This window comes from Kiloniella litopenaei (assembly GCF_000982415.1).
Lineage (GTDB): Bacteria > Pseudomonadota > Alphaproteobacteria > Kiloniellales > Kiloniellaceae > Kiloniella > Kiloniella litopenaei.
Map to the genome: position 1 here is coordinate 57,672 of NZ_LANI01000004.1, position 57,671 is coordinate 115,342.

A 57,671-nucleotide genomic window follows, 5' to 3' on the forward strand; every position below is an offset into this window, starting at 1 on the left:
CTCGCGATCCAGAGAATTCTTTGGGTGATTACTCATCGTATACTGCGATAATAACAGGGTGTTGTGACTTTTGGCGGTGAGGCACCCCTGTGTACCTTGCGCCGGACACTAGAATAAAAATAACCGCATGGCAATAGGGGAAACACGCCTCACTTGGCTCAGGAGTCTTTGGTTTCAACCAAATCAAGGGGGAGGCCCGTGGTATACTTAACCTGTGAGACGGCAAATCTGGAATGTACTTCGGCAATGTTCGGGATCTGTAAAAGATGGTCCCGAAGGAAGCGTTCGTATGCCCGCATATCAGTTGTCACGACCCTTAGAATATAGTCCATACCACCGCTGACAGTATAGCATTCGGTAATTTCATCAAAACGGCTGACTCGGCGTTCGAAATCTTCCAGACCGTGCTGTGCCTGTGCAGAGATCTTGACCGTGGTAAAGACGACGATTTCCAGCCCGAGGCTATCAGAATCAATAATGGCAACACGGCGTTTTATAATTCCCTTTTCTTCCAGGCGCTTTATCCGGCGCCAGCAAGGCGCGGGGGAGAGGCCGACTTTGTCTGCGAGTTCGGCATTACTGATATCAGAATCACTCTGAAGTATTTTAAGGATTTTTTTATCTGTATTATCGATCTTGGGCAGCATAAATATTTCTCATATTTTTTAAATAGCGAAATGAGATTGCCATTTTAGCGAATTAATCGAGATAAAAGAAAGAACATTTCTTTCCACTTGGCGCAAAATAATAGAAAGCCAAAAAGACACTAATAATTGGCAGAAATAAACAGAGCTTGAGAAACATGCGTCAGCATATGTTTGAGTATGTTTTCTGGGAGAGAGCTGCACATTGGTTTGTGCTTATGGTCACTATTGATCTGACTAACTGAATTTCAGGTGGTGATTGGCACTGATTAATGACCGGGTAATCAGATAAACAATTTCATGGTTTTATCCGGTATTTGTGAACGATTGCCTCACATGCATTTATCGCCCCGTACTGCTTGAGCTTATAGATTTAAAGGCGTCACCAGACAAACTGGTTAAGACGAACTGGGGAATAGATTATGTCTGATACATCGAACATGGATGTCTTTAATCACGAGGCCTTTTCCGGCCATGAGCAGGTGGTATTCTGTCAGGATGAAACCACAGGTCTCAAGGCTATTATTGCAATCCATTCGACAGCACTTGGTCCTGCTGCTGGTGGATGCCGGATGTGGCATTATCGGGATAATAGCTCTGCTTTGAACGATGCTCTCAGGCTTTCAAAAGGCATGAGCTACAAAAACGCCATGGCCGGATTAAGTCTGGGCGGGGGAAAAGCCGTTATTATCGGGGATGCCAAGACCGATAAATCCGAAGAGCTTTTCCGTTCCTTTGGACGTTTTGTAAATGGACTTGGTGGTCAATACATTACCGCAGAAGACGTTGGAATATCTGTTTCAGACATGGAAGTTGTCTCCCAGGAAACCCCTCATGTGGCGGGGTTAAATTCTGGACTTGCCGCGAGTGGTGATCCTTCTCCCTTCACCGCTCGCGGTACTTTTAACGGTATCAGAGCTGCGGTCAAACACCAACTGGGTAAAGACAGCGTTGCTGGTTTAACTGTTGCTGTGCAGGGACTTGGCCATGTCGGATGGCATTTGTGTAAAGAGCTACATGCAGCCGGAGCCAGGCTAATCGTTGCGGATATCAACGAAGATGCTGTTCGACATGCGGTGAAAGAATTCGGGGCCAAAGCAGTGTCCTGTGATGAAATACTCTTTGCTGAGGCTGATGTGGTTGCCCCCTGTGCGTTGGGTGCAGTTTTGAATGAAACATCTATCCCTAAACTGAAAACGACGATTATTGCTGGTGCTGCGAACAATCAACTTGAAAAAGATACGGATGGTATGTTGCTACGGGATCATAAGATCCTCTACGCGCCGGATTACGTGATTAATGCTGGTGGCATCATTAATGTGGCGGCAGAAATTGACGGAAAGTATGATCGAAAATGGGTCGATCAAAAAGTCGCCGCTATCTATGACGTCTTGTTGGACATTTTCAAACGTGCGGATCGGGAGCAGGATGCAACAAGCACGATCTCTGATCTTATTGCCCAAGAGAAGATTGCACAGGCGTTACAGGCTGACCGGTCGGGAAAGACTGAAAGCTCGGGTGCCAAAAAAGATATTGTTGCCTGAGCAAGAAAGTTAAAAACCAAACTTTGATTATTATGCTATCAGCCCCGGATCTTTGGTTTGATCCGGGGCTGATGTATTTTAAATTTTTTCTGCGCCGTAATAGAGACTTACAGTATGTTTGGCCTCTGCAAAAAACAGCCACCTTTCAGTGATAATGCCCAATGCGCCAGACAGAATTGAAAGTATGATGGCAAGGTTGCTCAGCATGTCATTTGAGATCATACCTGAGAGTGAAATCAGAAAAATCGGGAGAATAAAGCCAAAGATAAAGGTGATATTTCTCAACTTTTGTCTATGCTTTCTAGCAATTTTAAATCCCATTTCTTTCATCAGGTAATTTGCCTCGGTATGGGCGGCTTCCAACAGGCGAACTTTACCCATTGATCCAAGCCCTGTTGCACTTTCAACAGTGCTTTGACCTGCATTTTCATTGATGTGCTGCCAGTAATAAAACTTGTGTACTACGGCGATAATAATCAAAGCGATGGTGATCATATCAAAGATCTGATCATTTTTGCCCTGTAAATGTAAAATAGCATTTAAGAGTAAAGCACCTGTCGAAAGAGACAGCACCAGATAGCCAGCGGGTACAAACTTGTTATGCCATGCAGCAACAGGTTTCAGGCATGCGTAAATCATTGATGTGCAGTAAACGGTGGCACTACACAGCAATAAAGCAGCGATCCCGATAAGTGGCAGAAGGGCAAATTCATTATTTGAGAAAAATGCCCACCAGAGACCATAGATACCTGTGGGCAGAAAAGTCACGATTGCCAAAATACCTTCGCGACTTAACCAGGATGATCGCCATTGTGTCAGGGCGCGCCACGCTCGTTCTGGACGCCCGAGGTGAAATGTTGAAGACAGAAGTCCCATAATGATCAATATGAAGGCTGTACCAAATCCGCTGAGCGCCAATGTTGGGTCAGTTGGAATGATCCCAAGCATATGCCCAAGAATAAGAAGAAAAAGAAGTCCGTAACCTGCGCCTGAAGCGGTGGTAAAAAGAATGACTGACTTTGCCGGATGCATTTAAAAACTCCTTTCTTTCTACAGCGATAGGACTTTGTCAGCCCATCGCGCTAACAGGCCAGCTTTTTCAGTTTCAACAGGGGAGAGGCTAACGGGTTTATCCGAAACAGCATTCTCATTTTGTTTGGGGCGTGGTGGCAAGTATTTATTGGTTGGTTTGTAGTCAAGCTCTGCCATCAAATCAAACCCCTCACGTTCTACCACAAGCTTGCTGACATCAGAATTTGGATCCCCCAGATCGCCAAAGGATCTTGCGCCCGCCGGACAGGTCGCAACACAGGCGGGCACTCTGGAGGCTTCGGGAAGATTTTCGTTATAAATGCGATCTACACAGAGCGTACATTTTTTCATAATGCCTGCGTCTTCGTCGTATTCTCTGGCACCATAGGCACAGGCCCATGAACATAGTTTACAACCAATGCATTTATCGGCATCAACCAGAACGATGCCATCTTCTTCGCGTTTATAGGATGCGCCTGTCGGACAAACGGTAACGCAAGGGGCATCATCGCAATGAAGACAGCTCTTGGGGAAGTGAACAGTTCGGCTGTCGTTATCGTCATCAACGACTTCGAAGCTGTGAATACGGTTAAACCAGACCCCGTTGGGATCGGCACCATAGGGATCCATATCTGTCAGGGGAGCAGAATGACCGCCGGTATTCCATTCTTTACAATTTACAGCACAGGCATGACAGCCGACACAGATATCAAGATCAATGACCAGGCCGAGCTTTTTTTGTGCACCATTTTGAGGAAGACAGGTCATGGTTTTTCTCCTGCCAGCGTATCATCTGCTATCGGTGCTTCTTGCCTTGTGGATGTTGTACTTTGTGATCTTGCTTTGTTTTCGCCAAAGTCAGCACCATAACGCAAAACGGCGATTTGTTCGAGTGCATTGGGCAGAGGGGCAAAAGCTTCATACATCGGTTCTGTGGCACCTTCTTCCAGTGCGTCGCACTTTTCAATACGGACTCTGAGGTCATACCATGCTGCCTGACCTGTTACAGGATCAGAATTGGAATATCGATAGCCGTCCTTTCTGGGCGGAAGCAGTTCCGAGATAATGTGGTTGAGCAGGAAGCCGCGGTTGGATTCCGGTGCTTTATCATCCAGCCCCCAGGCACCTTTGCGTTTGCCGATCGCATTCCACGTCCAGATGGTGTGGGGATTGACGCCGCTCATCAGTTTGACCTGGGTTTTGACGCGCCCATGAGGTGATATAACCCAAATCCAGTCCTCATTGACGATACAATGTTGCCGGGCCGTTTCTTCGTTGATGAACAGACGGTTTTGGGCCGTGATCTGTCTTAACCAGGCGTTTTGTGATCCCCAGCTGTGATACATGTGCATTGGTCGCTGGGTCACAGCGTGCAAAGGATATTCTTTGCCGTCCACGGCCTTTTCTTCCAAAGGCATGTACCAGATTGGGAGAGGATCAAAGGTTTCGTCTATTCGGCTGCGCAGATCATCAGGCGGTTGAATATCACCGTGTCCCTGAGCAGCAAGGCGAAACTTTTGCATGTGTTCGGAATAGATGTGCATCACAATACGCTCTGCATTGGGGATCCATCCCATCTCATGAGATCGATCAAGATAAGAGCGGTTGGCAAATTTATAATAGGACTGTTCCGGGGTGAACTCATCAGACCAGAAGCATCCATTTTCAATGTACTTCTGCAACTGATCGGGGTTCGGATCTCCTTTGCCGTGGCTGTTGCCGTCTTTTCCACGCCACCCCGCGAGTGGTCCAACGCCCGGTGTTCGTTCGTGATTTGTGATGTAATCAGAATACCCCCCGGGGTACATGGCACTGCCATCTTCCTTGGACATGCCGGGTAAGCCAAGGCGCGCACCGAGATCCAACAGAACATCCTGAAACGGACGCACGTCTCTGTCTGGTTTTATAACGGGTTGCCTGATGGAATCAGCGGGGCCATGCGCGCTGCAGATGGGACGATCAAGTAGGGAAATAGCATCCCAGCGTTCAAGATAGGTTGTATCGGGCAGTATCAGGTCAGCGTAAGGCACCATTTCAGAATGATAGGCATCTGAATAAATGATTTTAGGGATCTTGTAACTGCCGTCTTCATTTTTGTCTGTGAGATATTTTATCGTGCCGGGCACATTCATCGAGCTGTTCCAGCTCATATTCGCCATATACATGAAAAGCAAATCCACAGGATAGGGATCGCCTTTCCAGGCATTGTGAATGACCATATGCATCAAGCCGTGGGATGCGAGTGGATATTCCCAGCTATAGGCTTTGTCGATGCGTTTGGGGGTGCCGTCGGGTTCAACCAGCAAATCTGCCGGACCTGTCGGGAAACCAAGCGGCATCCCGGGTAACGGAGTGTTGGCGATGGAATCATGTCCCGCAGGCTTGGGACCCGGAGGGCAGGGGCGTGGAAAAGGTGGCTTGTGTCTGAAACCACCGGGGACATCAATAGAGCCCAAAAGCATTTGTAAAACATGGATCGCCCGACAGGTATGAAAACCATTTGAATGGGCTGAAATTCCGCGCATGGCATGCATGGAAATCGGTCGTCCGATCATTTTATCCTGTTTACGTCCGGCCCAATCTGTCCAGGATACATCAAGCTCAATTGTTTCTTCGAAGGCTACGTGGGCGATTTCTGCAGCGATACGGCGAATATTTGCTGCGCTGTAACCGATTTGTTCTGCAACGGCTTCTGGTGCGTATTGTGGATCGAGATAACGATCAGCCATCAAGTGAAAGGCCGGAACAGCTTTACGGCCATCCGGAAGGGTATACTCACCAGCTAAGGCTTGTTTGGCCTCGACATTTGTTGACGAGACGAGCTTTTTTGTCTCTGCATCATAACAGAGCGGATTTCCCTCGGCGTCTCGGGCAAAAAGACCATCATCGGCAGCACCGGGATCCTGGATGACAAGCCAGGGGGCATTTGTATAGTGGGTTATGTAGGTCCAGTCGATTTTTTCAGCTTTGAGAAGCTCATGTATGAGGGCAAAGACAAAGAGACCATCTGTCCCGGGCCGGATGCCAATCCATTCATCGGCAATGCCGGAATAACCCGTGCGAACCGGATTTACAGAAACGAACTTGGTGCCTTTTCGGGTTTTTAGCTTACCCAGTCCAATTTTGATCGGGTTGGAATCATGATCTTCGGCGACACCGAACATCAGCAGGTATTTGGTATGATCCCAATCAGGTTCGCCGAATTCCCAGAAAGATCCTCCGGCGCTGTATAGGCCTGCAGCAGCCATGTTGACGGAACAAAATCCACCATGGGCGGCAAAGTTTCTGGTGCCAAATTTACCGGCCCACCAGCCAGTGAGACTTTGCGATTGATCACGACCTGTGAAGAAAGCCAGTTTTGAGGGGTCTTTTGCTCTGATCTCCCCAAGCCATCCCCCGGCAAGTTCAAGGGCTTCATCCCATTCAATTTCTTTGAATTCACCTGATCCACGTTCTCCCGTTCTAATAAGTGGCTTTTGCAAACGGGCAGGGGAGTTATGCTGCATAATTCCGGCTGACCCCTTGGCACAGAGTACCCCTTTGTTTACTGGATGATCCGGGTTGCCTTCGATGTAGCGGATCTGATCCCCACGCAAGTGTACCTTGATGCCACAGCGGCAGGCACACATGTAACATGTCGTGGTCTTAACTTCGTCCGATACGTGTGGGGAAGTGTCAACTTCCTCTTGTTTGGACGTGGGAAAGAAGCCCATAAATCATCTCCAATTTGACGCTATCCTGTTGTGATTTTTATTTTTTTGAGTTTTCTAAGGCATACTATAGATTGTTATATTTTATTAAATCTACAATTTTTTTAGGTAATATGCGCAACAATCGCTGCGAGTGCCATAGACGCAAGGCGTGCAGCTGGGGGATCGGCCCGGCTGGTTAAAACAATTGGAACACTTGCCCCCAATACAATCCCGGCGGCACAGGCGCTGTCACAATAAACGAGTTGTTTGAACATCGCGTTCCCGGTTTCAATGTTTGGCACCACCAGAATATCGGCTTTTCCCGCGACGGGGTTGTCGATCCCTTTAATGTGTGCAGCTTCGGGAGAGATGGCATTGTCCAGAGCCATGGGGCCAAAGACAAAAGCCTCAAGAACTTCTTCTTTTGCCCATTCTGTCAATGTTGCCGCATCTGTACTGGACGGCATCTGCGGATTTACTTCTTCTGTTGCCGAGAGGATTGCAACCTTTGGTTTTCTGGTGCCAAGGGCATGCATCATTTCGACCGAATTTTGTATAATTGCTTTTTTTGTTTCCAGATCTGGCGCGATGTTTACGGCGGCATCTGTAATAATCATGGTTCGGTCCGAGCCCGGAACCGACATGTAAAAAGCATGTGACAAGCGCCGTCCGGTTCTAAGTCCTGTCTCGCGGTTTACAATGGCTTTCATGAAGACATCAGTATGGATTTGCCCCTTCATAATGGCGTTTACTTTTCCAGATCTGGCAAGCTGTACAGATTTTTTTGCAGCTTCTTCTTCGTCTGCTGCATGGTGAATTTCGACTTTTGACAGATCCCAATCCATATCTTTTGCCAAACCCGAAATGATCGACTTGTCACCAACAAGCACGGGTTCAACAAGTCCTGCCTTTTGAGCAAGGCAAGCGCTTTCCATAGCGATGGTACTGGTTGCATTGACGATAGCTGTGCGAGCTGGTGCATATTGAGCAGCATTATGTAGCAATGCATTGGGGCATTCTATTGGGTGCTGGCTCAACATGAATTATTCCTCGTTTGTTAAATCATTCCAGTGAATGAACCAAAGAGTTCTCTGACTAAATTTGCAGATCTGTGCTTGGATAATTCACGGAATAGGTTCCGAGGTAATTCTTTCCAGTCTTAGAGTTTGGGGATAGCTCCATTTGGACCCATTCGATGAGTCCAGCAGGAGTCCAAAAAATGTGGTTTCTTTTATCTGTTAGCTAGTTACGTTGTTGGGAGGTATTTTTCTCTTTCAGCATCCGGTCAATAGTCTTGCCAAGCCGCTTGATACCGGGTTCGATCTTCGCGTTTTCGATAGAAGTAAAACCGATACGAATATGCGTGTCCGGTGCAGGTGATTCCAGAAAGAAAGGCATTCCTGATTCTATCAATACGCCGTCTTTATAAGCTTCTTTGACCAATTTATTAGCGCTGATACCTTCGGGTATTTTTATCCAGTAGGAAGTTCCCCCGGAAGAATGGGAATAGCTGCATTCGGGAATATAGGTTTTTAGTGCTTTGTGCACGGAATTCCACCTGTTGTGCCATTTACGTCGCAAGCTATAGATCAGGCTGTCGTAGTATCCAAGCGACAGAAAAAGAGCGACAGTACGTTGATTGTTGCTCGGCGTATAACGGACAACCAGTCTGCGATAAAATTTTAGTTCTTCTATGAGTTCCGGGGCTGCGACGATGTACCCGATACGCAAACCCGGAAACAAAGTTTTAGAGAGACTGCTGCTATAGATAACCCGGTCACTTGTATCCAGAGCCTTAAGGGCTGGGCTTGCTGATTTGAAATAATTGATCTCGTTCTCATAATCATCTTCAATTATGAGAAAATCCTGTTCATTGGCTTTTTGTAAAAGGCGATTTCGCCTTGAAAGAGGCATTGTGATTGTCGTCGGACATTGGTGGCTTGGTGTGACAAAAACATAGTTACAGTCATTCAGGTTATCATCGACGACCATCCCCTTTTCATCCACGGGGATCGGGGCAATATTGTTGGTAAAAAGCTGCATGATGTTTTTTGCATCGGGATAGCCCGGGTTTTCAATCCCGACGCGCGTGTGTTGCCGTACCAGTAGCCCTGCAAGAAGGTAGAGCGCGTTTTGTCCACCGAGAGTGACCAGTATTTGATCACTGGAAACATGAATGCCTCGGGCGGGGAGTAATCGGGTTCTTATCTGTTCAATCAGTTGAGGGTCGTCATAAATTTTATCATCATGGATCCAGTCTGCCATGTCCCTTGTACTTAGGGCCAACCTGCTGCATTCCCGCCATGCCGTAAGAGGAAACAGGCGTTTATCCGGCTGACCATAAACAAAAGGAAAAGGTATATCACGCCAATCCTTGGGGAGATTGAGGTAATGACGTTCTGACGGGCGCATAAAAAAACGATTGGTCCAATCCGGCTTTTCCAGTTCGCTATGATCTATTGTTTCGGTTTCTTTTTGCGAGAGCTTGGATTGTTCCAGACCTTCGACAAACTCTTCGTTTACAAAGATACCGCTGCGTTCCCGGGTGACGAGATAGCCATCATCAGTTAGCCCCTGATAAACCAGAATGGCCGTGTTACGGGAAATGCCCAAGTCATTGGCCAGCTTTCTGCTGGAAGGCAACTTGAACCCGGCTGGCAATGTACTGTTTAAAATTGCGTTCAAAATAGCGCGGCGAAGCTGACTTTGAAGAGACTCTCTGCTCTTCTTTTCTAAATGGAAAAGGATATCGCTCGCCAACTCTTGTTCTCCCCGAGGTTTTAAAGGTCTTTAAATCATTGGGTGCTAATCTAGGCTATCTTTTCCGAAAGCATAGCATGCTTCTGGACTGGACTCATTAATATATTGAATTGGTCCTATTTAGAGTGTGGTCATCCCCAAATAATGTTGCCCTTTAGTGGTTTATGAAGCCTGACAGGAGAGACATGTGTCTGATACGGATGTTAATACGCAGATCGAAGAAGATGATATCGTCGAAGACACGTCAGGCGATAATGATGAAAGATCAGACGGTAAAAGGGTATTAAAAGTAAAAACCAAACTGATGCTAGCTGTTGGCAGTATCGTTTCCACTACCTTGCTCGCCAGTCTGGTTGGGTGGTTGTCTTTTGATGGTGTCAGCAGTGCTTTTGATCAAATATCGAAGAAAAGCATTCCGCAGATGTCGATTGCGTTAGAGCTATCGGAAACGGCAACAAACATTGCCTCCTCTGCGCCTGCGCTGATCACAGTTAAATCACAACAGGAAAAGAATGATGTTTTTTCGTCTCTTCTGGAAAAGGAAGCATCGCTTGATAATTTGATTTTGGCGCTGAATGAAAGTGGCTTTGATCAGGAAACCAGCAAGCTTCTGGAAAAAACGTCAAAAGAGCTGAAAGATAATTTGTCCGGCTTGAATTCTTCCGTCGCACAACAGCTGGATCTTAACTCCCGGAGCCTGGCTTTAATGAATGAGCTGCTGGCAACCAAGCGGGAATTTGATGGCATTGTAGAGCCTTATCAATCTGCGGCACGAAAAACAGTTGAAGACACAATTGATGCTTCCTTTGGCAGTACAGATGTCACAAATCAGCTTATCGAGATTTTAATATCGGTCACCAGAAGCCAGGTTTCTTCTTCGTTGCAGGTTGATACCAATCAGATTTTTTCTCTTTTGGCAGAAGTTGCAACGCATCAAGAACAAGAACTTATTGAGGCAGCGCAAAAGAAAGTTAAAGAGGCGGCGAGGCGCAACAAGGATAATATCTCTCTAATCAATGATGATATTTCTCAAGAAGCCATCAAGATCAGGGATTTGACCAAGAAGTTGGATGCTCTTTTGCTGGGAGAGGAAAATGTTTTTACGCTTCGAATTGCTCAACTTTCTGAAAACGATAATTCGAACCAACTATTAACAAAGAATGCCGAACTTTCCCAGCAATTGAAAAGTCTCGTGGATAAAATTGCCAGTTCTGCAGAAGACGGCGCGATTACCTCTGTTTCTCTGTCTAATAATGCGATTGTCGATGGGAAAATTTGGCTTTTGGTCATTCTGGGTATCTCAATCGCGCTTGCTGCTGCGGTCATGTATTTTGTGGTCAGTAAAATGATCATTTCCCGCTTGGTCTCTTTGTCAGAGGCAATGAAAGAGATTTCCGAAGGGGATCTGTCCATAGAAGTTCCGACAGGTCAGCAAGACGAAATTGGTGAAATGGCCAGCGCGCTGAACGTTTTCAAAGAAAATGCACAACACGTTGAACGCTTGCGGAATGAACGTGAAGAAGCAAAAGCCCTTGCAGAGCAGAAACGCAAAGAAGAGATGGATGCTCTGGCTGATCAGTTTAACATCCGGGTTAAGGGGATTGTGTCCAGTGTTCAAACATCGGTTTCCCAGCTTGGCCAGACAGCACAGGAAATGAATGCCACCGCTAACCAGGCGCAGCAGCAGTCGTCTCAGGCTTCCGAGGCATCTTCCGATGTTTCTATCAATGTAGAATCAGTGGCCGCGGCTTCTGAAGAATTAACGGCTTCTATAGAAGAAATCAGTCGACAAACATCAATGGCAGCAACAGCTTCCAGAGAGGTTAGTACAGACGCTCAGGCAACAAACCAAGCGGTAGACAGCCTGTCTGAAGCTGCCGAAAAGATTGGCGCAGTGGTTGATTTGATCAGCGAGATTGCCGATCAAACCAATTTGTTGGCCTTGAATGCGACGATCGAAGCTGCAAGAGCAGGGGATGCCGGAAAAGGCTTTGCCGTTGTTGCATCAGAAGTAAAGAATCTTGCAACGCAAACAGGAACAGCAACAGACGATATTTCTGCTCAGGTGACAACAATCAGAGACACGGTTAGCGTGGCAGCGACTGCAATCACGAAGGTCACCAAAGCAGTTGGCAATGTTGATGAAATTACCGCTGGTATTGCTGCTGCTGTGACAGAGCAAACCTCGGCAACAGGTGAAATGTCTCGTAATGTCAGACTTGCTGCCGATGGAACCAGCAGGGTTTCTAAAAACATTGGTGATGTTATGCGGGCTTCCGAAGAAACCGGGCAGGCAGCAGGTGTTGTGCTTAATTCTTCCGAGCAACTGACGGCGGAACTTTTGTCCTTATCCAAAGAAGTTGACGATTTTATGCTTGAGATACGCAAATAAATCCAAAAGACAAATTCAAGGGCTTTGTTGTGATTGGACGAAACGTAAATTGTTTAAAGTTGGACTCATATAGTTTTTCCTGTTGGTACTATAAACCCCGGCTAATTCATTTACCGTATTATCAGGAAATATTGAGATGTAATTTTGATTTAGTGCAGTGGAACAAGATACAAATAGAACTGGTGAAGTCGTTATTCTTAAGGGAAAGCTTAAGTGTAATTGCTGTGTAGTTCCTGAAGTTTTTGTAAGCAAAAAAATGTCGTTTTTGTAAATAGGTTTAGGAATAATCACCATAATGTTGTATTTTAGATCCAGTAGCTCTTAATAAGATTACTTCTTTAGTGTTCTATTTTATTTTGTTTAATCAGATAAAATAGAGCGAGTACTTTAAATGTTTTGTTGTTTTGAATGCCAGTATCACTGTCTTAAATACGGAATGCTGGTTCACCGAATAACAATAATCATTCAACGTTTGAATTGATTTTGATGACAGATATGAAATCAGTTCTTTTAGTTGGTAAGTACAACTAATCATTCCGTTTTGAAGTGAATGGTTATGTATGGGGAGCAAAAAATGGGTTTTGCCCATAAGCAAAATGTCATTAGGGGACGTTCTTGATGGAGGTGAACGCTTTATTCGAGAAAAATATTCACCCTGATTTTCGCTGTATCCGCTTCTTCTTAGCGCCTGTGTCGCTTTTGTCTTCCCTATTATGTGATCAACTTTATGGCTTTGAAAAAAGCCAGTTATGTAACGCATTTATCAACTCTACATCGGGGAGGTGCCAAGGAAAGTTTGCCCTTTAAAATCAATCAAAACTCAAGTCAAAGTCATAAACATTAAGAACAGCCATGAATTGCCTAATAGAGCAAGTTCAGGTCTGTGAACAGGGACCCTCCTCGTTGATAAAATGAAGGAGCATGGGAGAAAAAAATGACAATACTTAAGAAAACTACAGTAAGCCGTCGTAAAGTTCTAAAAGGTGCCGCCATTGCAGGTGCTTCCACATTGGCTGCACCTGCATTTATCAAAAATGCGCTTTCCTCTTCCGGAGAGCTGAATGTGATGATGTGGTCTGATTACCTTCCCGAAGAGTTTAAGGAAGCGTTTAAAAAGGAAACCGGGATTACAATCAACCACACCGGTATTGGGTCTAACGAAGAAATTATCAATAAACTGCGTGCAACACGTGGTCGTGGTTTTGATGTTATTTCGCCAACAAACATGCGTGCGCAACAGTGGGAGCCGCTAAACCTGTTGCAGCCTTTTGACATGAACAAGGTGAAAATTGACCGTGTTAATGCATCCATGGCCAAAGTTGGTGAAACAGATTGGAACTTTGCTGGTAAAGGATCTCATTGGTTGCCTCAACTTTGGGGAACAGAAGCTGTTGCATGGCGTACCGATAAATGGACCCCTGAAGGCGGTGTGCCAAGCTATGGTGATCTTTGGAAAGATGGTGGTGAAAACACCATGATGGGCCGTCCGCATTCTATGATGTTGGGTGCTGGCCTTTATATGGAAACCATCGGTGAACTTGCGCCGGGTGACGTGAAACGCGCCTACAACAGCGAAGATGATATGAAGGACGTTTGGTCCAAGATCACTAAGTTCTGTATTGATCGCAAAGCGAATGTCAAAAAATTCTGGAACGATGCAGATGGTCAGAAAAATGGCTTGATGCAGGAAGACGTTATTTTGGGGCAGACCTGGGATGGACCTATTCTGGCGCTGAAGGGCGAAGGAAATCCGGTTCAGTATCAGGCACCGAAAGAAGGTGCTTTGGCTTGGGTGGATGGTCTTGCAATGCCGAAAGGTGCCAAGAACATTGATCAAATTTATGCTTTCCTTGAGTTTTCTTATCGCCCTGAAAATGGTGGCCTGACTGCAAACCTGACCGGGTATAACTCTGCTGTGATTGGGGCAGATGCTCACCTGAGTGAACAGTCCAAGAAGAACTTTGCCGAAGCTTATCCGGGCGATGCTTTGGATAACCTCTTTGCATGGCCTGCCGAACCAACATGGTATGCACAGCTTCGTACAGAATTCCGCGATAAATTCGTCGCTGCATAATCTGTCATTGAGTTCGATAAGGGAGCACAGAATTCTCTGTGCTCCTCTTCATCCTTATAAATAATAAATTTCGGGTTTTCTTATCCGAGAGAGTGGTCGTGGGGTCCTCATGAGCTCAGGTGTAGATTTAGAACATGTAACAATTCGTTTCGGTGATTTTACCGCCGTAGACGATGCTAATTTAGCAATTCGAAAGGGCGAGTTTTTCAGCTTTCTCGGTCCATCCGGTTGCGGGAAAACAACAATCCTTCGGGCCGTTTCGGGCTTTAACGAGCCAACAGAAGGAACGATCCGTATTAACGGAAGTGATATGCGGGGGATTGGTCCGAATAAACGACCAACGGCATTGATCTTTCAAAACTTGGCTTTGTTCCCTTTGATGTCTGTGGCTGATAACATTGCTTTTGGCTTGGAAGTCGAAGGCGTCAAATACGTTGAGCGCCGTCGAAGGGCAGAGGAACTCCTTGATCTCATCGCTCTGTCCGGGCAAGGGGACAAAATGGTCTCAGAGCTGTCCGGCGGTCAGAAACAGCGTGTCGCGATTGCCCGAGCACTGGCTGTCGAGCCTGAAGTTCTGTTACTTGATGAGCCGCTATCTGCATTGGATCTTAAATTACGCCAGCACATGCGTAGCGAGCTGAGAAACATTCAACAGCGCGTTGGTATTACCTTTATCTATATTACACATGACCAAGGCGAAGCCCTGACGATGTCTGATCGTATCGCTGTTATGTCTGCCGGTGTTATCGAGCAGGTGGGGGACGGCAGTACGATTTATAACGAACCGGAAACAGCATTTGTTGCTTCATTTGTTGGTGAGAATAATCCTTTCTATGGCAAGGTCGTCAAGGTGGATGGTGACTATGCACAAATTCAAAACAAATTTGGCTTGCTTCGAGGTCGAAATACCCAGGGTTTGAGCGAAGGGGATGCTGCTATTCTCTTTGTCCGCCCGGAAGCACTTTCGCTTGTTGAAGGTGATGTCCCTGCTGAAAACGTTGTTGAAAGCACGATCCTCTCAGAAGAATTTGAAGGGCCTTCTATCCATATTCATATGGAAGGAGAAACCGAAAAACGTATCTCGTTTGCTGTCAGTAACGAGGGCAAGGGGACGCACTTGAAAGTGGGTGACACGGCAAAGATTTGCTTTGACGTTGATCGGGCCATTGTACTACCGGAAGGAGATCTGGCTGATGAGTGATTTTCTGTCCGTATTTCTCGCAGTTGTTTTGGCTCTTCTTGTCGCGCCGATGCTGCAAAAGAACACCGATACAGTCTGGGCAAATTTGCGACAGGTTACATTCGTCAAGAAAAACGGTGTTCTGGTTTCCACCTATTTAATAAGCGCTGTGTTTATCTGGGTTGTTTTAATGATTATTGCACCCCAGCTCTACATGGTGGACTTCTCGTTCCGAGATGGTGCGATTGGTGGCGATCCGGATGCCTATACACTCAAAAACTATTCCTATCTGATTTTTGGGCGTGATAGTGACGAAAACCTTTTTAATTTACTCCATCTGCAAATTTTCCTGAAAACCATCCTGGCATCTGTCGGGGTGACTTTATTGGCGTTTTTGCTCTGTTATCCCATTGCCTATTACTTGGCTCAAAGTACAAAAGGTGGCACGACACGGCTGTTTTTGATTGCCTTGATTTTACCTTTCTGGGTCAATGAAATTTTGCGGGCTTTTGCTTTCCGAATTTTGTTTGGCTCCAGCGGTGTGATTAATGTTTCCTTGATGGGACTAGGGATACTTGATGAGCCAATTGATTTCATCAAGGCAGATGTCGCGATGTATGCAGGTTTAAGTTACGCCTATATCCTGCTTATGGTTTTCCCTATCTATAATGCCATTGAAAGTCTGGATCACAATCAGATAGAGGCAGCAAGGGATTTAGGGTCTCCGTGGTGGCGTATCCACTATCGTGTGGTTATTCCCTATGCAAAACCGGGTATTGCGTCTGGCTGTACCATGGTTTTCATGCTCTCGGCTGGTGCTTTGGCTGTTCCTCAGATCTTGGGGGGGCCAAGCAGTCTCTGGTTTACCCAGATCATTTATGACTGGTTCTTTACCGGTGGTGATTGGTCGCGTGGGTCTGCCTATGCATTTGTCTTGCTCTTCTCCTGTATCATCTTTGTTTTGGCAGTGATGAAGTTCTTCAAGGTTAATTTAGGGGAGCTTGCGAAATGACCTCTGATCTTATTCAGAAGTACATGGTGCGTTTTTATATCGCGATGTTCTTCTTATACCTTTTCGGTCCGTTGATATTGATGGGGGTAACTGCGTTTAACTCGCCTACTTTTCCAACAGCAATACCGATTGACGAGTTGACCTTGAAGTGGTTTTCAGTTCTTGCCAACGACAAGGATATGATACAGGGCATCAAGAATTCGCTCTGGATTGGTTTGGGTGTTGTCTGTGTGGCCGTGCCTATTGGTTTGGCTGCGGCTCTGTTGATGTCACAGGTACATAAGAAAGCCCAGTCGATCTATTATATGATTGTTGTGTCTCCGCTCTTAACACCGGGTGTTATCCTGGGGATTTCAACACTGGTTTTCTGGGATCGGTTGGGCGTTTGGGTTGATGCGGATTATAACTCTGTTTTTTACAGCGGTATTTTCCTTTCTATCATCGGGCAATCAACCTTTATTTCTGCCTATTGCATGTTAATCTTTCTTTCCAGATTGCAACGCTTTGATCGTACGCAAGAAGAGGCTGCGCTCGATCTTGGGGCGACAAATGTTCAGGTGTTCTGGAAGATCCTTATTCCTTTCCTGAGACCAGCAATTGGATCGGCTGCGTTCCTGGCGTTTCTGACCAGCTTTGAGAACTACAATACGACACTCTTTACCATTCAGGCAGAAAGTACTCTTACAACTGTTCTAGCCGGTAAAGTAAGGCTGGGGACCAATCCTTCCCTAAGTGCTTTGGCTGTTGTGATTGTGGGTATTACCCTGGTGGGCGCTGTGACGCATGAAATCTACCGTCGCCGGGAAATGAGGCGAGAAGCCCTTGCTGCGGAAGCTGCAAAAAGAGCAGCCCATATAGCAGATAAAGGAATGGCACCAGTGTAGTTAAGCTAAATGGCTGGGTAAAAGAAATGGCGGTAAAGTTAGCTTTACCGCCATTTTTATTGAAGTATATTTATTTCTTAGGGCTTAAGCGCCACCATTGCCAAAATGTTCGCCAATAATCTCTTCCTTCGTATCCAGTGAAACATCTGAAACTGTCTTGGTCGGACCTGTTTGCTGCCAGGCAATTTTCCAAAAGAGTTCTTTTTCCATTCTGAGTATTTCGATGAATGGCTGGTAGTGCTTGATGTCAAAATAAGCCGTTGCCGTTCCTTTTTTATGATCACCATAAGGGTTCTGGGCGTTTTGATCGCCATAGTCTTTGAATACAGCCAGTCCGCAATCTTTACCCTTTTGATTGAATAATCTGATGATTATCTGGGCTTTAGGTTTGTCAGCGGTAGATTTGGTGTTCAGAATCTGCACTGTATATTTCGAAATACTATGTACGGTTGTTGGCATCATAGGCCTTTCCCCTGCAGTCATTCATATTAAGAATTCTATGGCTTAAAATTCTAAGGTAAGCCGTGGAAGAATCACAGCGATTTATGACACATCCTATCATGTTACAGGACGGGTCTCTACGGATGGTAAAATCTGGACTCACCAAATTGTCGTTTCTGGTTCAGGTGGTTTTATCAATTTGGCTCAACTGGAACTATCGCCGTTATGAAAACGCGTGTGACACTTCGATTAAGGAAAGCATCTACGTCGTGACCCAGCTAGATTGTCCCAGCTAGCTTGTTGTTGGGGTCAGATTATCGGATTGGCCAAATCTGTCGGACGGTAAGACAGAAGCGCCCTTTAGTGTTGGAAGTGAATCATGACATTAACAGAACAAATGAACGATTTTAGTGACGTCATTGAAAATGACCGGGCTCATGTATGGCACCATATCAGCCAGCACAAACGTTATGAAACTGTTGATCCTCTTGTTATTATTGAAGGCAAGGGGATGAACGTTTGGGATGCCAAGGGTAAAAAATATCTTGATGCGGTATCTGGCGGGGTTTGGACGGTCAATGTTGGCTATGGTCGGGAAACAATCGCTGATGCCGTGCGTGAACAGCTGGTAAAACTGAATTATTTTGCAAACTCGGCTGGCTCTATTCCTGGCGCAAACTTTGCCAAGGCACTTATTGACAAAATGCCGGGTATGAGCCGGGTTTACTTTTCAAATTCAGGCTCTGAAGCCAATGAAAAAGCCTATAAGATCGTTCGCCAGATCGCACATAATAAATACGGTGGAAAGAAGCATAAGATTCTTTACCGGGATCGCGATTATCATGGCACGACGATTACGGCCTTGAGTTCTACGGGACAATTGCAACGCAAAGATCAATACGGCCCCTTCACCCCCGGTTTTGTTGAGGTTCCGCATTGCTGTGAGTATCGTTCCCAATATGGTGATGTTGATGACTATGGCGTGAAAGCTGCTCTCGCCATTGAAGAAGTCATTCTTCGTGAAGGTCCGGACACAGTTGGTGCGTTGGTTCTGGAACCTATCACGGCAGGTGGCGGCGTCATTACCCCGCCAGAGGGATACTGGGAAAAGGTACAGGAAATCTGTAAGAAACACGATATTCTCCTTCATATTGATGAGGTGGTCTGTGGTCTGGGGCGGACAGGTAAGTGGTTTGGGTATCAGCATTATGGGATCAAGCCGGATATTGTCACTATGGCAAAGGGTGTTGCTTCCGGCTATGCGGCGATTTCCTGTACGGTGACAACAGAAGAGGTTTTTGAGCAGTTCAAGAATAATCCTTCTGATCCCATGAGCTATTTCAGAGATATCTCCACTTTTGGTGGATGTACGGCTGGCCCTGCGGCTGCGCTTGAAAATATGCGGATTATCGAAGAAGAAAACCTGCTCGACAATGTCACCAAGATGGGCGAATACCTCTTGGGTAAACTTCATGAGTTGAAAGAAAAACACGACGTTATTGGTGATGTTCGTGGAAAGGGACTTTTCTGTGGTCTGGAGCTGGTGGTTGATCGTGAGACAAAACAACCGGTTGATGAAAGCATTACCCAGGCTGTCGTTGGTGAATGTATGGCCCAAGGGGTTATCATCGGGGCAACCAATCGGAGCTTCAGAGAGTTTAACAATACACTCTGCCTAAGCCCCGCATTGATTTGCACAACAGAGGAACTGGATGAGATTGTCATAGCAATTGATAATGCTTTGTCCAAAATCTGTGGATAGATTTAACACGTCTCCTAAATGAAACTTTATCGGGGTTGATCTTGAGATCAGCCCCTTTTTTTGTCTGGAGGCTCGTGACTTAATGATCAATTTCAGAAGCGCTGGGGGCTTTTTTCAGTCCGATTTAACGCCTGATTTCATGTCTGATTTTACGGTGAGAAGATTCGTGAAAATCTGGTATCATTGATGGGTAAATCTGGACCTATGTGAAATAGAAAATAGTTGCTTTTCTGTTGTCAGGACGAGCCTGCGTTTTGCCCGGTTTTCTGTTTGTGGAAGTTCAAGTTTTTCTATTTGTGAAAATTCAAGACAGGGCAGAACTTTAAAAGCAAAAGTCGAAACATATAAACGGCTGGAATTGATCAAGGTTTTGATCAGTACCTTTGAGAATTTTCTCTTAATGATGAGAATAATTTTTGAAATAAGGAATAGATAACAATGAAGATGACGACAGAAGAAGCCTTTGTAAAAGTTTTGCAAATGCATGGTATTGAACATGGTTTTGGAATCATCGGCTCTGCTTTTATGCCAATCTCTGATTTGTTCCCGAAGGCGGGTATCAAATTCTGGGACGTCGCTCATGAAACAAATGGCGGTATGATCTGTGATGGCTATACACGTACAACCGGAAAAATTGGTATGTGTATTGCACAGAACGGACCGGGTATTACCGGATTTGTGACGCCCATTAAAACGGCTTATTGGAACCATACACCTATGCTTTTGGTGACACCGCAGGCTGCCAATAAAACAATCGGTCAGGGTGGTTTTCAGGAAGTAGAGCAAATGGCTCTCTTCAAAGATATGGTTTGTTACCAGGAAGAAGTTCGCGATCCATCCCGTATGGCCGAGGTCCTGAACCGTGTTATTCAAAAAGCAAAGCGTGGCTCTGCGCCTGCACAGATTAACGTGCCGCGTGATCTCTGGACCCAGGTGATTGATATTGAACTTCCACAGATGGTCGATATCGAACTTCCATCGGGTGGCGCAACTGCTATTTCGAAAGCAGCCGAGCTTCTCTCGAATGCGAAATTCCCGGTCATCCTTTCTGGTGCTGGCGTGGTAATCGGAAATGCTATTTCTGATTGTCAGGCTTTGGCAGAACGCCTGGATGCGCCCGTATGTAGCGGTTATCAACACAATGACAGCTTCCCGGGGAGCCATCCTTTGGCAGCAGGACCTCTGGGCTATAATGGTTCGAAAGCTGCGATGGAACTGATTGCAAAGGCAGATGTTGTTCTGGCGCTGGGAACACGTCTTAATCCGTTTTCTACACTGCCGGGTTATGGCATCGACTACTGGCCAAAAGAGGCAAGTATTATTCAGGTGGATATCAATTCAGATCGTATCGGTCTTACCAAGAAAGTTGATGTCGGGATTTGCGGTGATGCAAAGCAGGTTGCACAGCAAATTCTGTCTCAGTTAAGTCCGACTGCTGGTGATCACGGTCGTGAAGAGCGCAAAGCCCTTATTCACCATACAAAATCATCTTGGCTACAGGCTCTTAGCAGCATGGACCATGAAGATGATGATCCGGGCACAACATGGAACGAAGATTCTCGCCGTCGTGATGCAGACCGGATGTCCCCGCGTATGGCGTGGCGGGCTATCCAGGAAGGTTTGCCGCAAGATGCTATTATTTCCAGTGACATCGGTAACAACTGTGCCATAGGGAATGCCTATCCAACCTTTGAGAAGGGGCGTAAATATTTGGCGCCGGGCCTTTTTGGTCCTTGTGGTTATGGTTTCCCGTCAATTATCGGTGCCAAGATCGGTTGCCCTGATACGCCTGTTGTTGGCTTCGCCGGTGATGGTGCCTTTGGTATCAGCATGAATGAAATGACCTCTGTTGGTCGTGAAGAATGGCCTGCGATTACTATGGTTATTTTCCGGAACTACCAATGGGGTGCCGAGAAGCGTAACACGACCCTGTGGTACGATAACAACTTTGTCGGTACCGAACTTGATCCGCACCTAAGCTATGCCAAGGTGGCAGAAGGCTGTGGCTTGAAGGGTGTTACTGTTCGTACGCAGAGTGAACTTACCTCGACACTGCAGGAAGCAACAGCAGCACAGAAAGATGGGGTGACAACCTTCATCGAGGTTATTCTCAATCAGGAACTTGGGGAACCTTTCCGTCGTGATGCCATGACAAAACCTGTTCCGGTTGCCGGTATTAACCCGGATGACATGCGTCCACAAAAAGGCGTGTCGTAACGTCTGGTAACTTATTATCTAGCCCCGATATCACGCTTGTATCATTTGATATCTGCCTGTGATTTCGGGGCCAGAAAAAGTATGGCGGAACGGCGAGCCAGACAAAAGTTGCTCTTGAAGGCATTTGATATTAAAACCAGCGTTAATGTATGGCTGGTTGGATTATAACTTTGATAGTTTTCCTCCAGGTAGAGTATTCCCTGTTGAGGTAGCTCAAGGTGACAAACCTTTCCAAAAGAATTGATACGCATCTTCAGGCTATGCCTGACCAGCGGTTACGAAGGCTTAAATGCTCTAACCTGCTGGAAGGCGGGTATGTCGAACATAACGGGCGTAAACTTCTTAATTTCGCGTCCAACGATTACCTGGGACTCGCACAAAATACGGCAGTCCGAGAACGGGCCGCTGAATGGGTTCAGGTCTATGGCGCGGGAACTGGTGCATCGCGATTGATAACCGGCAATCACTCTACCTATGATCTTATTGAAAAAAAGCTCGCGCAATTGAAGGGATCAGAAGCTGCTCTGCTTTTGAACTCTGGGTTTCAGGCAAATTCATCTGTCCTAGCTGCTCTGTTAAATACCCGGCTTCATGGTGGGGTAGGAAAGCCGGAGGTTCTGCTTTTTTGCGATAAGTTGAACCATGCCAGTCTTCATTTTGGTGTTCAGGCTGCCAATGCCAAACAAATTCGTTTCCGCCACAATGATTTGCGACATCTGGCGCAACTTTTGGAAAAGTATAAAGATAGTGAACAGGCCAAAATCATTGTCACGGAAAGCGTGTTTTCCATGGATGGTGATCAGCTGAATGTTGCTGAGATCAGATCCCTTGCAAAGCGATACGATGCTTTTCTCTATATAGATGAAGCACATGCTACGGGTGTGTTGGGGGCAAAAGGCATGGGGCTCTGTGCTGGGGGGATTTCTGATAACGAGTTGATTATGGGAACCTGCGGTAAGGCTTTGGGAAGTTATGGGGCCTATGTTGCCTGTTCGCACAGAATGAAAGAGTATCTGGTGAATTTTTGTAGTGGCCTTATCTACGCAACGGCATTACCTCCACAGGTTTTGGGGGCTATCGATGCGGCACTTGACCTGGTTCCCGGGATGGATACTGAACGCAGGCACTTGGCGCATTGCAGCGATATTTTCCGAGGCATGCTTCAGGACGAGGGGATAGACACAGGCCTGTCATCAACGCAAATTATTCCCGTGATTATTGGCAGTGACAAAGAAACCCTTTCTGTCGCCCATGAACTTGAAGAAAAGGGATTTCTGGTCGGCGCTATTCGTCCGCCGACGGTACCAGAAGGTTCCGGGCGATTGCGCGTTACGCTAAGTGCTGTGCATAGCGAGAAGCAGGTTGAAAACCTGGGCAGAGCCGTTATTGACGGTGTTGCCCGGATTACGGATGCAAAGGTATAGGGTAATGCGTATTGTCTTTGTACACGGGTGGGGGTATGGCCCTGATATATGGCAATCTGTCGTGAAATTATTGGGCGACGATATTGCCTATGATCTAGTTGATTTGGGCTTTTCTGGATCCGAAAATATTCCTGTGGGACATTATGATATTGCTGTCGGGCACTCTATGGGATGCATGTGGTTACTGTCGCAGAGTAATATTACATGGGAAAAGCTGGTTTTCATAAATGGTTTTAGTCGCTTTTCTGCCAGTGATGATTTCCAGGAAGGTGTGCACCCCAGAGTTATTGACCGCATGCTACGCAAATTACCCAAAGCCCCTGTAGATGTTTTGCAGTCATTTCATCAATTGTGTGATCCTGATGGCAAGACAAGTTATCAGGGCATAAAAACGCCAGATCTATCGAAACTCGTCTGGGGTTTAAATTTCTTACGAGATCAGGATCAGCGCTTGAACTTTCCCGAAGAGAGTTCATATATCCTGGCGGATAAAGATGATCAGGTTGTTACAGAGGCGATGACTGTTAAATTGTTTGAAGGCAATTCAGAATGGACTGAAGGTAAGGGGCATCTGTTGCCTTTGACTGATCCGGTCGCTTGTTCTTCTGTCATTAAGCGGGTAGTTGCGGATCTATGATAGAAGCCGTCTGGAAAAAAGATTTGGCGCGCCGTTTTGGTGCGGCTGCGCAAAGCTATGAAACCCAATCTGAAGTTCAGCAAAAATCCGCGAAGGCTCTGGCGGATCATATTGCTGCCAGATTTCAGAATAAAAAAACTTTGCGTATATTAGAGATTGGTTGCGGAACCGGGTACCTAACACGTGAGTTGCTAAAGCTTTATCCTGATGCAGAGTGGTGGGTTACTGATATCTCTATTGATATGTTAGAAAAGTGCCGTAGCTCTTTATCAGGTGAAATTGCATTATCAGGTGAGATTACTGGCCCTGAATACATATCAGGCATTCATTTCCATGCAATGGATGGCGAGGCCGTGGATCTGGATGGTCCGTTTGATCTGATTTGTTCCAATATGGCTTTCCAGTGGTTTCATGACCTCGAAGGGACACTTGGAAAATTAAGTGATCTTCTGAGTGCGACTGGAAAACTTGCCTTTAGCACTCTTTCACATGGAACTTTCGAGTTGTGGCATCGGTGCCAGAAGGAATTGGGTATTGAAAGGCTTGCGCCTGAGTTCCCCGAGGCAGATTTTTATCACCGCTGTTTGAATGGTTTGGATATCGTCTCCTCGCAACAAAAATTTGTGCAGCGCCATAAAGATGGATTGGATTTCCTGAGGACATTGCGTGAAATCGGGGCGCACTCAAGCCGTATGGGTAGATCTCATCTGAGTGTCAGGCAATTACGTTCTCTGTTAAAAAAATATGAAAATCACTTTACAGAGGGCCATATAGAAGCTGATTATGATGTGCTTTTTGTGCTGTGCAGCAGAGATGATGAAAATTGATACAGTACTTTTGTGGCAGGTTGGTTTCAACCTATTGAAGTATAAAGGATAGTTCGATTAGTACATCTGGTGTGAATGGTTTGTTTGTTACTGGTACCGATACTGAAGTCGGTAAAACTTTTGTATCTGCAGCATTGGTGAAAAGTTTATCGGCTTCCTATTGGAAACCTGTACAAACAGGGCCGGATCAGGATCACGATACGCCTGAAATCCAGCGATTAACCGGGATTACAGATCAGAACATCTATCCCTGTTCATACAGCTTTCCTGATCCCTTGTCCCCTCATGAAGCGGCAAGGCGCGTTGGTCAGACAATTAATCTCGATAATATTAACTTGCCTTTGATTTCTATAGATGAATTCTTGATTGTCGAAGGGGCTGGTGGAGCCTTGGTGCCCCTTAATGACCAGTTCATGATGACTGATTTGATGGTTAAGGTTAATTTGCCTGTGGTTATTGTGGCGCGTTCGGGATTGGGAACAATCAATCACACTCTTTTGACAATTGAAGCCTTGAAAGGTCGGGGATTAACCTTGGCTGGTGTCATTATGAACGGACCTGAAAACAAGGGAAACCGGGAAGCCATTGAAGAATACGGTAAAGTGCCTGTTGTTGCTGAGTTGCCAAGGTGCGAGCATGTAACAGCAGAAACTATCGCTGAGCTTATGCCGCGATTACAGCGTTTTTCAGAGAGCCTGGGTCGTAAATAGAGACATCGAGATTAAAAGACTGTCACGATGAAACAGTATTATAAGAAGTATGAAGGATAAAAAGAATGACGGACAATTTTCTTGAGCTGGATAAACGTCACGTCTGGCATCCTTTCACGCAAGCTCAAACGGCGCCTGATCCTGTGGTCATTGATTCTGCCGAAGGTGTTCTTCTGAGAACCAAGGACGGACGGGAAATAGTTGATTATATCTCATCCTGGTGGGTGAATGTTTTTGGACATGCAAACCCCAAGATTGCCAATGCGATTTCCGAGCAAGCTCACAAGCTCGAGCAGGTGATTTTTGCGGGCTTTACCCATGAACCTGCGGTGAAATTAGCCCAAGAACTCTGCAAACTCTTACCGGGGGATCTAAACCGGGTTTTCTTTTCCGATAATGGATCGACGGCAGTCGAAGTGGCGATGAAAATCGCTTATCAGCATTGCCGCAATACCGGGCAGGAACAACGCACACGCTTTATGACCTTTGACGGTGCTTACCATGGGGATACTGTGGGGGCTATGTCGGCGGGTATTTCTTCGCACATGTTTGATGCCTGGAAGGACCTGTTGTTCTCTGTCGATATCATGCCCTATCCGCATACATGGGAAAATGATGACGCTGTAGAGAGCAAGGAAGCGGCGGCTCTTGAGGCAATTGATCTTCATCTGGAAAAATATGGCAAGGAAATCTGCGCAATGATTCTTGAGCCTCTGGTTCAGGGGGCAGGGGGAATGCGCATGGTGCGACCTGAATTTATCAAGACTGTTGTTGAAAAGCTTCAATCCCGAGGAATACTGGTTATCTTTGATGAGGTCATGACCGGGTTTGGCCGTACGGGTGCTAACTTTGCCTGTGAAAAGATTGGTGTAACACCTGACCTGATTTGTATCTCAAAGGGACTTACTGGCGGGTTTTTGCCATTATCTGTAACCGTTGCCACAGATCATCTTTATGAGTCCTTTTTGGGGGAAACCTTTGATAAAGCTTTTTGTCATGGACACTCCTTTACTGCGAACCCTTTGGGATGTGCGGCAGCCTTGGCATCTATTGAGCTTTTACAGAGCCCGGAAACACAGCACAATTTCAAGCGTATAGAAGCTGCGCATGATAAGGGGATGGAGTATATCCGGGCACTGTCTCAGGCACGTCACCATCGTATAATGGGAACGATTGGGGCCTTTGATGCGATTGTGGATGACGGGGGCTATACATCGTCACTTGGTGGAGAGTTAAAGAAATGGTTCTGGGATCGTAATATGTTGATCCGCCCGCTTGGGAATGTGCTTTATCTTTTGCCGCCTTATGTCATTTCTGATGAGCAGATTGATGAAGCGTGGAAAGCTATGGCATTGGCAATGGAAGAGCTTAATTCATAATCGTAGTTGTGTTGAAATCAGCCACAAGACCTATCGGGGTTTTTCGCAGATCTTGTTGGCTCTTTTTGGCAATAGAACGAAACTGTTTGTAAGATAAAATAAGCTAACAAAATACTTGGATACTTGCCGAGACGACGGGCTCGGGCTAGAACAGCGGCAGAGAAAAATATGGAAGTGAAATCCATCATGGAAAACGAAGTTGATATTATGGCCCCAGAAGCAACGCCACATAGTGTGACGATCTCTTCAGTTGAAGTTTCTTCTGACGAAGCCAAAACAAATAATAGCGCTGATACGCAATCTGCGGATATTCGATATAATTGGACCCGTGAAGAAATAGAAGCGCTTTATGATTTGCCAATGATGGATTTGCTGTTCCGTGCCCAGACCATGCACCGAAAGTACTTCGATCCGAACAAAGTTCAGCTCTCGACACTTTTGAACATCAAAGAAGGCGGTTGTGCTGAAGATTGTAAATACTGTTCACAATCCTCGCGCTATAAAACCGACGTCGGCGCAAGCAAGCTGATGGACAAAGATACCGTCGTTGAATATGCAAAGAAGGCCAAGGCAAACGGGTCTGGGCGTTTTTGTATGGGCGCAGCCTGGCGAAATGTAAAAGACCGGGATATTGACAAGATATCCGAGATTGTATCGGCTGTTAAAGATCTGGGCATGGAAACCTGCATGACGCTGGGCATGTTGAATAAAGGTCAAGCAGACAGTTTGAAAGAAGCTGGTCTGGATTATTATAACCACAACATTGATACTTCCCCGGAATATTACCCCGAGGTTATTACAACACGATCTTTTGAAGATCGCATCGAAACCTTGGGTAATGTGCGTGATGCCGGGCTGAACGTTTGTTCCGGCGGTATTATCGGTATGGGGGAAGAGAGAAAAGATCGTGTTGGTTTGTTGATGGCCCTGGCCAATCTGCCAAAACACCCGGGATCTGTACCGATCAACATGTTGGTACCTGTCAAGGGAACACCCTTTGGTGACATGCAGCGCATTGATAGTTTCGAGATGATCCGAACGGTTGCCGTTGCACGTCTGATGATGCCAAAATCTTATGTTCGTCTATCTGCTGGTCGTCGTTCCCTCGGGGATGAGGGGCAGGCCATGTGCTTTATGGCTGGGGCAAACTCCATTTTCTATGGAGATAAGCTACTTACAACGGCAAACCCTGACGAAAATGAAGACATGGCTTTATTTGCCCGATTGGGTTTGGAAACAGAGCAAAAGGGCGCTGTTGTAGAACATCATCATGAAGCACCACGGGGCTGTGGTTCCCCGGATTGTGGGTGTGTTTAACACAGCTAAACAGGCTGTAATGGTTCCGGTTGATCCAGAATAGCTAAGAAAGAATAGTTAGGAATAGTGTATATGAAAAAGGCGGCTCTTGGCCGCCTCAGTTTGCTGATAAACCCCCTGTTTTTTCTGAGCAGGGGGATTTTTCTTAAAAAAAGAAGCTTTGATTCCGTTTTGTTCCCCTTTCGATTCAGGAACGTTCCGTGAATCTCCACCAACATTTTGAGCGTCGGACTTTGTCAGCAGTCTGAGGCGGCTCTTGGCCGCCTTTATTCTTTGTCAGGTATGATTTTTACCTCTGCTTGGTTTCCCATTCAGGATGGATCCATGTCGGTGCATTAGAGGCAGGCAATGGATTTTTCCCGAGGATAATGTCGGCTGCTTTCTCTGCAACCATGATGGTTGGGGCATTGAGATTACCGTTGGTAATCGTCGGAAAGACTGAGCTATCTACGACACGCAAGTTTTCTATGCCGCGTACTTTACACTCGTTGTCCAGCACGGCCATCGGGTCGTTATCAGCACCGATTTTACAGGTACAGGAAGGGTGATAGGCACTTTCGGCGTTTTGTCTGATCCATGCGTCGAGCTCTTCGTCAGATTGCAGGGCTGCACCGGGTTGAATTTCGTCTTCACAGTAGGGGGCCATAGATGGCTGCTCCATGATTTCACGGCTCAGGCGGATACAGGCTCTGAAAGCTTCCCGGTCATCTTCATGTTCGTTGTAATTGAACAGGATTTCCGGCTTGTCATTTACATCACCAGACTTGATCCGGATATGGCCGCGGCTCTTGGGTTTGTTCGGGCCAACATGGACCTGGATGCCATGACCGTCAAACGCAGCCTGACCATCATATCGCATTGCGGCGGGTAAGAAATGATATTGGATGTCCGGCCATTTTAGACCTGCTTTTGACCGGATAAAGGCACAGGATTCAAAGTGGTTTGTTGCGCCGAGCCCGTCTTTGAACAGCATCCAGCGGGCGCCGATTAGAAACTTGTTCCAAAGATCCAGTTTACCGTTCAGGGTAATCGGTTCTTTACACCGGAACTGGAAATATACTTCCAGGTGATCTTGCAGGTTTTCGCCCACACCCGGTAGATCGTGAATAACCTCTACGCCTGCTTTCTTCAGTACCGCTGACGGGCCAATGCCTGAGACCTGTAGAAGCTGGGGAGAACCGACGGAGCCTGATGAAAGGATGACTTCGGTTGAAGCTTTCACAATTTGGCTGGTGCCACTGACTTCTATTTCAATGCCGGTTGCTTTTTTGCCGTCCATAACAATGCGTTTAGAGAGGGCGTTTGAAATGACTGTCAGGTTCGGGCGCTTTATCACGGGCTTGAGATAGGCGTTTGCTGTTGACCAGCGCACACCATCTTTTACCGTCATGTGCATCGGTCCAAAACCCTCTTGACGGTAGCCATTGTAATCTTCCGTCGGGCCATAACCTGCTTCTTCACCTGCTTTGATAAAGGCTTCGTAAAGCGGGTTTTTCATCTCGTTGCCGTTACAGGTGGCCAGGGGGCCATCGTTGCCGCGATATTCATCCCTGTTACCTTTCCAGGTTTCAGCGCGCTGGAAATAGGGGAGACAGTTTTTATATCCCCAGCCCGTTGCGCCTTGCTCTTCCCACTCGTCAAAATCACAAGCATGGCCGCGAACATACACCATGCCGTTTATGGAGGATGAGCCACCAAGAACTTTACCTCGTGGACAGTGAAGGCGTCTGTTGTCCATATAGGGTTCTGGTTCGGACTCAAAGTCCCAGTTGTAGCGTTGCATATTCATCGGTATGGACAGCGCTGTCGGCATTTGAATGAAGATGGAGCTATCGCTGCCGCCTGCTTCTATCAGCAAGACCGAGTTGTCAGGATCGGCGCTAAGGCGATTGGCAAGGACGCAGCCCGCTGATCCGGCACCGACGATGATATAGTCAAAGGTATCGTTCGACATTGTTTGTAACTCCAGTCAGTCAAGAGGATTAAAATCCTCTTCGTTGTCGTGTTTTTGTCCTATGGGCCTTACCCCAAAAGGATCGTTATCTGTTTTCTTTCTCTAGCAGCATCTCAAAGTAATCGAGAGCAACAGTTCGTGCGATTTCCCGTCCTGTCTTATTGTCTTGCAAAGACGTTCTGACCCACAGGCCATCAATTAACGCAACCAGTCCCAAAGACGCGCTTTCGACGTTTTCGGGGCGAAGCAGCTTCTTAAAGATATGTTTGAAGGTACTGATCTGGCGCTTCTCATAGATATTCTGCAAACGGCATAAATCTTCTGAATGGGGGACGTGAGCCCAGAATGCCAACCAGGCAGATACGGTTTCCGGTTCAAACAAATGAGCATCAAGATAGGCAGAAATAAGAGCTTCGATTTGTTCCTTCGGTGTTGTTGCCTGTTCCAGGTACTTTAAAACCGAAAGCCTCAGATCGGATAGCATGCTTTGCATCGTTGCGCGGAGAAGGTCGTCTTTGTCTTTGAAATAGTGATGAACAATACCTGTTGAAACACCGGCTTTCTGGCTAATCAATCTTATGGTAGTATCCGAATAGCCGCGCTCGTGAATAGAGGAGATGGTTGCCTCGATCAGCTGTTTTTTTCGTATGGCTTCCATTCCCACTTTGGGCATTCTATCTGTCCTGCGTAGCTGATGTCTGATCAAGTAGTGTATTTTATTTTAATTGGACGTTCAATCAATAAAAATAAAATACACTACTTGAATATGATGGTATGAATTTTAACGATGATTTTACTCTCGTGCGATGATTATATAGGCGTCAAGGGAACAGTTTTTGATTGGTCCGGCAAAGAACAAATTAATAATGAAAAGATAAAGTTATTCTGAGGCGGTTATGGATCCACTGTTTATTACCAAACTTGTTTTTGTTGCTTTTATTGTTTTGGCAATGCTGATGGATCTTATCCAGATGCGAATTCCCAACATTTTATCCTTGGCAGTTATTTTACTTTTTCCTGTCGCCTATCTTGGCAGCAATATGCCAACCCCTTTCTTAGATCATATTATTTCTTTTGGGGTTGTTCTTGTTGCTGGGATGCTTTTGTTTGCATTTAGAATTTTGGGGGGAGGGGATGTAAAGTTTATGGCAAGTCTCGCTCTATGGACCGGGTTGGGTTTATTGCCAATTTTTGTCGTGATTATGTCTTTGGTTGGTGGGGTACAGGTCCTTCTAATTTTAATGTTGAGGAAAGCAGCTCCGCAAATAGAATACTTGTTGGCAAAGTTTAATATTGTTTTGCCCGAATGGTTACAACGAAACGGTGGGGTGCCTTATGGCGTTTCGATTGGGGGCGCTATCTTGATATTGTTCGATCAACTTCCGTTCTGGACGGGCTAGCAGTTTTATATAACTTCTTCCAATTTATTATTATTCGACTTCATCGGCGGCCTTGCATATTAGGATCGATAAACAACAATTCTTCAAAAACGTGTCGTGTAAATCCCCTTTTTATGGGTGATCAGTTAAAAGTTTATCTAATTGTCTTTCTGCTCGGCTTGGGCGTTTTAAAAAATGCTTTTGTCAGTGATGAAAAATAAGAATTAAAAATTACGTCGCATCTTTTTATTTTGAATTGTGTTTGATGCCATTCGAAATCATAAATCTGTGTTGCACCACGAGCTCTTTTAAAAAGTAAGTTATTATTAGTGTTTATTATGTTATATCTATAGCGGGGTTACTTCTGTCTTATTGGATGAGATAGTTGATAGATATAATCAGGGGAAGCGAACTCCCCAAGCAAGCCGCGGCAGAAGAGAGCTTTTGCCGTCTTTATGATTATTGGCGTTCTGTTACCCCCAGTGATAGAACACTTCCCGGTCGCCAGCATATAAATCCTGCTGAGATAACCGATCTTTTAGGTCGTGTTGCTTTGGTTGATGTACATCATGATAACGATAGAATTCATTTTCAGTATCGACTGTGGGGATCAATCATGACCGATATAATGGGACAGGATTGTACAGGGAAATTTATCCACAATTTGTTTTCAGGAAAGCAACTGGAAACTATTCAGCATGCTTTTGAATCTGTTGTTGAATTTGGGTGTCCTCATTTTTGTGAAGTAACATGGGGTGTCGAAGAACAAGAGAGCCGAAGATATAAACGTCTGCTTTTACCTTTGGCTGCCGATGGTGAGAATGTGAACATGATATTGGGATCAATTGCTGAAACAGAACCGATGATTGAACAGCCCTCTTTATCGAGATATGCCCGTTAAATATTTATAAGTAATAATATTAATTCACCGTTGCTTCTTTAGTAAGGTCTTGATTGATTCATAAAAAAATTCTCTCTGCTTTCTGTTGTGTATACATTTTAATTGTACTGGTACAACTCCTTTGTATTGAAAATTCTGATCCTTAGCGAATGATACTCTCTTTTTATTGTGTTATGTAGGTCACAAATATTGAAGTTTTATTCTTTCTACTTCGATATTTGTGTTCTTTATCTTGTGTTTTCGTGCTGAAGACAGTCAGAATCTGTGTCGCATCCGAGACAGCAGAGACAAGTTGTTTCAGGCAATCATTCATTTATGGCTTAAAAAAACATAACAACGGCCATAGCTGAGTTGTTACCGATTAAGGGGAAAAATTGTGCGTGATCTCGAAAATCAAAAAATCAAAAAATTGCTGGTTGCTAATCGCAGCGAGATTGCTATTCGCATATTCAGGGCGGCAACTGAACTTGGTATTGAAACCGTTGCAATCTATTCAAATGAAGATCGTTTTGCCTTGCATCGTTTTAAAGCGGATGAGAGTTATCTGGTTGGTGAAGGGCAGGGACCTGTTCAGGCCTATCTGGGTATTGACGATATTCTGAGGGTTGCGAAAGAAGCCGGCGTTGACGCCATTCATCCCGGTTATGGATTTTTGTCTGAAAACCCTGAATTTGCTGATGCTTGTAAGGCAGCGGGTATCATCTTTGTCGGTCCGACCGGGGATACAATGCGCAGTCTTGGGAACAAGGTATCAGCCCGAAATCTGGCCGTAAAAGCGGGGGCACCTGTGATGCCAGCCACTGATGCTCTTCCCCAGGATGATAACGAAATTACAAAGATGGCGGCAGCAGTCGGATATCCCTCGATGACCAAAGCAAGTTGGGGCGGCGGTGGTCGCGGTATGCGGGTTATTGAAACTGCCGAAGAATTGCTGGAACAAGTTGATGCCGCGCGCAGGGAATCTCTGGCGGCCTTTGGCAGTGATGAAGTCTATCTTGAAAAGCTGGTTCGTCGGGCGCGTCACGTTGAGGTGCAGATTATCGGGGATAGTCATGGAAATGCAGTTCATCTTTTTGAACGTGACTGTTCTGTCCAACGCCGCAATCAAAAGGTCGTTGAACGTGCGCCTGCTCCCTATCTGAGTGATGAGCAACGCCAAGCGTTTTGTGATGCGGCACTGGCCATTGCCAGAACAGCAAATTATGGCAATGCAGGTACTGTTGAGTTCCTGATGGATATGGACACTGAGGAATTCTATTTTATCGAAGTCAATCCAAGAGTTCAGGTCGAGCATACGGTAACGGAAACAGTAACGGGAATTGATATTGTTCAATCCCAGATAAAAATTGCTGCCGGTGGTAAAATTGGTGATGCCTCTTCCGGTGTTCCTGTACAGGAAGATATCAAGCTTAACGGGAATGCAATTCAATGTCGTGTGACCACGGAAGATCCGGAAAATAACTTCATCCCTGATTACGGTAAAATCCTGGCATATAGAGGCGCGACAGGTTTTGGTATTCGTCTTGATGGGGGAACGGCCTTTTCCGGTGCTGTTGTAACCCGTCACTATGATTCTCTGCTTGAAAAGGTAACTGCGTGGGGCGGAACACCTGATGAAGCGATTGCGCGTATGGATCGCGCGCTCAGAGAGTTCAGGATCCGGGGCGTTTCCACCAACCTGACATTCCTTGAAAATGTCTTGTCCCACCCGAAATTCCGTGGGGGGGAATATACAACCAAGTTTATCGATGATACCCCGGAACTGTTCCACATGCCCAAGAGACGGGACAGGGCGTCAAGACTGTTGCGCTTCATTGGCGATGTGATGGTTAACGGTAACGATGAAGTTGCCGGGCGTGTGCATCCGGAAAATCCACATGTTGCACGCCTTCCTGTAATATCGGGTGACAAGGTTCCGGACGGGGCCAAACAGATTCTGGACCAAAAAGGGCCAGAGGCTGTTGCGAAATGGATCAAGGAAGAAAAATGCCTGCTGGTTACGGATACGACCTTCCGGGATGCGCATCAGTCTTTGCTCGCAACCAGGGTTCGAACCAGTGATCTTACTTCTATTGCGCCCTATTACGCGGAAAATCTGAGCAACCTCTTTTCTATGGAATGCTGGGGTGGGGCGACCTTTGATGTATCCATGCGATTCCTGAAGGAATGCCCCTGGGAGCGTCTGGAGAAGTTAAGGGCGACAATGCCTAATCTGCTGACACAGATGCTGCTTCGGGCCTCTAACGGTGTTGGTTATACTAACTACCCGGATAACGTTGTGAAGTATTTCGTAAAGCAGTCGGCAGATGCGGGAATGGATGTATTCCGTGTCTTTGACAGCCTGAACTGGGTTGAAAATATGCGGGTTGCTATGGATGCCGTTTGTGAAACTGGGAAGATCTGTGAAGCGGCGATTTGTTATACCGGGGATATTTTAGACCCCGCGCGGCCGAAATATGACCTGAAATACTATGTGAATATGGCGAAAGAGCTGGAAGCTGCTGGCGCACATATCCTGTGTATTAAGGATATGGCGGGTCTTTTGAAACCAGCGGCAGCCAAAATTCTGATCAAGGCTCTGAAAGATGAAGTTGGTTTGCCTATTCACTTCCACACACACGATACCAGTGGTATTTCTGCGGCCACCGTAATTGCTGCGGCTGAAGCGGGTGTGGACGTGGTTGATGCCTGTATTGATTCCATGAGTGGCCTGACATCTCAGCCAAGTCTTGGTTCTATTGCAGCGGCACTTCGCAATACAGAGCGAGATACAGGTTTGAACGATGCTTCTCTTCAGGAGCTTTCCAGCTATTGGGAACAGGTGAGAGCAAACTATATTGGTTTTGAAAGTGACATCAAAAGCGGCACGTCAGATGTATATCATCACGAAATGCCGGGGGGGCAGTATACCAACCTTCGCCAACAAGCCAGATCACTTGGTATTGAAGAACGGTGGCCGGAAGTCTCCAAAGCCTATGCCAATGTGAATGACATGTTTGGTGATATTGTCAAGGTGACACCATCTTCCAAGGTTGTGGGGGATATGGCTTTGATGATGGTAACCAGCGATCTGTCCCGTGCCGATGTAGAAAACCCCGATAAAGAAATCGCCTTTCCAGAATCGGTTGTTTCTTTTTTCAAAGGGGATTTGGGGCAGCCAGTCGGCGGGTTCCCTGCTGCACTACAGGCGAAGGTGCTTAAAGACGAAATCGCGATTACGGATCGTCCGGGATCTTTAATGCCTGCGGCTGATCTGGATGCTGAACGAGCCGAAGCCGAGAAAAAAGTAGAGCGTGCGATTAGCGATTATGAATTCGCGTCCTACTTGATGTACCCTCAGGTCTTTATTGACTTTGCCTTGCATCAGCGAAACTTTGGACGGGTGTCCGTTTTGCCTACGCCAGCATTTTTCTATGGCATGGATGTTGGGGAAGAGCTTTCTGTTCATATTGATCAGGGGAAAACCCTTATTATTCGTTTTCGGGCGATCAGTGATCCCGATGATGAAGGTGTTCGCACTGTTTTCTTTGAACTCAATGGTCAACCTCGAAATGTAAAGGTTCTCGATCGTAGTCGCGCTTCTGCCAAAGAGGCACATCCAAAGGCTGATTCAGGCAATGCTGATCACTTGGGAGCGCCTATGCCCGGTTTGATCGTTACGGTATCTGTTAGTAAAGGCGATCAGGTTGAACAGGGGGATGTATTGATGTCCATCGAGGCTATGAAGATGCAAACCTCTGTACTTGCTGAAAAGTCGGGTACAGTAAGCAAGATCCTTGTAACACCGGGATCAAAAGTCGAAACCAAGGACTTGCTGGCGATTATTGAAGGTTAAATAAAATAGCCTCACTCACAAATATGAGTGAGGCTATTTTTCGAAAGCTAATCTATGTCGAGTTGTGATGCGCTTAGCTCAAGCCACTCCTGAAGGCGCTCTTCAGGACTATCGTTATAGAGAACGTCTGTAACAACACAGATAATATCGGCACCTGCTGCATAGATATCTGGTGCGCGTTCGACGGTCAGTCCACCGATTGCGACAAGAGGAGTGTCGCCAACCATCTCTTTCCATCGGCTCACGTTTTCTGCGCCTTGTGGTGCCCAATGCATTTTTTTCAAGATTGTTGGGTAGACTGGGCCCAGTGCAACATATTCCGGGTCGAGATCAAGAGCGCGTTCCAATTCACCTTCGTCATGTGTGCTGATGCCAAGTTTTAAGCCTGCGCTTCGAATAGCACCAATATCTGCGTCGTCCAGATCTTCCTGACCTAGATGAATAAAGTCACACCCAAGTTCAATTGCGAGTTCCCAATAGTCATTGATGATTAACTGCGCGCCATACTCATGGCACTGTTCCTGCGCATAGCTAATTTGCTCTCTGAGTTGTTCTTCAGACGCATCTTTTATACGGAGCTGAACGAGCTTAAGTCCCAGAGGCAAAAATCTTGGCAACCACTTGGCATCATCGACGATTTGATAAAAGGGATTAAGCATGATCTTGATTCCAGAAAGGTAGCCCGGCAACCGGGGTTGATGGGGCGGCCATGTCGCGCTTTTCAATGGGGTCGGCCTGATAACACTGCAGACCACTTTCAATGGCAAGGGCAAAGGCCTTGGCCATAAGAACGGGATCTCCGGCTTTTGCAACAGCTGTATTTAACAAAACGGCATCATAACCGAGCTCCATCGCGGCGGCGGCATGGGATGGCAAGCCGATGCCAGCGTCAACAATCAATGGAATATTGGGGAAGTGTGCCCGCAATGACCTCAGTCCATAGATATTGTTGAGGCCCCGTCCGCTGCCAATAGGGGCTCCCCAGGGCATTAATATTTCGCACCCTGCTGAGATGAGCTTTTCTGCAACAACGAGATCTTCGGTTGTGTAGGGAAAAACCTGAAAGCCGTCTTCGCTCAGAATACGTGCAGCCTCGACCAGGCCAAAAACATCGGGTTGGAGGCTGTCATCTTCGCCGATAACTTCCAGCTTTACCCATGGCGTTTCGAATATCTCTCGTGCCATGTGCGCAGTGGTAACAGCTTCCTTGACACTTTTACACCCAGCAGTATTGGGCAGTACTTTTGCGCCACTATCCTTGATAAAGGACCAGAAGTTTTGCCCGGCTTGTTCTGTGCCGGACTCTCTGCGCAATGAAACCGTGACGATTTCTGCTTTGGAGGCTTTGATGGCTTCGAGCATTATCGCCGGTGAGGGGTAAAGAGCCGTGCCGATCAGGAGCCGGGAAGATATTTCATCGTCATAAAACTTAATCGTCATTCTCAACCTCCCTGCATGGGGGCGACGATCTCTATTTGATCACCGTCGGTAATTTTATGTTCATGACGCATACTGGCTGGTGCAAGGGTGCCATTAACGGCTGTGGCAACCTTTGCAGTACCGTATCCCTGTTCTTCCAGTAGCTCGGAAAGTGACGTTGCCTGTGTTGTCATTTCTTGCCCGTTCAATAGAATATTCATTACATATTTCCTGTGAAGTGCGCAGGTTCATTGGATTGTTCACTTGTCGTATTGAGACGCAGTACTTGCTCTACCAGTTGTTTTGCCATTGCCGGCGCTGCCAGATATCCGTGGCGATACATACCATTCAGGTAGGTGGTTTTGCCTCGGTGGATAATACGTGGCAGGTTATCGGGAAAGGCCGGGCGGGCATCAACGCCGATTTCAATGATTTCTGCTTCGCCAAAGGCTGGATGTAGCGCATAGGCCGCTGATAGAAGCTCCAGAACTGAGCGGACGGTCGCTCCGGATCGATTTTCATTTTCGAGCATTGTGGCGCCAACCATAAAAAGACCGTTGTCCCGGGGCACGATATAGAGAGGAATTCTGGGGTGTAACAGGCGTACCGGGCGAGAGAGTTTTACTTCATTGCTTTTGATCAACAACATTTCGCCTTTTACGCCTCGCAGTTCATCCAGATGATCTTGTGCGGCAAGGCCACGGCAGTCGATGCGATGATCTGCTTTTGACGGGGCCTCAAGTTCCTGTTTTGAAAAAGAGGTCTGCGTGCAGAACTTAACACCTTTGTTTTTGAGGTGTGTTACCAGTTCAGGTAATACCTGTCTTGGATCAAAATGCGCTTCGTCAGGATAATAAAGGCCCGTGGTAAATCGGTCTGCAAGATCGGGTTCCAGGGTTGCGATTTGATCCTGTTTGACCTGTTGCCAATTGTTTGTTCGGCGGCCAAATCGTTTCAGGTCTGGTAAATCTCGGGATGTTGCGACAACCAGTGTTCCCTGTTGTTGATACGATGATGTGAATTGCTTCCAGAATTTCATCGATTCCAGACCCAGCTCACCGATCAGAGGTTCGGCGCTTTCCATTTCACACCAAGGGGCTAACATACCGCCAGCCCACCAGGAACAGCAATTTTCATCAGGTCCGTTACTGGATGAAATGACAGTAACATCACAATTTTTCTCGGCAAAAAATGCGGCGCAGGAAAGGCCGACGATCCCCGATCCAATAATTTCTATCGATGGCATTACCGAACTCTCTGAACTGGTGGTACGTGAACAAAGGTTAGGCTATGTTGGTTTGTGCCATTGCGATATTTCATATCGTTTCCTTGGTAAGACAAGAACTATTAAAATCCAGGAAAAGGCATTTGGGGGAATGGAGCTCAAGTAACTCGAAATCCTTTCCCTTCGCCGGAATAACCCGGATCAGGTTCAAAGAATCCCGCACAGTACCAGTGCAATCTCAGCCCTTTACTAAGGGCACCCCTAGGAAACTAAAGTTTATAAAAGATAGAGCTTCAAGAGACAAGCAAGTTACGGTTGGATCCAAGATATTTTGTAGGATGGTATCAAAAGCAGTGTTATGGGTTATTGTATGTAAGGGGGATTTATTGAGCCAAGATTGATATGAATCAAAACTCTTTTTATCTTTGGGTGTATTATATAACCTGATTTAAAGTTTTCGTGCGTCTGCAAAGACGTTTTCTCAAACGCTGTTAACCAGAGGGATGTAACGTGCAAGAAACTCCAACTGCAACACATGAGAAAACCAAGACACAAGAAGTGTCATTGTTCATGTTTTTAGCCGCGGGTCTTATTCCTGCGCTTACCATTGCCCTGGTCGGTGCCTATGGGTTTTCGATCTGGATGTATCAGATTTTTGTGTCAGGCCCGCCAACTCAGTAAATGGCCCTCCAATTCAGTAAATGGGTAGTGGTCATTCTGATCTTGTAAAAAAACTCAGGTGTTTTCATCTGAGTTTTTTTGTGCCCGGTTTATGTATAAAAAGTTTCCGTATAAAAAAACGGGCCGTTAAAAGGCCCGTTTTTTAAGAATGTATTTATTGTTGGTTGTGTCTTATTCCCAACCTTCAACACCAGTCATATCGGGTAACTCGTGTGCGATACCTTTGTGACAATCAATACAGGTTTTTTCACCGGTAAAGAGGAACGTCTGGTGCGCTTCGGCAGCACGGGTTGACTGGACAGTGATATCCATTGATTCTGTTGAGTGACAGTTCCGGCATTCCAATGAGTTGTTGGCTTTCAGGCGATCCCATTCATGCCCGGCAAGGCGTCTGCGTTCAGCCTGAAACTTTTCACGGGTGTTGATAGTACCAAACAGCTTGCCCCATACTTCTTTGGATGCCTGCATTTTGCGGGATATTTTGTCCGTCCAGTTATGTGGAACGTGACAATCCGGGCAGGTTGCGCGTACGCCAGATCTGTTGCTGTAGTGAATGGTTGGTTGCAACTCCACAAAAACGTTGTCGCCCATTTCATGACAGCTGACACAGAATTCTTCCGTATTGGTGTATTCCAAGGCGGTGTTGAAACCACCCCAGAACATGACACCGGCAACAAAACCACCAATGGTCAGAAAACCAATTGAAAGATGCTTGGCTGGGCGATTGGCGCTGGACCAGATCCTGCAAACCAATCCCCAAAGTTTTTTGAAAGGTGTCAACATGGTTTTGCCTATTCACCCTTTATGATGTCTTCAACGTCAGTGAACTCGTTTTCCACCAGTGGAGGTGCTGTGACTTGAGTAACGTGACATTGATTACAGAAATATCTGCGCGGTGAAACCGTTGCCAGGACTTGATTGTCCCGGTCCATATAGTGCGTAATGCTCACCATTGGTGCTTGTGATTCACCTGTACGTGTTCTGGCATGGCAGGACATACACTTGTTTGCATTGAGAGAGATTTCATAATCCCGTGTTTGGTGTGGGATAGTCGGTGGTTGTTCTGGATAGTTCCGAACACGCTTAATATCGTTGTTTTCAACTTTGTTCATCTTGGGGGCACCTGCTTCAGAAGCGATAGGCTCACCCTGTCTCAACGTTGCTGCGCCGTCAGAAAGTGCAGTTGTACTTGCCAGTGCGATCAGACCAAAAGCAGTGGTGATATGTATAAGAAAGCGTTTCATTTTATGCTCTCCCCGTTGCAACAATTTTAACAGCACATTTTTTAAAGTCTGTTTGTTTGGAAAGTGGATCGGTTGCATCCAGTGTGACCTTGTTGATCAACTGACTTGCATCGAACCAAGGCACAAAAACCAATCCTTTTGGGGGTTTGTTACGCCCGCGGGTTTCTACCCGGGTTACCATTTCACCACGTCTAGAGATTACTTTCACCTCTTGGCCGCGTCTCAGGTCTCGGCTTTTGGCATCCTCGGGGTGCATAAAGACAACTGCGTCCGGGAAAGCTTTGTAAAGTTCTGGAACGCGTTGTGTCATGGAACCGGAATGCCAATGTTCTAGGACACGACCGGTTGATAACCACAGATCATACTCATCATCCGGGCTTTCTGCGGCTGGTTCGTAGGGGAGGGCAAAGATAATAGCGCGCCCGTCCGGCTTGCCGTAGAAGTCATAATCACTACCGGGTTTGGCGTAAGGGTCTGATCCTTCCTTGAAGCGCCATTTGGTTTCTTTGCCATCTACAACAGGCCATCTGAGGCCACGTTCTTTGTGATAGGTATCAAATGGAGCCAGATCATGAGCATGACCGCGCCCGAAAGAAGCGTACTCTTCGAAAAGGCCCTTTTGCACATAGAAGCCAAAGTCATTTGATTCCTGATTGGCATAGTCTTTGTGCGTTTGTTCCAATGGATACTTATCGACAGATCCATTTTTGTAGAGGACCTCGTAAAGTGTTTTACCCTTGTATTCCGGGTTCTCTTTTAGAACGTCGGCAGGCCACACTTCATCCGTGGTGAAGCGTTTAGAGAATTCCATTAGCTGCCACAGATCAGAGCGTGCCTCGCCGGGAGCATCAACAAGCTGGTGCCAGAACTGTGTTCTACGCTCTGCATTACCATAGGCACCTTCTTTTTCTACCCACATCGCTGTTGGTAAAATAAGATCAGCTGCTTCAGCAGTGACTGTTGGGTAGGGGTCAGAAACGACAATGAAGTTTTCCGGGTTGCGATAACCGGGATAGCCTTCTTCATTGAGGTTCGGTGCCGCTTGCATGTTGTTGTTACACATTACCCAATAGGCATTGAGCTTGCCGTCTTTGAGCATGCGGTTTTGTAAAACTGCATGATAACCTGGTTTGGGTGGAATAACACCGGCCGGGATTTTCCAGATTTTCTCTGCAATAGCCCGGTGTTTCGGGTTTTTAACAACCATATCTGCAGGAAGACGGTGCGCAAAGGTCCCAACTTCGCGGGCTGTACCACAGGCAGAGGGCTGGCCGGTCAGAGAGAAAGGGGAGTTTCCTGGGGTAGAGATTTTACCAACAAGCAGGTGGATGTTGTAAATCAGGTTGTTACACCAGACACCACGCGTGTGTTGGTTTACACCCATGGTCCAGAAAGAAACCACTTTACGATCAGGATCGGCATAAAGTTCAGCTAGCTCGATCAGGTGTTGTTCGGAAACGCCAGAAAGTTTGGATACCTTTTCGACAGTGTAGTCGGCAACAAAGGCTTTGAACTCTTCAAAGTTCATTTCGGAAGAACCGCCCGCTTTATCAGCGTTCTTCGCTTTCTTTTGCAATTCATGCTCTGGACGCAAACCATAGCCGATATCATCATTACCACGACGGAAGTTCACGTGTTTTGAGACAAAATCTTGGTTTACCTTGCCGTTCTGGATGATGTAGTTGGCAATGAAGTTGAGAATTGCCAGATCAGTCTGTGGTGTGAAGATCATTGGAATGTCTGCAAGATCATAACAACGGTGTTCATAGGTAGAAAGAACAGCAACTTTGGTGGTTTCTGGTGCGCTCAGGCGACGGTCTGTGACCCGTGTCCAGAGGATGGGGTGCATCTCTGCCATATTAGAGCCCCAGAGAACAAAGGTGTCTGTTGCTTCGATGTCATCGTAACATCCCATTGGTTCATCAATACCAAAGGTACGCATGAACCCCCCAACCGCAGAGGCCATACAGTGACGTGCGTTTGGATCAATGTTGTTTGAGGCAAAGCCGGCTTTCATTAACTTGGAAGCTGCATAACCTTCCCAAACGGTCCATTGACCAGACCCGAACATACCAACAGCAGTTGGGCCTTTTTCTTTGATGGCAGATTTAAATTTGTCTGCCATGGTATCAAAGGCAAGGTCCCAGGATACTGGCGTGAATTCGCCTTCTTTATGATATTTACCGTCTTTCATGCGAAGAAGCGGTGTTTTAAGGCGATCTTTCCCGTACATGATTTTGGACAGGAAATACCCTTTCACACAGTTCAAGCCGCGGTTGACTTCTGCTTTAACGTCGCCGTGTGTTGCAACAACTTTACCTTCTTTTGTCCCAACCATAACACTACAGCCTGTACCGCAGAAACGGCAGGGAGCTTTGGACCAGGTTAATGCTGTTTTTGAGCTTTCTGTGAGCAGGTTGCTTGCGGCGCTCGGTGCGGTCATTCCTGCAACACCGGCGGCGACAGCAACGGCGTTCGCCTTGATATAGTCACGTCTTGATAACTTCATGACATCGGTTCCTCAGTTAATCTGTTGAATTTCAGATTTAATTTCAAACTTCTTCGTGTTGATAGACGGGGGTGAAAGAATAGACGTTTGCCAAAGATTGAATGCTTTCAATGGTTCTTACGGCATCTTTGCTTGTCGGGGCGTCTATAAGAACAACCAGTTTTCCCTTGTCATCGACCATGGGAACATCTGCATGTGGGTGCTCCATAATGGCACGCAGAGTTTCTTCCAGGTGTTCTGGCGGTGTCTGTGCGATATGGCTTGAAATAAATAACTGAGCGTCATCTGTCATGTTATCGTAATTCCCAAAGCCCTTGTTAACTGTCGCGGTTATTGCCGGGTCTGTTCCGGTTGCTTCGTTGTTTTCAGTTAACTGTTTCATCTCTCTCATCGTTTTTATAGATACTATTTGAGTGCATCTTATAGACTGGGCACAAACTATCTTTGATATGGATCAAATGATAAACGAATCTGGCCTGTCTGATTTTGGGGGATAGTACCATAAAAATAGCCCTAAAACTCGTATGAGTTTTAGGGCCGAAAATAAATTGCGTTTTTAGGTTGTGTGCTTATGCGCTAAGTTTGGGTGCGATATACTTTTCATCACTCGTTGTTCGGGCCAAAGCATTGCCCTCGGCATTAAAAACGTGAACGGCAGAAAAATCAGCACAGAGTTCGACTTTGTCGCCTGCTTTTGTTGTGCTGTGTCCGTCCGTTTTGACGCAAAGTGGGTCGTTCTCTCCGTTTTCAAGGTAAAGATAGCTGGCTTCCCCAAGTCGTTCGACGACATTTACTTTGGCCGAGAGTTTGAAGTCCTGGTCATTGCCTTCTTTCATATGTTCAGGACGGATACCAATCGTGACTTTATCACCAAGCTTTGCTTCATCGGGGTGAACCGGAATGCTGGCGGTGCTGTTGTCATAATCGAGCAGTACATCAAGACTTCCGGCATGTACGGCAGTGACTGTACCTTCGAGGAAGTTCATAGAGGGCGAGCCGATAAAACCTGCGACAAACTTATTGGCTGGGTGATGATAAAGTTCAAGTGGCGAACCGCATTGAGCCACATGGCCGCCGTTTACGACAACGATTTTGTCGGCCAGTGTCATGGCCTCAACCTGATCGTGAGTAACGTAAATAATTGTTGCTTCCAGGTCCTGGTGCAGTTTGGCGATTTCCAGTCTGGTGTTTACGCGCAATGCTGCGTCAAGGTTACTTAGCGGTTCGTCAAAGAGGAAAACATTGGGATCACGAACAATTGCACGACCAATGGCAACTCGCTGGCGTTGTCCACCGGAAAGTTCGCGCGGATATCTGTGCAGATAATCTTCAAGTTTAAGGCTCTTTGCTGCCTTCCGGACTTTTTCATCAATCAGCTTTTTGTTTTCACCGCCGCCAAATAGCCCCTTTTTGCCAAGGGTCAAACCAAAAGCCATGTTCTTGTATACAGTCATATGCGGGTAAAGCGCATAGGACTGAAAAACCATGGCGATCTTGCGCTGAGAAGGTGTCATGTCGTTGACTGTTTCCCCGGCAATCTCAAGCTTGCCATCGGTAATGGTTTCCAAACCTGCGATGAGCCGAAGGAGTGTCGATTTTCCACAGCCGGACGGGCCGACAAAGACCACGAACTCACCATCTTTGATGTCGATATCTATTCCGTGCAGTACTTCAGCTTTGCCATAGGATTTCTTGATACCTGAAAGTTTGATATCAGCCATGAATCTACCTCTCCTGATGCACAGCTGTGCATGTCGTCATGAGTATTATAAAGTTTTTTGTTTTTGCCTTGTCCCGGGTCATTTGACAGCCCCTGATGTCAATCCACGTATCAACTGTCGAGAGAAGATCACGTAAAGGATCAGGATGGGGACAATCGCCAAGGTCAGTGATGCCAAGACCGCATTCCAGTCGGTAACATACTGTCCGATAAACTGCTGGATACCGAGCGTCACGGTTGCCGTTTCCTGGCTTGGGGCAAGGATAAGCGGGAACCAGAGATCATTCCAGATTGGTATCATGGTAAAGACCGCAACCGTTGCCAGTGCCGGGCGAATGAGGGGCAATATAATTGACCAGAAAATTCTGTACTCGGAAACACCATCACACCGGGCGGCTTCTTTCAGATCATTGGGGATTTGCGCGATGAATTCCCTGAGTATGAATATCGCCAGAGGTAAGCCCTGGGCCGTATAGACAAGGACAAGTGCCGTAAGGGTGTTCACCAGCCCCATGCCGACAATCATCTTCAACAGGCTAACGCTGCCCAGACGAATGGGGATCATGATGCCGATAGCAAGGTAAAGTGCCATCATGTTGCTGCCGGGAAAATCGTATTCAGCCAAGGCCCATGCGGCCATTGCACCTAGCAGCAAGACAAAAACCAGACTGATGACTGTCACGGATATCGAGTTAGTGAAGTAGATGTCGAATGATGATCGGGCGATAACCTTCTCAAAACCGACAAGGTCAAAAGTCGTACCTGTTGGAAAGGCGAGTGGATCTCTGAAAATTCCTTTTTTGCTTTTAAAGGAATTCATGATCACGAGGTAAATCGGGAACAACGCAATAAGGGTGTAGCACATAAGGACGGCATGAACGCCTAACGGGCCAACGCGTTTTGAAAGTTTCATCTGTCCGTCCTCCTAGAGTTGATAGCGCTGCAAGCGACGCTGGATAACAAAAAGATAGAGCATGACACCGCAAAGGATGACCAGGAACATTAAGCTGGCAACAGTCGCGCCCAATGTGGCGCTGCCGGGTTGTAGCTGATAACCAAAGAAGGTGCGGTAGAACATTGTGCCCATAATATCGGTTTCGAAATTTGGACCTGCAAGCGCGCCCTTGACGGCATAAATGAGATCAAAAGCGTTAAAGTTAGCCACGAAAGTCAGAACTGAAACCATTGCAATTGTTGGTAAAATCAAGGGTAATTTGATGCGCCAGAAAGCCGTCCACTGGTTCGCGCCATCAACAATGGCTGCGTCGACAAGATCATCTGGGACATTGAGCAGTGCGGCATAGATCAACATCATAGGAATACCGACAAATTGCCATACGGAAATAAAGGACAGGGTGATAAGAGCGGTGGACTCTTCGCCAAGCAGGGCAGGTAGTCCGTCAGTCATACCGACAAAACCAACAAGTGTATCGCCTACCCCCCAAAGCGGGCTGAGGATCAGTTTCCAGATAAAGCCAATGATGACAACCGATAGCATGGTCGGCATGAAGATCAGGGTGCGATAGCTGTTCGCCATCTTTAATCTGGGCAAACTCAATAAAGCCGCAAGTAATAGACCGATCGGGTTTTGAACAAACATGTGAATGATAAAGAAGATAAAGTTGTTCTCTAGTGCATTCCTGAAGTCTGTCCACCACCGTTCATCGGTGAGAATGAGAACATAGTTATCCCAACCGACAAAGGATGTAATGCCTTCGGCTGTTTCATCGTAAAAGCTGTATCTGACTGTATCGATCAAGGGGATGATCATAAACAGAGTATAGATCAGGGCCGCAGGCAAAAGGAACACTAAGACATGTGTTCGAAAGAACGATCCCCTTTGGTTTTTTAAGGCCATATGGATTTGTACTCACTTCGATTGGGACGTAATTTATATGCAAAACGCCGGTACCGATCGGGTACCGGCGTTTTATTATACCAGACTTTTATTGCTGTGGTTTATACCAGCTAGCAAGTCCGTCCTGTGCCTTCTTGGCGGCTTCTTCTGCTGTCATGGTGCCGTTGATAACGCCAACCGATGTATTCCAAAGATCGTTTTCAAGGTTTGGTGTGCCACGTGAAAGGATCTGGTAGGAGTTACGGATAGAAGATTCACATTTACCGCGCCAGCTCACGAATTCCTGCGCAACAGGATCGCTAATAGTTAGCTCGTGCTTTGACAGGGCATAGAAGCCTGGCAGGGCATTAGAGAAAATGGAACCAGCTTCAGCAGATGCCATCCAGCTAAGGAAGGTTTCGGCTGCTTCTACATTCTTGGAGGCAGCATTGATGCCAAGGCCAATGTCTGTGTGATCTGAAATATAGCAGGTTTCCTGTCCAGCCGGAACGGGTGGCGGGAAGGCACCAAATTCAAAATCAGCCTGGCCATTAAAGGTTGAGATATCCCATGATCCAGCCGGGTAGATCGCTGCGCGACCCAAGCTAAAGAGGTTTTGGCTATCTGGATAAGACTGGCCTTTGTAGCCTTTGCCCAGATAGGGTCCCCATTCAGCTAGATGCTCATATACTTTTACATACTGAGGATCAGTCAGTTTTTCTGTACCGTCGATCAGACCCTTACGGCCTTTTTCACCAGCCCAGAAGTTTGGACCAACATTCTGGAAGCCCATGGTTGCTGCTTCCCATTGATCGGCAGTTCCCATTGACATCGGGATATAGGTGCCGTCTTCCTTGATCTTTTCCAGCGTTGCCATGAATTCAGGAATGGTTTTTGGAATTTCCAGACCCAGTTCTTTAAAGGCTTCTTTGTTATAAATGAAGCCGTGGATCACAGATGCCATTGGCAGACAGAATGTTGTGGAGCCGTCATCTGTTTGCCACGCTGATTTGGCAACGCTTGAGAAGTTCTCCATACCCGGAAGGTCATCAACTTTTGTCAAATGGCCTTTGTTGTAAAGATCAAGAGAGGCGTCAAAAGGCTTACAGGTAATGAGGTCACCAGCTGTGCCAGCGGTTAGCTTGGCGTTCATGTTGGCGTTGTATTCTGTTGGTGGAGATGGTGCAAAACGAACTTTGATGTCTGGGTGTGATTTGTTGAATGCTGGAATGATTTGGCTTTCCCAAATTTCCAAATCATCCGTACGCCAGCTTTCTATAACCAGTTCATCTGCAAAGGCTGATACTGTTGGCGTTAGTGATGCAGCTGCCAAAGCAATTGCAGCAACACTTGTGCCGAGTGTTAAATTACTTTTTTTCATCTTATCCTCCGAGTTAAAAAAGTGTCCGGGTTTTTCCCGGTTTTTGTTAAACTTATTAATTAGGTTACTTCAGTTGTTGCATTGCTTGACGCAAATGCCCCCGATTATCGGCGAGGGCTTTTTCTGCATCAGCTTTGGGATATTTCATTGCCAATAGGACAGCTAGCTTTATATCTCTGTCTGCAGTTTTCAGGCATCTTTTTGCTGTTTCCTTGTCCGTTCCTGAAATTTCTTGGACAATAGCCGCACCGCGTCTTTCCAATTTTTCGTTGTTGATGATCATAGAAACCATCAAACCGTCGTGTACATGGCCAAGCTTTGTCATCGTCAGGGTTGATAACATGTTCAGCGCAGCCTTTTGTGATGTTCCTGCTGCCATTCTCGTTGATCCTGCGATGACTTCGCTGCCACTATCCAGAAAGATAGAATGATCAGCATAATCAAAGGTTGGTGCATGCTTGTTGTTGGCAATGCTGACGACCAGAGAGTTTTTCGAGCGGGCGTGTTTGACAGCTGCCAGGGTGTAGGGCGTCGATCCACTTGCCGCGACAGCGACGATTACATCATGTGCATTTATTTGATGTTTTTTAAGGGCATCGATGGCAATTTCTTCATCATCTTCTGCGCCACCCATTGGCGCAAGAAGGGCGTCTTTGCCTCCTGCGATCAATGGAACCAGTTTATCTAACGGCCAGCCATAGGTAGGATTAAGTTCGACACAATCTTGAATGGCAAGGTGTCCGGAAGATCCTGCGCCAATGTAAAAGAGACGCCCGCCATTCGACAGGCGGTCGGCAATTGCCTCTGCACTTTCTGAAATTTCAGAAACTACATGTTGTATGCAGGAAATAGCGCGCAGTTGAGAAGCCCATAACGCCTCAAGAATTTCCTCGGCAGGCCAGGTATCTAGACTATGATAACGGGGGCTATGCTTTTCTGTGCCCTGCAACTCTTTTGACAAGCTTTTTGATCCATCAATTTGTAATAATTTATTAGATAATACCAAAAAGAAACCAATTTGAAATCAATTTTTTCTATTTTTATAACTTGTTAATCAATTTATTAATAAAATATTTATTTTCAATTCTTTGTAATTGGTTGTAAATAAACGATGAATTGTGATTCAATTAATATTTTTCAAAAAAACAAAATCTTTTGAATTTACCTTTCCTCTGAAATAACTTAAATTGGTATTTAATTGGTTTTGTGTATTGGTCTTTTATTGGTTCTGGAGTGGTAAGTGGCAAACGAGATGCTCTATGCAGGTGTTGATGGTGGCGGAACGAGTTGTCGCGTTCGAGTTGAGGATGCGAATCGTAACGTACTTGGCGAGGGTTTTGCCGGACCATCAAATTCAAGGCTTGGGGCTGTTCGGGTTTACTATGAAATTGAAAAGGCCTGTCTTGAAGCGCTTCATCAATCGGGACGCGGGCGAGAAGATTTTGCTTCCCTTCATGTAGGATTGGGGCTTGCTGGTCTGGGATTGGAAAGTGAGCTTCAGGCAATGCTTTCTTTCCCGCATTCTTTTGCATCCGTTTGCGGAGCTACTGATGCCTATACGGCGTGTCTGGGGGCTCATGCCGGCGAAGATGGGGGTATTCTTATCTTGGGGACAGGGTCATGCGGGCTGGGTATTGTTAACAATGATGTTATCAATGTTGGCGGTTGGGGATTTGAGATCTCGGATCACGCCAGTGGGGCTGTTCTGGGGTTAACAGCAGTTCGCAGTTCTCTTTTTGCTGCTGAAGGGTGTCGTCCGGAAACACCTATGACAAAGGCAATCATGGCGCATTTTAAAAATGATCGTCAGGTAATGGTTAAATGGGCTGAAGAAGCAGAACCCCATCATTATGGTTCTTTTGCGCCGCTTATTTTCGATCATGCTGACGATGGTGATGAACTCGCGGGGCGGATCGTCGCCAAGTCCGTGCATGAAGCAGGGTGCATGATACAGGCCTTGGTTGACAAGGGTGTTAAGGCTGTTTGTCTTATGGGGGGCGTGTCAAAGCGTATCGCCCCAAGATTACCGAAAGAATATCTAAAAATTCTAAGAGAACCGTGCGGTGATGCGATGGACGGTGCCATCAGAATGGTACGAAAGAAGACGTCTGAAGATCAGGGGGCTTTAAAATGAAAGTAAGTACCTTCCGCGCCCTGAAAGTAAAATCCCGACTGGATGGTGGTAACCCGACACCACTCTATAAACAATTGCAAACTCTGATCAGGCAAGCGATTGAAAGCGGTGCTTTTAAGGTGGAGGATGCATTGCCCAGCGAGCGTGACATAGCTTCTGAATTGGAGGTGTCACGCGTGACAGTCCGTAAGGCAGTACAAGGGCTGGTACGCGATGGTTTGCTTGTGCAACGTCATGGGGCAGGAACGTTTGTTGCTTCGCGAATGGAACAACCACTTTCTAAATTAACCAGCTTTACCGAAGATATTACAGCCCGGGGAATGCAGCCGTCTGTGGTTTGGGTTGAACGCGCAACTGGACTTGCGACACCGGAAGAAGCTATGGCGCTTAATCTTTCACCAGGTGTGGGTGTCTCACGGCTGCACCGAATACGTTGCGCAGACGGTAAGGCGTTAGCAATCGAACTTGCAACTGTTCCTCAGGAATTCTTGCCGGACCCTTTGGCAGTTGAAGATTCTCTATACAAAGTTCTTGATAAATCCGGGTTGCGTCCTTTGAGGGCTCTGCAAAGGTTAAGGGCTGAATTGTTGCAACCGACCCAAGCTGATCTGTTGGGTGTATCTGTTGGTGGTCCAACTCTTTATATCGAAAGACGTTCTTTCCTGCCCGATATGCGTCCTATTGAATTTACCAGATCTCATTATCGTGGAGACAGTTATGATTTCATCGCTGAACTCTATTTGGATAGTCGTGATTAATACGAATGAAATGAAGAATGACGAATAAAATAAGCCTGATGGCAAAAGAAACAGTCGAAACACCGGCTGTTATTTCAAGACAACTCCGAGCAAACAGAGACGTTCTAGAGGATCTGTCCAGACGGATACGTGAAAAGAAATTTCGTTTTATAGCGACCTGTGCGCGGGGTAGTTCTGATCATGCCTGTGCCTTTGCAAAGTATGTATTGGAAATTGGTACTGGCCTTCCCGTGGTTTCTTTCGCGCCGTCCGTCTCTACGCTTTATGGCGGGGTGTTAAAGCTGCAAGACAGTTTGTTCATTGCTGTGTCTCAATCTGGGCGGAGCCCCGATTTGGTACAGGCAACGCAACAGGCAAAAGACCAGGGCGCTTTTATTCTTTGTATCTGTAATGATGCGACATCACCGCTTGTGGCTTTGGCAGATTGTTTTCTGCCGCTTCATGCCGGTCCTGAAAACTCTGTTGCGGCAACAAAAAGTTATATCGCATCTTTGACAGCCTTGCTTCAACTGAGTGCAATCTGGAATTTTGATAGCGGTTTGTTGCCAGCTTTGGAAAAGCTTCCGGATCAACTGGATCGGGGTTTGTCTGCGGATTGGTCTGAGCCCGTTGAGTTGTTGGCGGCATCGTCCAACCTGTTCACTGTCGGACGGGGGCCAGGTTTTGGTATTGCCCTGGAATCTGCGCTCAAATTTAAGGAAACATCTTATATTCATGCGGAAGCTTTCAGTGCCGCAGAAGTAAAGCACGGTCCTATGTCTCTGGTGGCCGATGGCTACCCCGTACTTCTTTTCAGACAAAGGGATCAATCCTGGGATTCAGTCGGAGAGCTTGCAGAGAATTTTCGCGAAAAGGGTGGGGCGGTTTTTACTGTGCAGGAAGGCCTTTTGAGCAAAGGGATCTTGCCAATTGAAAGCAATATTCATCCCTTTTGCCAGTTGCCCGTGATGATTCAGAGCTTTTATATCATGGCAGAGAAAATCACCCAGATGCGTGGCCTTGACCCTGATAATCCCCGTCATTTGAAAAAAGTAACGGAGACAGTTTGATGAAAACTGCTTTGACCAATACACATGTTTTCACCGGGGAAGAGTGGTTAGAAGCAGCAACAGTCATTATCAATGGCAGGATTATCGAGGCTGTCGGAACGTCCATCGACATTCCTGATGATGTGGATTGCGTCAGAAATTTAAACGGCGAAAAGTTGGTTCCCGGATTCATTGATGTACAGGTCAATGGTGGCGGCGGTGTTATGTTTAATCAGGATACATCACTCGCCGGGCTAAGATCTATTGCACAGGCACATCGTCGTTATGGTACAACGGGGATGTTGCCAACCTTGATTACCGATGATCGGCCTGTGATGGAAGCTGCTGTTACTGCGATGCAGGAAGCTCTTGATAATAATGAACCGGGTATTCTTGGTATTCATTTAGAGGGGCCTTATCTTAATCGGGTGCGAAAAGGGGTGCATCAGGAAGATAAGATCAGGTCTATGGAAACAGATGCCTTAGATCTTTTGTCTCGTCTTACTGCGGGTAAGACGTTGGTCACACTTGCCCCTGAAAAAAATACATCGGGAATTATTCGACAGCTTGTTGAGCGTGGGGTCTTGGTCGCTGCCGGACACACCGCCGGTGTTTATGATGATTATCAGGCTGCCTTTTCCGAAGGCCTTAGCTGCTTTACGCATCTATTTAATGCCATGACACCGATGGAAAGTCGTGAACCAGGGGCAGTTGGTGCCGCACTGGATAATGATGACAGCTGGTGTGGTTTGATTGTTGATGGATATCATGTTCATCCCGCAACATTACGAAGTGCGATCAAGGCAAAGAAACGCGGTAAGATGATGTTGGTGACTGATGCTATGGCCACGGTGGGGAGCGATCAGGATTTTTTTGAACTTTACGGGCAAAAAATCTACAGCCGCGAGGGGCGTTGTACTACGGCCGAAGGTGTTTTGGCAGGTGCACATCTGGATATGGCTACAGCAGTGCGTAATAGTGTTGAGTTGTTAAGCCTTTCCCATGATGAAGCTCTGCGAATGGCGTCGTTATATCCGGCTGAATTCCTTGGTTTGGGGAATGAACTCGGACGTATTGAAAAGGGATATAGAGCATCTATGGTTTTGTTGGATGATGCTGGTCTTGTTCTTGATACCTGGATTGATGGGCGCGACACGGGAATGGATGGACTAGATATCTGAGGATATCCAAAGAGGAAATTAACAATGGGTAAGCAGAGGGTTCTTGTTGTTGGCTTGGGAAATATGGGGCAATCCCACGCCAAAGCCTATCATCATCTGGAAGGGTTTGAAATTGTTGGACTTTGTAGCAGAAGCCTGAATGACGAGACATCTTTACCCGCTGAAATTTCCGGCTATGACCGATTTTCCGATTATGATGAAGCTCTCGATCTTTTAAAGCCAGATGTTGTTTCTATCAATACCTGGCCGGATACACATGAATCCTATGCTTTAAAAGCTTTTGAGGCCGGAGCACACGTTTTTCTGGAAAAGCCGATTGCGGATAGCGTCGCGGGGGCTGAACGTGTCATCAAAGCTGCACAAAAAAGGAGCCTTAAACTCGTTATTGGTTATATTCTGCGCCATCATCCTTCGTGGCAGGAATTTGTTTCTCAGGCGCAAAAATTGGGAAAACCGCTTGTGATGCGGATGAACCTTAACCAGCAAAGTAGTGGCGACACTTGGCAGGTACATAAGCAGCTTATGAAAAGCATATCACCGATCGTTGATTGCGGTGTTCATTATGTTGATATGATGTGTCTGATGACACAGGCGCAACCTGTAAAGGTACATGCGATCGGTGTTCGGTTAAGTGATGAAATTGATCCTGACATGTATAACTATGGTCAGCTCCAGGTTACATATGATGATGGATCTGTGGGCTGGTATGAAGCAGGTTGGGGGCCAATGATGAGTGAGACGGCATTCTTTGTTAAAGATGTCATTGGGCCAAAGGGCTGTGTGTCAATTGTTGCCGAAGATCAAAACCGGGCAGAAGACAAGGCAATGGAATCTGACGATATTGATGCACATACCAAAACGTCGGCACTATTGTGTCATTCATCGAAACTCAATAACGATAAGTCATTCGCACATAAAGATAATTTAATCCGAATGGATGATGAGCCTGGTCACGATGCTCTCTGTCAAAGAGAACAGGAGTTCCTGTTAAAAGCCATTATAGACGATTTAGATTTGACATCTCACATGCAGGATGCTGTGAACAGTATGAAAATTGTTTTGGCTGCGGATGAATCGGTTCGAAGTGGTCAGGTTGTACATTTGAAACGCTAAGATGCGTTTTGTCATATAGATAACAGGGAGGATCGGCGGTGTCTGAAAAACTTCGCCCGGGTGTTGTTACCGGTAAGGACTATGAGAAACTTGTAAAGGCTTGTAAGGCCGGGAACTATGCACTACCAGCTGTTAACGTGACCAGCAGCAGTACAGTAAATGCCGTTTTGGAGGCAGCTGCGCGTAACAAATCAGATGTTATCATTCAGGTCTCAAACGGTGGAGCAGGTTTCTATGCCGGTGCGGCGTACCCGGATAGCCTGCAGGGCAAAGTACTGGGTGCGGTTTCTCTGGCCCAGCACGTTCATCTGTTGGCAGAAGGTTATGGTATTTGTGTTGTACTGCATACGGATCATGCCAATCGCGGTCTTTTGCCATGGATTGATGGTCTGTTGGCAGAGGGTGCAAAGTTCCGTGAAAAGAACGGAAAGCCACTCTACACGTCTCATATGATTGATCTTTCCGAAGAGTCTCTGGAAGATAATGTTGGCACCTGCGCTGACTATCTGAAGAAAATGGCGCCACTTGATATGAGCCTGGAAATCGAGCTGGGTGTTACTGGCGGCGAAGAAGACGGCGTTGGGTCCGAGCACACTGGTGCGGATAACCCCAAACTCTATACACAGCCAGAAGACGTGGCCTATGCCTATGAGCAGCTGAACCCGCTTGGCGATTTTTCGGTTGCGGCATCTTTTGGTAATGTGCACGGGGTATATAAGCCCGGTAATGTCAAGCTTCGTCCGGTGATCCTTAAGGACTCCCAAGCACTTATGACAGAACGTTATGGCTTGGAAGAGAATTCGTTGGATCTAGTTTTCCACGGCGGATCGGGCTCTTCCGAAGCTGATATTAAAGAAGCTGTTTCATATGGTGTCTTTAAAATGAACGTCGATACTGATCTGCAATATGCTTACTCGGAACCAGTCGGTGCTTACGTAAATGCGAACCAGAATGCATTTGTTGCTCAGATTGATCCGGAAACGGGTAAACCCCTGAAGAGCAAATATGACCCTCGTAAATGGGTGCGTCAGGCAGAGCAAGGTCTTGGTACCAAGTTAGATGAAATCTTTACTGTACTGGGCTCTGTTGGAAAGTCAGTGGCACAAGGTTAATTAGATAGGACTGTATGATGAAGGCGCTGACACTGGGTGGGGCTACTGTCGATATTATCGCGTCAGTATCTGACGATGAGATCGAACGTATGACAATGCATAATGCGATCACGAACTTTCTTCTTTTGGAAGAAGGTAAAAAAGTGGACGCTGAGAACATTGAAACCCACACTGGTGGCGGTGCCATCAATGCTTCTGTTTCTATGGCTCAATTGGGCATAGATGTTTCCTGTGTTGTGAAATTGGCTGATGATATCGAAGGCCAGATGGTTTTGAAGCGTTTGGAAGAAAAGTCTATTGGTCGTCAATGGGTTTTATCAAACGCTGATTTACCAACGGGCTGTGCCGTAATGGTGTCGTCGCATGTCAGAAACCCGACAATCTTTGTCGCTCGCGGGGCGAATACGCTTCTGACACCGGATGAGATCAAGCCGGAAATGTTCAAAGGCGTTGAACTTACCTATGTGACGGGGTTGAGTGGGGCATCTGCTGATTGCTTTCCTAATATTGTAAAGCTTGCTAAAGCTGCGGGAAGCCTTGTCGTTGCGAACCCCGGAATTCGACAACTTTCCTCGCGTACCCAATCATTCTGGAACTCTCTTCAATACATTGACGTTCTGGTGATGAATGAGGTTGAGGCAGGGCAACTAGTGCCTTTCGTCTCGGCAAAGTCAGAAATTGATGCGGTCCATCCATGTGCTTATTCAGATGATGCCAAGCTTCCTGAATTGCTGAAAAAAGGGGTGGGGGTTTCTGGCACTATGATGGGATTGCGTGAATTCACCCAGATAATAAATCGTCTTGGGCCAGAACGCCTATTGGTTACCAACGGTAAGGAAGGGGCTTATCTCGGCACAAATGCGCAGATTATTTTTTGCCCGGCACAAAAAGCCAAAGTAATGGGGACTGCCGGTGCAGGGGACTCTTTTGCATCAACTTTTGCTTCGTTTATCGGCCTTGGTAAAGGCGAAGAGCTGGCACTGAAAGCAGCGTCAATTAATTCAGCTTCCGTGGTTTCTGTTATGGATACACAGTCTGGATTACTTACCCAGGATCAGCTTGTGGCCGGTATTGAAAAGGCTGACTGGCAGAGGTATCAGAGCTATTGCCTATAATAATTTGTAATTAGCTGATCCAAAATTAATATTTGAGATCAAAGCAGGTGCTTGTGATTGCCGTCACAAAACGGTTTGTTAGAGCTGTGCTTGCATTGACATAGAAAGTACTTCTTCGTTTTTTCAGCCGTAAAGGATATGGGTTGAAAACTCGTACCCCTGTGGCTGCCATCACAAAAGGGTTGTTTCTTAGAGCGGCCGCATGCACACCAAAAATAAGTTTTCCCTTCTTCAAGCTGGACAATAGATGGGTTGGTGTCCGCTATTTCAGGGGTTTCCATTTGTCTATCTCCTGAATTTTTTAATGATAGTATCATATTTGATTGTTTTTGTTGTTATCTTTATCTTCCGGTGGTTTAGTTTGGCTGAATGACCTTACCTGTTCTCTGTTTTTGGATTTTATTTTCAAGATTTTATTCAGGGCATTCGTTTTATTCAGAGTATTAGATGGTGAATGTACAGATGAGCACGGAAACCTTGTGTTTCAGGTCATCGTGTATTTTATAAGCTTGGATCAATCTTAAAGGTCTAATGAAAACAATGTTCTAGTGGTAAGTAATTTTACCAAGATGTGTTTTGAATTTAGATCTGTATTCTTCTTAACAAGACGTTAAACAAACAATGTTTTTAATTACTCTAGGTTGATGTTTTGTTTGTTCCACTCTAGTGTCAACCTGATATTAGGAGAAACTTCGACGACAACAAGTATTGATTCCTTTTGGTATCTATCTGATTTTGTGTTATTTTCTTTGTGTCAATAAAGAGGCTGGGAATGTGGTCTCTGGTAATCTCAGACGATGAACGGTAATCTGTTCATTCTTGTTTGTGCAAAGACCGTACAGTTAAGTGTGAATGGCACTGAATAATTTAGTATCTGTTTCAATATTTAGTTTGTCTCGTTTTTAATGAATATCTAAACCTTCAAGGGAGAATATCATGCGGGGTTTAAAATTTGCTTTGGTGGCCGGTGTTGCGGCTGTAACTTTGTCTGCTTGTGCTGATCGTTATCAAATGGCCAGCGATGCAGAACCTTCAGGCTCTTCGTTTACAAGAGAGCTTTACAAAGGTTACGTCGGCCTTTCAGGTGATGAGAAAGGTGAGCAGGATTGGGCTGATTCTAATCTGTTCGCAGACAAAGCATTGGCAGCTGCTGATGGTAAGGCTGTTGCTCCTGAAGAGGTCGCAAATTGGGATCTGGATGCTGAGTTTGTCGATGA

49 protein-coding genes and 1 riboswitch (1 of these 50 only partly in view) are annotated in these 57,671 nt (G+C 46.3%); of the genes, 26 read left to right on the forward strand and 23 right to left on the reverse strand.

Translation table 11 applies throughout. The annotated features are described in order from the left end of the window. Positions 1–158 precede the first annotated feature (158 nt). A complete protein-coding gene (locus tag WH95_RS06705; RefSeq protein ID WP_046504799.1) occupies positions 159–647 on the reverse strand; it encodes an Lrp/AsnC family transcriptional regulator in 489 nt (162 codons plus the stop codon). Between the two features lie 419 nt (positions 648–1,066). On the opposite strand from WH95_RS06705, the gene WH95_RS06710 reads away from it, so the two are divergent. After that, positions 1,067–2,188, forward strand: coding sequence for a Glu/Leu/Phe/Val family dehydrogenase (locus WH95_RS06710; protein ID WP_281174813.1), 1,122 nt, complete (start codon positions 1,067–1,069; stop codon positions 2,186–2,188). Positions 2,189–2,266: 78 nt separating this feature from the next. On the opposite strand, the gene WH95_RS06715 is transcribed toward WH95_RS06710, so the two are convergent. The 5 genes from WH95_RS06715 to pdxR form a co-directional block, all read right to left on the reverse strand. After that, positions 2,267–3,220, reverse strand: a complete 954-nt coding sequence (locus WH95_RS06715; RefSeq protein WP_046504802.1) for a dimethyl sulfoxide reductase anchor subunit family protein — start codon at positions 3,218–3,220, stop codon at positions 2,267–2,269. An 18-nt stretch (positions 3,221–3,238) separates the two neighbouring features. Then, a complete protein-coding gene (locus tag WH95_RS06720) occupies positions 3,239–3,988 on the reverse strand; it encodes a 4Fe-4S dicluster domain-containing protein (protein WP_046504806.1) in 750 nt (249 codons plus the stop codon). Continuing rightward, the gene (locus tag WH95_RS06725; protein WP_046504809.1) at positions 3,985–6,933 is read right to left on the reverse strand and encodes a molybdopterin oxidoreductase family protein; all 2,949 of its coding nucleotides are present in this window, start codon (positions 6,931–6,933) and stop codon (positions 3,985–3,987) included. Before WH95_RS06725 ends, WH95_RS06720 begins: the two co-directional genes overlap by 4 nt. Before the next feature lie 101 nt (positions 6,934–7,034). Next, positions 7,035–7,952: a bifunctional enoyl-CoA hydratase/phosphate acetyltransferase gene (locus tag WH95_RS06730; protein WP_046504812.1), complete on the reverse strand. Its 918-nt coding sequence runs from the start codon at positions 7,950–7,952 to the stop codon at positions 7,035–7,037. Positions 7,953–8,154: 202 nt separating this feature from the next. Beyond that, the gene (gene pdxR, locus WH95_RS06735; protein WP_046504815.1) at positions 8,155–9,672 is read right to left on the reverse strand and encodes a MocR-like pyridoxine biosynthesis transcription factor PdxR; all 1,518 of its coding nucleotides are present in this window, start codon (positions 9,670–9,672) and stop codon (positions 8,155–8,157) included. Between the two features lie 187 nt (positions 9,673–9,859). Here pdxR and WH95_RS06740 point away from each other — a divergent pair, with 187 nt between their 5' ends. The 5 genes from WH95_RS06740 (at position 9,860) to WH95_RS06760 (ending at position 17,214) form a co-directional block, all read left to right on the forward strand. Then, entirely contained in the window at positions 9,860–12,064 is a 2,205-nt protein-coding gene (locus WH95_RS06740; protein ID WP_046504818.1) for a methyl-accepting chemotaxis protein, read from the forward strand. Between the two features lie 934 nt (positions 12,065–12,998). After that, positions 12,999–14,138 carry an extracellular solute-binding protein gene (locus tag WH95_RS06745; protein WP_046504821.1) on the forward strand — a complete coding sequence of 380 codons (1,140 nt, stop codon included), beginning with the start codon at positions 12,999–13,001 and terminating at the stop codon, positions 14,136–14,138. Between the two features lie 109 nt (positions 14,139–14,247). Continuing rightward, on the forward strand, positions 14,248–15,339 hold the full coding sequence (locus tag WH95_RS06750) for an ABC transporter ATP-binding protein (protein WP_046504823.1): 1,092 nt from the start codon (positions 14,248–14,250) through the stop codon (positions 15,337–15,339). Next, positions 15,332–16,330, forward strand: coding sequence for an ABC transporter permease (locus tag WH95_RS06755; protein WP_204247729.1), 999 nt, complete (start codon positions 15,332–15,334; stop codon positions 16,328–16,330). The genes WH95_RS06750 and WH95_RS06755 overlap by 8 nt, the downstream gene beginning before the upstream one ends. Continuing rightward, positions 16,327–17,214 carry an ABC transporter permease gene (locus tag WH95_RS06760; protein WP_046504826.1) on the forward strand — a complete coding sequence of 296 codons (888 nt, stop codon included), beginning with the start codon at positions 16,327–16,329 and terminating at the stop codon, positions 17,212–17,214. The genes WH95_RS06755 and WH95_RS06760 overlap by 4 nt, the downstream gene beginning before the upstream one ends. 84 nt (positions 17,215–17,298) lie before the next feature. Here the strand turns inward: WH95_RS06760 and WH95_RS06765 are convergent, their stop codons facing one another. Then, a complete protein-coding gene (locus tag WH95_RS06765; RefSeq protein ID WP_046504828.1) occupies positions 17,299–17,676 on the reverse strand; it encodes a hypothetical protein in 378 nt (125 codons plus the stop codon). Positions 17,677–18,034: 358 nt separating this feature from the next. On the opposite strand from WH95_RS06765, the gene WH95_RS06770 reads away from it, so the two are divergent. The 8 genes from WH95_RS06770 to bioB all read left to right on the forward strand — a co-directional run bounded on the left by WH95_RS06770 (position 18,035) and on the right by bioB (position 27,928). Further along, positions 18,035–19,417, forward strand: a complete 1,383-nt coding sequence (locus WH95_RS06770) for an aminotransferase family protein (protein ID WP_046504829.1) — start codon at positions 18,035–18,037, stop codon at positions 19,415–19,417. A 438-nt stretch (positions 19,418–19,855) separates the two neighbouring features. Next, the gene (gene xsc / locus WH95_RS06775) at positions 19,856–21,634 is read left to right on the forward strand and encodes a sulfoacetaldehyde acetyltransferase (protein ID WP_046504832.1); all 1,779 of its coding nucleotides are present in this window, start codon (positions 19,856–19,858) and stop codon (positions 21,632–21,634) included. Between the two features lie 218 nt (positions 21,635–21,852). Next, complete coding sequence (locus WH95_RS06785) at positions 21,853–23,058, forward strand: aminotransferase class I/II-fold pyridoxal phosphate-dependent enzyme (protein WP_218044463.1); 1,206 nt, start codon at positions 21,853–21,855, stop codon at positions 23,056–23,058. A 4-nt stretch (positions 23,059–23,062) separates the two neighbouring features. Next, complete coding sequence (locus tag WH95_RS06790) at positions 23,063–23,695, forward strand: alpha/beta fold hydrolase (RefSeq protein WP_046504839.1); 633 nt, start codon at positions 23,063–23,065, stop codon at positions 23,693–23,695. Further along, on the forward strand, positions 23,692–24,522 hold the full coding sequence (locus tag WH95_RS06795; protein ID WP_046504841.1) for a methyltransferase domain-containing protein: 831 nt from the start codon (positions 23,692–23,694) through the stop codon (positions 24,520–24,522). Before WH95_RS06790 ends, WH95_RS06795 begins: the two co-directional genes overlap by 4 nt. A 71-nt stretch (positions 24,523–24,593) precedes the next feature. Beyond that, positions 24,594–25,232, forward strand: coding sequence for a dethiobiotin synthase (gene bioD, locus WH95_RS06800; protein WP_046504843.1), 639 nt, complete (start codon positions 24,594–24,596; stop codon positions 25,230–25,232). A 65-nt stretch (positions 25,233–25,297) separates the two neighbouring features. Beyond that, on the forward strand, positions 25,298–26,611 hold the full coding sequence (gene bioA / locus WH95_RS06805; protein WP_046504844.1) for an adenosylmethionine--8-amino-7-oxononanoate transaminase: 1,314 nt from the start codon (positions 25,298–25,300) through the stop codon (positions 26,609–26,611). Positions 26,612–26,779: 168 nt separating this feature from the next. Then, positions 26,780–27,928: a biotin synthase BioB gene (gene bioB, locus WH95_RS06810; protein WP_052741846.1), complete on the forward strand. Its 1,149-nt coding sequence runs from the start codon at positions 26,780–26,782 to the stop codon at positions 27,926–27,928. 289 nt (positions 27,929–28,217) lie between these two features. Here bioB and betA read toward each other — a convergent pair whose 3' ends face one another. Both betA and betI read right to left on the reverse strand, forming a co-directional pair. Further along, positions 28,218–29,882: a choline dehydrogenase gene (gene betA, locus WH95_RS06815; protein ID WP_046504846.1), complete on the reverse strand. Its 1,665-nt coding sequence runs from the start codon at positions 29,880–29,882 to the stop codon at positions 28,218–28,220. Positions 29,883–29,967: 85 nt separating this feature from the next. Next, positions 29,968–30,555: a transcriptional regulator BetI gene (gene betI / locus WH95_RS06820; protein WP_046504849.1), complete on the reverse strand. Its 588-nt coding sequence runs from the start codon at positions 30,553–30,555 to the stop codon at positions 29,968–29,970. A gap of 223 nt (positions 30,556–30,778) precedes the next feature. Between betI and WH95_RS20475 the strand changes: the two genes are divergently transcribed. From WH95_RS20475 to pyc, 3 genes are all read left to right on the forward strand, one after another. Further along, the gene (locus tag WH95_RS20475; RefSeq protein ID WP_052741847.1) at positions 30,779–31,282 is read left to right on the forward strand and encodes an A24 family peptidase; all 504 of its coding nucleotides are present in this window, start codon (positions 30,779–30,781) and stop codon (positions 31,280–31,282) included. Positions 31,283–31,646: 364 nt separating this feature from the next. Next, positions 31,647–32,162 (forward strand): PAS domain-containing protein, encoded by a 516-nt coding sequence (locus WH95_RS06830; protein ID WP_046504851.1) that lies wholly within the window; start codon positions 31,647–31,649, stop codon positions 32,160–32,162. A 376-nt stretch (positions 32,163–32,538) separates the two neighbouring features. Then, entirely contained in the window at positions 32,539–35,997 is a 3,459-nt protein-coding gene (pyc, locus tag WH95_RS06835; RefSeq protein ID WP_046504854.1) for a pyruvate carboxylase, read from the forward strand. Positions 35,998–36,044: 47 nt separating this feature from the next. Here the strand turns inward: pyc and WH95_RS06840 are convergent, their stop codons facing one another. The 4 genes from WH95_RS06840 to WH95_RS06855 are packed head-to-tail and all read right to left on the reverse strand — an operon-like array spanning position 36,045 to position 38,662. Next, positions 36,045–36,656 carry a thiamine phosphate synthase gene (locus WH95_RS06840; RefSeq protein ID WP_204247731.1) on the reverse strand — a complete coding sequence of 204 codons (612 nt, stop codon included), beginning with the start codon at positions 36,654–36,656 and terminating at the stop codon, positions 36,045–36,047. After that, entirely contained in the window at positions 36,649–37,437 is a 789-nt protein-coding gene (locus WH95_RS06845) for a thiazole synthase (protein WP_204247732.1), read from the reverse strand. The genes WH95_RS06840 and WH95_RS06845 overlap by 8 nt, the downstream gene beginning before the upstream one ends. Positions 37,438–37,439: 2 nt before the next feature. Beyond that, complete coding sequence (gene thiS, locus WH95_RS06850; RefSeq protein ID WP_046504856.1) at positions 37,440–37,637, reverse strand: sulfur carrier protein ThiS; 198 nt, start codon at positions 37,635–37,637, stop codon at positions 37,440–37,442. Then, positions 37,637–38,662 (reverse strand): FAD-dependent oxidoreductase, encoded by a 1,026-nt coding sequence (locus WH95_RS06855; protein ID WP_046504859.1) that lies wholly within the window; start codon positions 38,660–38,662, stop codon positions 37,637–37,639. The genes thiS and WH95_RS06855 overlap by 1 nt, the downstream gene beginning before the upstream one ends. A gap of 139 nt (positions 38,663–38,801) precedes the next feature. Further along, a riboswitch (TPP riboswitch) is annotated at positions 38,802–38,914 on the reverse strand. Positions 38,915–39,151: 237 nt separating this feature from the next. Here WH95_RS06855 and WH95_RS06865 point away from each other — a divergent pair. Further along, entirely contained in the window at positions 39,152–39,322 is a 171-nt protein-coding gene (locus WH95_RS06865) for a periplasmic nitrate reductase, NapE protein (protein ID WP_046504864.1), read from the forward strand. A 171-nt stretch (positions 39,323–39,493) separates the two neighbouring features. Here the strand turns inward: WH95_RS06865 and WH95_RS06870 are convergent, their stop codons facing one another. The 9 genes from WH95_RS06870 to WH95_RS06910 all read right to left on the reverse strand — a co-directional run bounded on the left by WH95_RS06870 (position 39,494) and on the right by WH95_RS06910 (position 48,974). Next, positions 39,494–40,105: a NapC/NirT family cytochrome c gene (locus WH95_RS06870; protein WP_046504866.1), complete on the reverse strand. Its 612-nt coding sequence runs from the start codon at positions 40,103–40,105 to the stop codon at positions 39,494–39,496. Between the two features lie 8 nt (positions 40,106–40,113). Then, complete coding sequence (locus WH95_RS06875; RefSeq protein WP_046504870.1) at positions 40,114–40,566, reverse strand: nitrate reductase cytochrome c-type subunit; 453 nt, start codon at positions 40,564–40,566, stop codon at positions 40,114–40,116. 1 nt (position 40,567) lies between these two features. Continuing rightward, positions 40,568–43,075: a nitrate reductase catalytic subunit NapA gene (napA, locus tag WH95_RS06880; RefSeq protein ID WP_046504873.1), complete on the reverse strand. Its 2,508-nt coding sequence runs from the start codon at positions 43,073–43,075 to the stop codon at positions 40,568–40,570. A 43-nt stretch (positions 43,076–43,118) separates the two neighbouring features. Further along, positions 43,119–43,457 (reverse strand): chaperone NapD, encoded by a 339-nt coding sequence (locus WH95_RS06885; protein WP_052741848.1) that lies wholly within the window; start codon positions 43,455–43,457, stop codon positions 43,119–43,121. Between the two features lie 187 nt (positions 43,458–43,644). After that, entirely contained in the window at positions 43,645–44,796 is a 1,152-nt protein-coding gene (locus WH95_RS06890; RefSeq protein WP_046504876.1) for an ABC transporter ATP-binding protein, read from the reverse strand. Between the two features lie 78 nt (positions 44,797–44,874). Continuing rightward, a complete protein-coding gene (locus WH95_RS06895; RefSeq protein WP_046504878.1) occupies positions 44,875–45,708 on the reverse strand; it encodes a carbohydrate ABC transporter permease in 834 nt (277 codons plus the stop codon). A 12-nt stretch (positions 45,709–45,720) separates the two neighbouring features. After that, positions 45,721–46,653 (reverse strand): carbohydrate ABC transporter permease, encoded by a 933-nt coding sequence (locus WH95_RS06900; protein WP_046504881.1) that lies wholly within the window; start codon positions 46,651–46,653, stop codon positions 45,721–45,723. Between the two features lie 88 nt (positions 46,654–46,741). Next, a complete protein-coding gene (locus WH95_RS06905; protein WP_046504883.1) occupies positions 46,742–48,013 on the reverse strand; it encodes an ABC transporter substrate-binding protein in 1,272 nt (423 codons plus the stop codon). A 64-nt stretch (positions 48,014–48,077) separates the two neighbouring features. Further along, positions 48,078–48,974, reverse strand: coding sequence for an N-acetylmuramic acid 6-phosphate etherase (locus WH95_RS06910; protein ID WP_204247733.1), 897 nt, complete (start codon positions 48,972–48,974; stop codon positions 48,078–48,080). Between the two features lie 279 nt (positions 48,975–49,253). On the opposite strand from WH95_RS06910, the gene WH95_RS06915 reads away from it, so the two are divergent. From WH95_RS06915 to WH95_RS06945, 7 genes are read left to right on the forward strand one after another with little or no spacing between them, the layout of a single operon-like run. Next, positions 49,254–50,147, forward strand: coding sequence for a BadF/BadG/BcrA/BcrD ATPase family protein (locus tag WH95_RS06915; RefSeq protein ID WP_052741849.1), 894 nt, complete (start codon positions 49,254–49,256; stop codon positions 50,145–50,147). Continuing rightward, a complete protein-coding gene (locus WH95_RS06920) occupies positions 50,144–50,905 on the forward strand; it encodes a GntR family transcriptional regulator (RefSeq protein ID WP_046504885.1) in 762 nt (253 codons plus the stop codon). The genes WH95_RS06915 and WH95_RS06920 overlap by 4 nt, the downstream gene beginning before the upstream one ends. 17 nt (positions 50,906–50,922) lie before the next feature. Continuing rightward, a complete protein-coding gene (locus WH95_RS06925; RefSeq protein ID WP_046504887.1) occupies positions 50,923–51,954 on the forward strand; it encodes an SIS domain-containing protein in 1,032 nt (343 codons plus the stop codon). Then, positions 51,954–53,114 (forward strand): N-acetylglucosamine-6-phosphate deacetylase, encoded by a 1,161-nt coding sequence (gene nagA, locus WH95_RS06930; RefSeq protein WP_046504890.1) that lies wholly within the window; start codon positions 51,954–51,956, stop codon positions 53,112–53,114. Before WH95_RS06925 ends, nagA begins: the two co-directional genes overlap by 1 nt. Before the next feature lie 24 nt (positions 53,115–53,138). After that, entirely contained in the window at positions 53,139–54,227 is a 1,089-nt protein-coding gene (locus tag WH95_RS06935) for a Gfo/Idh/MocA family protein (RefSeq protein WP_046504891.1), read from the forward strand. A gap of 38 nt (positions 54,228–54,265) precedes the next feature. Next, positions 54,266–55,339, forward strand: a complete 1,074-nt coding sequence (fbaA, locus tag WH95_RS06940) for a class II fructose-bisphosphate aldolase (RefSeq protein ID WP_046504893.1) — start codon at positions 54,266–54,268, stop codon at positions 55,337–55,339. Positions 55,340–55,353: 14 nt separating this feature from the next. After that, the gene (locus tag WH95_RS06945) at positions 55,354–56,454 is read left to right on the forward strand and encodes a carbohydrate kinase family protein (protein ID WP_082114025.1); all 1,101 of its coding nucleotides are present in this window, start codon (positions 55,354–55,356) and stop codon (positions 56,452–56,454) included. A gap of 38 nt (positions 56,455–56,492) precedes the next feature. Here WH95_RS06945 and WH95_RS06950 read toward each other — a convergent pair whose 3' ends face one another. Continuing rightward, complete coding sequence (locus WH95_RS06950) at positions 56,493–56,771, reverse strand: CDGSH iron-sulfur domain-containing protein (RefSeq protein WP_342667120.1); 279 nt, start codon at positions 56,769–56,771, stop codon at positions 56,493–56,495. A gap of 619 nt (positions 56,772–57,390) precedes the next feature. Here WH95_RS06950 and WH95_RS06955 point away from each other — a divergent pair. Further along, positions 57,391–57,671, forward strand: the beginning of a protein-coding gene (locus WH95_RS06955) for an OmpA family protein (RefSeq protein WP_046504901.1). Its footprint extends 577 nt past the window's final position; 281 of the gene's 858 nt are visible here — the first part of the coding sequence; the start codon lies at positions 57,391–57,393; its stop codon lies off the right edge, out of view.

Bases quoted from the DNA above. Each gene is read 5' to 3' on its own strand.
- WH95_RS06705 (WP_046504799.1), bottom strand. From the start codon at position 647: ATGCTGCCCAAGATCGATAATACAGATAAAAAAATCCTTAAAATACTT.
- WH95_RS06710 (WP_281174813.1), top strand. From the start codon at position 1,067: ATGTCTGATACATCGAACATGGATGTCTTTAATCACGAGGCCTTTTCC.
- WH95_RS06715 (WP_046504802.1), bottom strand. From the start codon at position 3,220: ATGCATCCGGCAAAGTCAGTCATTCTTTTTACCACCGCTTCAGGCGCA.
- WH95_RS06720 (WP_046504806.1), bottom strand. From the start codon at position 3,988: ATGACCTGTCTTCCTCAAAATGGTGCACAAAAAAAGCTCGGCCTGGTC.
- WH95_RS06725 (WP_046504809.1), bottom strand. From the start codon at position 6,933: ATGGGCTTCTTTCCCACGTCCAAACAAGAGGAAGTTGACACTTCCCCA.
- WH95_RS06730 (WP_046504812.1), bottom strand. From the start codon at position 7,952: ATGTTGAGCCAGCACCCAATAGAATGCCCCAATGCATTGCTACATAAT.
- WH95_RS06745 (WP_046504821.1), top strand. From the start codon at position 12,999: ATGACAATACTTAAGAAAACTACAGTAAGCCGTCGTAAAGTTCTAAAA.
- WH95_RS06750 (WP_046504823.1), top strand. From the start codon at position 14,248: ATGAGCTCAGGTGTAGATTTAGAACATGTAACAATTCGTTTCGGTGAT.
- WH95_RS06755 (WP_204247729.1), top strand. From the start codon at position 15,332: ATGAGTGATTTTCTGTCCGTATTTCTCGCAGTTGTTTTGGCTCTTCTT.
- WH95_RS06760 (WP_046504826.1), top strand. From the start codon at position 16,327: ATGACCTCTGATCTTATTCAGAAGTACATGGTGCGTTTTTATATCGCG.
- WH95_RS06765 (WP_046504828.1), bottom strand. From the start codon at position 17,676: ATGATGCCAACAACCGTACATAGTATTTCGAAATATACAGTGCAGATT.
- WH95_RS06770 (WP_046504829.1), top strand. From the start codon at position 18,035: ATGACATTAACAGAACAAATGAACGATTTTAGTGACGTCATTGAAAAT.
- xsc (WP_046504832.1), top strand. From the start codon at position 19,856: ATGAAGATGACGACAGAAGAAGCCTTTGTAAAAGTTTTGCAAATGCAT.
- WH95_RS06790 (WP_046504839.1), top strand. From the start codon at position 23,063: ATGCGTATTGTCTTTGTACACGGGTGGGGGTATGGCCCTGATATATGG.
- WH95_RS06795 (WP_046504841.1), top strand. From the start codon at position 23,692: ATGATAGAAGCCGTCTGGAAAAAAGATTTGGCGCGCCGTTTTGGTGCG.
- bioA (WP_046504844.1), top strand. From the start codon at position 25,298: ATGACGGACAATTTTCTTGAGCTGGATAAACGTCACGTCTGGCATCCT.
- bioB (WP_052741846.1), top strand. From the start codon at position 26,780: ATGGAAGTGAAATCCATCATGGAAAACGAAGTTGATATTATGGCCCCA.
- betA (WP_046504846.1), bottom strand. From the start codon at position 29,882: ATGTCGAACGATACCTTTGACTATATCATCGTCGGTGCCGGATCAGCG.
- betI (WP_046504849.1), bottom strand. From the start codon at position 30,555: ATGCCCAAAGTGGGAATGGAAGCCATACGAAAAAAACAGCTGATCGAG.
- WH95_RS20475 (WP_052741847.1), top strand. From the start codon at position 30,779: ATGGATCCACTGTTTATTACCAAACTTGTTTTTGTTGCTTTTATTGTT.
- WH95_RS06840 (WP_204247731.1), bottom strand. From the start codon at position 36,656: ATGCTTAATCCCTTTTATCAAATCGTCGATGATGCCAAGTGGTTGCCA.
- WH95_RS06845 (WP_204247732.1), bottom strand. From the start codon at position 37,437: ATGACGATTAAGTTTTATGACGATGAAATATCTTCCCGGCTCCTGATC.
- thiS (WP_046504856.1), bottom strand. From the start codon at position 37,637: ATGAATATTCTATTGAACGGGCAAGAAATGACAACACAGGCAACGTCA.
- WH95_RS06855 (WP_046504859.1), bottom strand. From the start codon at position 38,662: ATGCCATCGATAGAAATTATTGGATCGGGGATCGTCGGCCTTTCCTGC.
- WH95_RS06870 (WP_046504866.1), bottom strand. From the start codon at position 40,105: ATGTTGACACCTTTCAAAAAACTTTGGGGATTGGTTTGCAGGATCTGG.
- WH95_RS06875 (WP_046504870.1), bottom strand. From the start codon at position 40,566: ATGAAACGCTTTCTTATACATATCACCACTGCTTTTGGTCTGATCGCA.
- napA (WP_046504873.1), bottom strand. From the start codon at position 43,075: ATGAAGTTATCAAGACGTGACTATATCAAGGCGAACGCCGTTGCTGTC.
- WH95_RS06885 (WP_052741848.1), bottom strand. From the start codon at position 43,457: ATGAAACAGTTAACTGAAAACAACGAAGCAACCGGAACAGACCCGGCA.
- WH95_RS06890 (WP_046504876.1), bottom strand. From the start codon at position 44,796: ATGGCTGATATCAAACTTTCAGGTATCAAGAAATCCTATGGCAAAGCT.
- WH95_RS06895 (WP_046504878.1), bottom strand. From the start codon at position 45,708: ATGAAACTTTCAAAACGCGTTGGCCCGTTAGGCGTTCATGCCGTCCTT.
- WH95_RS06900 (WP_046504881.1), bottom strand. From the start codon at position 46,653: ATGGCCTTAAAAAACCAAAGGGGATCGTTCTTTCGAACACATGTCTTA.
- WH95_RS06905 (WP_046504883.1), bottom strand. From the start codon at position 48,013: ATGAAAAAAAGTAATTTAACACTCGGCACAAGTGTTGCTGCAATTGCT.
- WH95_RS06920 (WP_046504885.1), top strand. From the start codon at position 50,144: ATGAAAGTAAGTACCTTCCGCGCCCTGAAAGTAAAATCCCGACTGGAT.
- WH95_RS06925 (WP_046504887.1), top strand. From the start codon at position 50,923: ATGACGAATAAAATAAGCCTGATGGCAAAAGAAACAGTCGAAACACCG.
- nagA (WP_046504890.1), top strand. From the start codon at position 51,954: ATGAAAACTGCTTTGACCAATACACATGTTTTCACCGGGGAAGAGTGG.
- WH95_RS06935 (WP_046504891.1), top strand. From the start codon at position 53,139: ATGGGTAAGCAGAGGGTTCTTGTTGTTGGCTTGGGAAATATGGGGCAA.
- WH95_RS06945 (WP_082114025.1), top strand. From the start codon at position 55,354: ATGATGAAGGCGCTGACACTGGGTGGGGCTACTGTCGATATTATCGCG.
- WH95_RS06950 (WP_342667120.1), bottom strand. From the start codon at position 56,771: ATGATACTATCATTAAAAAATTCAGGAGATAGACAAATGGAAACCCCT.